Raw genomic sequence first — 57,671 nt, 5'->3', positions numbered from 1 at the left:
CGATGGTCGAACCTGGTCTGCTCGATTGGCGCGGTGTGGCCAGGGTGATGAGTGAACGGCCCGCGGCCATCGTCGGACTCGATGAGCACGGCCGACCGATCGAGGTGGGCGAACCCGCCAACCTGACGCTGGTCGATCCGGACGCGAGCTGGACCGTGCGGGCCACCGAGCTCGCCAGCATCTCGAACAACACCCCGTTCGAGGAGATGACGTTCCCCGCCAAGGTGACGACGACGTTGCTGCGGGGCCGGATAACCGCCCGCGAGGGCAAAGCGGTGGGAGGTCCGTAGTGGAAAGAACACTGTGGGTGGTCGGGACGTTGGCGTTCTTCGTCGTCTGCGTCTGGCTGATGTACCGGGGCTGGCAGCGCCGCGCCGCGAGTCAGGCGGAGCGTATCGGCGAGCTGCCGACGGTGCCCGCCGAACTCGGCGCGCAGGTGCTCGAGCCGACGACCGGGCTCTACCTGGGCAGCACCATCGCGCCCAGTTGGCAGGACCGGATAGCGGTGGGCGACCTCGGTTTCCGCGCCACGGCCGAACTCACCCGGTTCGAACGCGGAATCCTGCTCCAGCGCGACGGCGCGACGGTGATCTGGATTCCCGAGGAGTCCATCACCGCCGTGCGCACCGAGCGCGGGCACGCGGGCAAAGTGATGACCGAAGATGGTGTGCTGGTAATTCGCTGGAAGCTGCCGACCGGAACCGAGATAGATACCGGTTTCCGAGGTGACGACAAGACGGTGTACCCGGCGTGGGCCAGGGAGATGACGGGAGATGAGCAAGGATGAGTGCGGTATCGGGTAACGATTCGGCGGGGGGCGGTGGCCGGGCGACCGGCGGGCACGACGAAGCCGCTCTCGTGCTCGAGGACGGCCGGGTCTTCCGCGGCGCCGCCTACGGCGCGGTCGGCGAAACCCTGGGCGAGGCGGTGTTCTGCACGGCGATGACCGGATACCAGGAAACCCTGACCGATCCGAGTTATCACCGGCAGATCGTCGTGGCCACGGCCCCGCAGATCGGCAATACCGGATGGAACGACGAGGACGACGAATCCGGCAAGATCTGGGTCGCCGGGTACGTGGTGCGCGATCCGGCGCGCCGCGCCTCCAACTGGCGCGCGACCGGCACGCTGCCCGAAGCATTGCAGCGCCAGCACGTGGTCGGTATCGCGGGTGTCGACACCCGCGCCCTCGTGCGGCATCTGCGTACCCGCGGCTCGATGAAGGCGGGCATCTTCTCCGGCGCGGCCCTCGCCGACGCCGACGAATTGGTGGCCAGGGTCAACGGCCAGCCGTCCATGCTCGGCGCCGACCTCGCCGAAGAGGTGAGCACCGATTCGCTCTACACCATCGAGCCCGTCGGTGACCACCGCTTCACCGTCGTCGCGGTCGACCTCGGCATCAAGACCAACACCCCGCGCATGTTCGCCGAGCGCGGGATCCGGGTGCACGTGGTGCCGTCGACGACCTCGATCGACCAGATCCTCGAGCTGAATCCGGACGGCGTCTTCCTGTCCAACGGACCCGGCGACCCGGCCACCCAGGACGGTGCGGTCGCGGTGACCCGAGGCGTCCTCGAGAAGGGGGTGCCGCTGTTCGGCATCTGCTTCGGCAATCAGATCCTCGGTCGCGCGCTCGGCCGCGACACCTACAAGATGAAATTCGGCCATCGCGGCATCAATATCCCGGTCGTCGAACACGACACCGGGCGGATCTCGATCACCGCGCAGAACCACGGCTTCGCGCTGGAGGGCGAACAGGGGGAGCGTTTCGACACCCCGTTCGGCAAGGCCGAGGTCAGTCATGTCTGCGCCAACGACGGCACCGTCGAAGGCGTGCGGCTCGTGGACGGTCGCGCCTTCTCGGTGCAGTACCACCCCGAGGCAGCCGCCGGACCCCACGACGCCGCCTATCTCTTCGACCGTTTCGCCGGTCTCATGGAAGGCGGCCCCGCCGCGCAGCGGAAGGAAATCTGACACCGATGCCTCGTCGTCAAGATCTATCGCACATCCTGGTGATCGGCTCTGGCCCGATCGTCATCGGCCAGGCGTGCGAATTCGACTACTCGGGCACCCAGGCGTGCCGGGTGCTGCGGTCCGAAGGGCTGCGGGTGTCGCTAGTGAATTCCAACCCGGCGACCATCATGACCGATCCGGAATACGCCGACTCGACCTACGTGGAGCCGATCACGCCGGAATTCGTCGAGAAGGTCATCGCCAAGGAACGTCCCGATGCCATTCTCGCCACCCTCGGCGGGCAGACCGCGCTCAATACGGCGGTCGCGCTGCACGAGAACGGCGTGCTGCAGAAGTACGACGTCGAACTGATCGGCGCGGACTTCGAAGCCATCCAGCGCGGTGAGGACCGGCAGAAGTTCAAGGATATCGTTGCCAAGGTCGGCGGCGAGAGCGCGCGCTCGCGGGTCTGCTTCACCATGGACGAGGTCCGCGAAACCGTGGCGGAACTCGGCTTCCCCGTGGTGGTTCGCCCGTCCTTCACCATGGGCGGCCTCGGCTCGGGTATGGCCTACAACAACGACGATCTCGACCGCATCGCGGGCGGTGGTCTGGCCGCATCGCCCACCGCGAACGTGCTGATCGAGGAATCCATCCTCGGGTGGAAGGAATTCGAACTCGAGCTGATGCGCGACAGCCGCGACAATGTCGTGATCGTCTGCTCGATCGAGAATGTCGACCCGATGGGCGTGCACACCGGTGACTCGGTCACCGTCGCGCCCGCGATGACGCTCACCGACCGCGAATACCAGAAGATGCGCGATCTGGGTATCGCGATTCTGCGCGAGGTCGGCGTGGACACCGGCGGCTGCAATATCCAGTTCGCGGTGGACCCGGCCGACGGCCGTCTGATCGTGATCGAGATGAATCCGCGTGTGTCGCGCTCGTCCGCGTTGGCTTCCAAGGCGACCGGTTTCCCGATCGCGAAGATCGCCGCCAAACTGGCGATCGGCTACACGCTCGACGAAATCGTCAACGACATCACCAAGGAGACCCCGGCCTGTTTCGAGCCGACGCTGGACTACGTGGTGGTCAAGGCGCCGCGGTTCGCGTTCGAGAAATTCCCCGGCGCCGACGCGACGCTGACCACCACCATGAAGTCGGTCGGCGAGGCGATGTCGCTCGGCCGCAACTTCTCCGAAGCGCTCGGTAAGGTCTTGCGTTCGCTGGAGACCAAGGCGGCGGGGTTCTGGACCCAGGACGACGCGCAGTGGGCTCCGGTCGGCGACGATGTCCAGGCCGCCGTCGAGGCGATCCTCGAGGATCTGCGTACCCCGACCGAGGGGCGGATCTACCAGGTCGAACGGGCCCTGCGGCTGGGCGCGAGCATCGAGGTCGTCGCGAAGGCCTCCGGGATCGACCCGTGGTTCGTCGCGGAGATCGCCGGACTCGTCGACCTGCGTAGCGAAATCCTCGACGCCCCGGTCCTGGACGAACCGCTGCTGCGCCGGGCCAAGCATTACGGACTCTCCGATCGTCAGCTGGCCGCGCTGCGACCCGAACTGGCGGGGGAGACCGGTGTGCGCGTGCTTCGGCATCGGCTCGGCATTCGCCCTGTCTTCAAGACCGTCGACACCTGCGCCGCCGAATTCGAGGCCAAGACCCCGTACCACTATTCGGCCTACGAACTCGACCCGGCCGCGGAATCCGAGGTCGCCCCGCAGCGCGAACGCGACAAGGTGATCATTCTCGGCTCGGGCCCGAACCGCATCGGCCAGGGCATCGAATTCGACTACTCGTGTGTGCACGCGGCGCAGACGCTGTCGCAGGCCGGCTACGAGACGGTCATGGTCAACTGCAACCCCGAAACCGTCTCCACCGACTACGACACCGCCGACCGGCTCTACTTCGAGCCGCTGACCTTCGAGGATGTCCTCGAGGTCTACCACGCGGAAACCGAATCCGGCACCGTCGCGGGTGTCATCGTGCAACTCGGCGGCCAGACCCCGCTCGGACTCGCGCAGCGACTGACCGACGCGGGGGTGCCCGTCGTCGGCACCAGCGCCGCGGCCATCGACCTGGCCGAGGACAGGGGCGAATTCGGTGACGTGCTCGCCGCGGCCGGGCTGCCCGCTCCGAAATACGGCACCGCCACCACCGTCGCGCAGGCCAAGAAGATCGCGACGAGTATCGGCTATCCGGTGCTGGTGCGGCCGTCCTACGTGCTCGGCGGGCGCGGCATGGAGATCGTCTACGACGAGAAATCGCTCGAAGGCTATATCTCTCGCGCCACCGAACTCAGCCCCGACCGCCCCGTGCTCGTCGACCGATTCCTCGAAGACGCCATCGAGATCGACGTCGACGCCCTGTGTGACGGCGAGGAGGTCTACCTCGGCGGCGTCATGGAACATATCGAGGAGGCCGGTATCCACTCCGGCGACTCCGCCTGCGCCCTGCCCCCGATCACGCTCGGCCGCAGCGATATCGAGGCCGTGCGCCGGTCCACGGTGGCGCTGGCCAAGGGTATCGGCGTCAAGGGCCTGCTGAATGTGCAGTACGCGCTCAAGGACGACGTGCTCTACGTGCTCGAGGCCAATCCGCGCGCCAGCCGCACCGTGCCGTTCGTCTCCAAGGCCACGGCGGTGCCGCTGGCCAAGGCGGCGGCGCGGATCACCATGGGCGCCACCATCGCCGAATTGCGCAAGGAAGGCATGCTGCCGAGCGAAGGCGACGGCGGGCACGTTCCGCTGGACGCGCCGGTCGCGGTGAAGGAAGCGGTGCTGCCCTTCCATCGGTTCCGCCGCGCCGACGGCAGCGGCGTGGACTCGCTGCTCTCCCCTGAGATGAAATCCACCGGCGAGGTCATGGGTATCGACGCCGATTTCGGCACGGCCTTCGCCAAGAGCCAGGCCGCGGCCTACGGTTCGCTGCCGACCGAGGGCACCGTGTTCGTCTCGATCGCCAACCGCGACAAGCGGGCCATGGTGTTCCCGGTGAAACGCCTGCACGATCTCGGCTTCCGTATCCTGGCGACCGAGGGTACCGCGGAAATGTTGCGCCGCAACGGGATTCCGTGCGAACAGGTCCGCAAGCACTCGGAACCCGATCCCGCCGACGCCGCGGGGGATCAGTTGCCGAGCATCGTCGACCAGATCCGCGACGGCGAGGTCGACATGGTGTTCAACACCCCCTACGGCAATTCCGGGCCCCGCGTCGACGGCTACGAGATCCGCACGGCCGCCGTCGGCGTGGATATTCCGTGCATCACCACGGTGCAGGGCGCGGCGGCGGCCGTGCAGGGCATCGAAGCGGTTATCAACGGCGGTATCGGGGTGCGCTCCCTGCAGGAGTTGCATTCGGTGCTGCGTGGCTGACCCGGACGTGGCCGATTCGACGAAGGAGGCGGCTCGATGAAGACGTTCGGTGACCGGTTGCGCCATGCCATGGCGCATTTCGGTCCGGTCTGTGTCGGCATCGACCCGCATCCCCAGCTGCTCGACGCCTGGGGCCTGACCGACGACGCCGAGGGCGTGGAGAAATTCGCGGAGATCTGCGTCGAGGCATTCGACGGCACCGTCGCGCTGGTCAAGCCGCAGGTCGCCTTCTTCGAAGCCTACGGTTGCGGCGGTATCGCGGTGCTGGAGCGCACCATCGCGGTGCTGCGGGCGTCGGGGACACTGGTTCTGGCCGACGCCAAACGCGGTGATATCGGCTCGACCATGGACGCCTACGCCAGGGCCTGGCTCGGTGACGGCCCCCTCGGCGCGGACGCGGTGACCGTCTCGCCCTATCTCGGATTCGGGTCGCTCGCGCCCGCGCTCACGCTCGCCGAGACCAACAACCGCGGGGTGTTCGTGCTGGCCGCGACGTCCAACCCGGAGGGCGGGCAGGTGCAGCGGGTGGTCGCGGCGGACGGGCGAACCATCGCCCAGTCCGTGGTCGACGATGCCGCGCGCTGCAACGCGGGCCGCGAATTCGGGTCGGTCGGCGTCGTGGTCGGCGCGACGCTGACCGAAGCTCCCGATCTGTCCACCCTCAACGGCCCGATCCTGATGCCGGGGGTCGGCGCCCAGGGTGGTGGGCCCGCCAGCGTGCGCGCGCTGGTGCCCGAAGGGGCGCTGCGGTCGGCGGTGCCCGCCGTCTCGCGCGAGGTGCTGCGCGAGGGGCCATCGGTTTCGGCACTGCGTGCCAGGCTGAACGCGATCCAGGACGAATTCGCGTTCCTGCGCGCCTGAGTCGGCGTGTCGAGCCCACGGTGCCTCTATCGGGCGTCCAGATGGCCTTCTGCGCCGGTTTGACCACGTGGCAGCCCTCGCGGTGAGGGCGGTGCTCGCCGGGGCGTCCAGCGGGCGCCGAGGGCACCGGGTGTCGAATACGAGTAGGCGAACGGCCCCGGATTCCCCGGATTTTCCGGAATCCGGGGCCTTGTCGTCGTTGTCGACAGTCGGCGCTGTTCCGGTCCGCGTGGTGTGATCTCGCCCATCGATGGGGACATGTGTTCGATACGACACGCGGGAAGTTGCACCGACACGCCGGAAATTTCCAGAAAGTTCCTGGTCGGGCGGGTGTGCGGTAGCTGGGGCTCCTTCCGGCTCCGCCGCTACTGTTCCGCTATCCCTCCTATTTCCCGAATAACCCCAGGTCGTGGGCTATTTCACCGGAACGGCGGTACGATCACCCCGGTGATCGATGTCTTGCGCGCATCCGGTCGCGCGCGTGTCTACGGCAGTCGGAATCATGCGCTGACCTGGGGGGTGGGTTCGCAATTGCAGGACGTCGTGGGTACGGTCGCTGAGACTGTCGGGTTACCGGCAGGAGTTGATGCAATGAACGATGAGACGGAGGAACCGTGGCCCTTCCCCAGCTGACTGACGAGCAGCGCGCCGCTGCTTTGGAGAAGGCGGCGGCCGCTCGCCGCGCTCGGGCGGAGCTCAAGGAGCGTCTGAAGCGCGGCGGCACCGACCTGAAGAGCGTCCTCAAGGATGCCGAGACCGATGAGATCCTCGGCAAGATGAAGGTGTCGGCGCTGTTGGAGGCCCTGCCCAAGGTCGGCAAGGTCAAAGCTGCCGAGATCATGACCGAACTGGAGATCGCTCCCACCCGCCGCTTGCGCGGGCTGGGCGATCGGCAGCGCAAGGCGCTGTTGGCCCGGTTCGACTTCGACGCCTGATTACGAGGGTGGTCGAACACACGCGGAAGGGCCGACTGGTTGTACTGGTCGGCCCCTCGGCCGTGGGCAAATCCACGGTCGTGCGGTGCGTGCGGGAATTCCTGCCCGAACTGGTCTTCAGTGTGTCCGCGACAACCCGGGCCCCCCGGCCCGGGGAGGTCGACGGACTGGATTACCGGTTCGTCTCCCGAGCGGAATTCGACGCCATGATCGAGGCGGGCGAACTGCTCGAATGGGCGGAGATCCACGGCGGACTGCAGAGGTCGGGCACCCCGGCAGGTCCGATACGCGAGGCGCTGAAGGCGGGCAAGAATGTGCTCGTCGAGGTCGACCTCGAAGGTGCCCGCTCGGTACGCCGGGCGCTCCCCGAAGCCATTCTGGTCTTCCTTGCCCCACCCAGCTGGGATGAACTGGTCTCCCGGCTGACCTCGCGCGGCACGGAATCACCCGAGGTGATCGCGCGTCGGCTGGAAACCGCCAGGATCGAATTGGCGGCCTGTGACGAGTTCGACATCGTGATCGTGAACGACGAGGTGACCAGCGCCTGTGAGCAGTTGGTATCGTTGTTCGTTAGCACTATTTCGAGATAGGCTCCGCGCCCGTCGTCGTCCCGGGTCCGAAACCGGGACATCGGCCGCCGCGCCGCGATCCCGAGACTCGAGCACCCGCTGATTCAGTACCCGTTGATTTCAGTACCTATTGATTTCCAACGCCGACCCGCAGGAGCCTCCTCAGTGAGCGAAACCAAGACCGTGCACGTATACGACACCCCGATCGGCCTGACCAACCCGCCGATCGATGAGCTGCTCGAGCGCACGTCGTCCAAGTACGCCCTGGTCATCTACGCGGCCAAGCGTGCACGGCAGATCAACGACTACTACAACCAGCTCGGCGACGGCATCCTCGAATACGTCGGGCCGCTGGTCGAGCCGGGTCTGCAGGAGAAGCCGCTGTCGGTGGCGATGCGTGAGATCCACTCCGATCTGCTCGAGCATTCCGAAGGCGAATAAGATCGTCGTCCTCCCCGCGTGGGCGGGGATCAGCCACCCGGAGGGCCAGTGACCACACGGATCGTCGTCGGTGTCGGTGGAGGCATCGCCGCCTACAAGGCGTGCGCGCTCGTCCGTCGTTTTACCGAGACCGGGCATGAGGTGCGGGTGATCCCCACCGAGTCGGCGCTGCAATTCGTCGGCAAGGCAACGTTCGAGGCACTGTCGGGGAACCCGGTGCATACCGATGTGTTCACCGACGTGCCCGAGGTGCCGCACGTGCGGCTCGGCCAGGAGGCGGACCTCGTCGTCATCGCCCCGGCCACCGCCGACCTGATGGCGCGCGCCGCCCACGGCCGCGCCGACGACCTACTCACCGCCACGTTGCTGACGGCCCGATGTCCGGTGCTGATCGCGCCCGCGATGCATACCGAGATGTGGGAGCATCCGGCGACCGTGGCCAACGTGAAGACGCTGCGTGAGCACGGCGCGATCGTCATGGAGCCCGCATCGGGTCGGCTGACCGGAACCGACACCGGTCCGGGTCGGCTGCCCGAGCCCGAGGAGATCTTCGGGCTCGCGATGCTGCTGCAAGAACGCGCCGACGCGATTCCGCGTGATCTGGTCGGCCGCCGGGTGGTCATCACCGCGGGCGGCACCAGGGAACCGCTGGATCCGGTGCGCTTCCTCGGTAACCGCAGTTCCGGCAAGCAGGGGTACGCCCTGGCCAGGGTGGCCGCCCAGCGCGGCGCCCAGGTCACGCTCATCGCGGGCAATACGATCGAGATGGCCGCACCCGCCGCCGTCGATCTGGTGCACGTCACCACCGCCGAACAGCTGAAAACCGCTGTCGACAAGCACGCGGTCGGCGCGGACGCGGTGATCATGGCGGCCGCGGTGGCCGATTTCCGGCCGACCAATGTCGCCGCCGCCAAGATCAAGAAGGGCGCCGGAGAACCCGACGTCATCGCGCTGACCAAAACCGACGATATTCTCGCCGGTCTGGTGCAGTCGCGGCGCGACGGGCAGCTACCCGGCACATCGATCGTCGGATTCGCCGCCGAAACCGGTGACGACCAGGGTGACGTTCTCACCCACGCGCGCGCCAAACTCGCACGCAAGGGGTGTGACCTGCTGGTCGTCAACGCGGTCGGCGAGGGTAAGGCGTTCGAGGTCGACACCAACGACGGCTGGCTACTCGGGGCGGACGGCACCGAACAGGCCCTCGATCACGGATCGAAGGCGCTGCTGGCCAGCCGAGTGCTCGACGCGCTGACGGTCCTCCTGCACGCCTGACCACCGACGATCGAATATCGTTGCCACGCTGAAGAACACCGGCCGGACCGGCCGGTACGCGCAGTGGGTCGTCGCGAGTAGTGGAACGCCCGACTCGAATCCGCCGCACGCGGTGGCGGGTTACGGCGTCTGGGGCAGCTGAGGTAGGTCCACACTGTGCGCCGAAGATTTGGAATAGTCTGAGTTCAAGGGTTGCGCGGTGGCGCGGTCGCACTACTGTCGTGGCCCGATACGAGAAATCCGTCGAGGAAGAGGGAACAACTGTGCCCACGTCTGGCAGCCGCCTATTCACCAGTGAGTCCGTGACCGAGGGTCATCCGGACAAGATCTGTGACGCCATCAGCGATTCCATCCTCGACGCCCTACTCGCGGAAGATCCGCGCAGCCGGGTCGCGGTGGAAACGCTCGTGACGACCGGCCAGGTCCACGTCGCCGGTGAGGTCACCACCTCGGCGTATGCCGATATCCCTCGGATCGTCCGCGAGAAGGTTCTCGAAATCGGATACGACTCGTCCGCAAAGGGTTTCGACGGTAACTCCTGCGGCGTCAATATCGCCATCGGCGCCCAGTCACCCGATATCGCCCAGGGCGTCGACACCTCGCACGAGGCTCGCGTCGGCGGCGAGGACGACGCGATCGCCAGGCAGGGCGCGGGCGACCAGGGACTGATGTTCGGCTTCGCGACCGTCGACACCCCCGAGCTGATGCCGCTGCCGATCGCGCTGGCCCACCGGCTCTCGCGTCGACTCACCGAGGTCCGCAAAACCGGTGTGCTGCCCTACCTGCGCCCGGACGGCAAGACCCAGGTCACCATCGAATACGACGGCGACCGCCCGGTCCGGCTCGACACCGTCGTCCTCTCCACCCAGCACGCCGCCGATATCGATCTCGACAATATGCTCGCCCCCGATATCCGCGAGAAGGTCGTCGACGCGGTGCTGGCCGATCTGAACGTGCCGACGCTCGATATCTCCGATGTCCGCCTGCTGGTCAACCCGACCGGCAAATTCGTCCTCGGCGGCCCGATGGGTGACGCGGGCCTGACCGGCCGCAAGATCATCGTCGACACCTACGGCGGTATGGCCAGGCACGGCGGCGGCGCGTTCTCCGGCAAGGATCCGTCGAAGGTCGACCGCTCGGCCGCCTACGCCATGCGCTGGGTCGCCAAGAATGTCGTCGCGGCAGGTCTCGCCGACAAGGTCGAGGTCCAGGTGGCCTACGCCATCGGCAAGGCGGCTCCGGTCGGTCTCTTCGTGGAGACCTTCGGCACCGAGAAGGTCGACCCGACCCGTATCTCGACCGCCATCACCGAGGTCTTCGACCTGCGCCCCGGTGCGATCATCCGCGATCTGGATCTGCTGCGCCCGATCTACGCCCAGACCGCCGCGTACGGGCATTTCGGCCGCACCGATGTCGACCTGCCCTGGGAGCACACCGACCGCGCGGACAAGCTGCGCGCGGCCGTCGGCCTCTGAGCCCCACCGTGCGGGTACGGGTCGCCGCCGAGTGAAACGGTCCGCGGCGAATACCCCCGCCGCTCCCGCGGACCCCGAGTCCGCGGGAGACACGGCGACAACATCATCGACAACGGCGTCATCCACAACGGTGTCATCCACAACGGCGGGACTGCCCATCGCGCGGGTGCTCCCGCTGTTGTCGCCTGCCCACCTCGACCGGGATTTCGACTACCTGGTCCCGCCCGAACTCGATGCCATCGCGCAACCCGGTGTCCGCGTCCGCGTTCGTTTCGCGGGCAGGCTCGTCGACGGATACCTGCTGCGGCGGCTCGCGCACACCGAGCACACCGGGAAGATGAGGAAACTCGAGCGCGTCGTCTCCGCGGAACGGGTACTCACCCCGGAGATCCTGGAACTCGCCACCGCCGTGGCGCACCGCTACGCGGGCACCCGTGCCGATGTGCTGCGACTGGCCGTTCCGCCCAGGCACGCCCGCACCGAAAACGGTGGCAGCGTGAAGAAGCCCGCCGACGGCGACGCCGAGGAACCCGGGCACACCGAGGAAGCCGGGCACACCGAGGAAGCCGGGCACACCGAGGAAGCCGGGCACACCGAGGGCGTGAAGACGGCGGCGAGCGCCGACACCCCGGAAGTCGAGAACCTCGCCCGCGTCACGGTATTCGATACCGGGCCGTGGGGGCGCTATATGCACGGGCAGGCGTTTCTGGCGGCTCTCGGGCAGGGTAAAGGGGTGCGGGCGGCGTGGCAGGCCCTGCCGGGGGAGGACTGGGCCCGGCGGTTGGCGGAGTTGGCGGCGACGGCCGTCGGCGCGGGACGCAGTGCGATCCTGCTGGTGCCCGATCAGCGCGATCTCGATCGAGTGCTCACGGAATGTGTTCGACTGGTGGGGGATTCGGCGGTCGGCTTATCCGCGGGGCTGGGGCCCGCGGCACGGTACCGGCGCTGGTTGGCGGTCCTGCGGGGGACCGCGCACGTGGTCGTCGGGACGCGCGCGGCGGTTTTCGCGCCCGCGGCGGATCTGGGGTTGATCGCCGTGTGGGACGACGGGGACGACACCTACGCCGAGCCGCGCGCCCCCTATCCGCACGCTCGTGAGGTCGCGATGTTGCGCGCGCACGAGAGCGGCGCGGCCTTCGTCGCCGCCGGATTCGCGCGGACCGCGGAGACCCAGGCGGTGGTCGACTCCGGCTGGGCGCACGATCTGGTCGCCGAGCGCGCGATACTGCGCAAGCACGCACCGCGGATCAGCGCGCCGGGCGATACCGATGTCGCGCTCGAACGCGATCCGATCGCCCGCGCCGTCCGCATTCCCGGCGTCGCGTTCGCGGCCGCGAGGGCGGCGCTGAAGGAAGGCGCCGCGGTGCTCGTCCAGGTGCCGCGGCGGGGCTATGTGCCGTCGCTCGCCTGTACGAAGTGCCGGACACCGGCGCGCTGCAGGCGCTGCAACGGGCCGCTGGGCCTACCGGAAAGCCGTGGCCGCCAAGGTGATCCGAACGACGCGCACAGTCCGAGCTGTCGGTGGTGCGGGATCGCCGAGGCGGCGTTCCGCTGTCCGGTATGCGCGTCGCGTGCGCTGCGCGCGGTGGTGATCGGCGCGGTCCGCACCGCCGAGGAACTCGGGCGCGCGTTCCCCGGTGTTCCCATTCGGGGGTCGAGCGGCGGTGCGCTACTGGACTCCGTGGAACCCGGACCGCAGGTGGTGGTGGCTACGGTCGGCGCCGAGCCTACCGTGCGTGGCGGTTACGGCGTCGCCCTGCTGCTGGACAGTTGGGCGTTACTCGGCCGTGCCGATCTACGTGCCGCCGAGGACGCGTTGCGTCGCTGGATGTCCGCCGCCGCCTTGGTGCGCGCGCACGGTCAGGTGATCGTGATGGCCGACCCGTCCATCCCCACCGTGCAGGCTCTGGTCCGCTGGGATCCCATCGGGCACGCGCGCGCCGAGGTCGACAGCCGCGCCGAAGTCGGTTTCCCGCCCGCGGTCCGCTTGGCCGCCATCGACGGTTCCACCGAGGCGATCGCCGAACTGCTTTCCGCCGCATCGCTGCCCGAGCGCGTGGAAGTGCTCGGGCCCGTCCCGCTCCCGCCCTTCGCCCGCAAACCCTTCGCGGGCGATTCCCCCGCCGAGGTCGAGCGCATGATCCTGCGCGTCGACCGCCGCGACGGCGCCGCCCTCTCGCGCGCTCTCGTCACCGCCCAGGCCATCCGCAGTACGCACCGCACGGACGCGCCGCTGCGCGTTCAGATCGACCCCGTCGACGTCGGCTGATCGGGTCTCGCGACGGTCTGCCGATCGTGCGCGGGTCCGCATTGCGTCGGCGCTACGGTCGCCGCGAAAGCAGATGATCGGTCAGAGTGCGTCGCTGGCCGTGCCGACCGGTTGTCCGGTGAGGAAGGCCGTCATCGCCTCGGCGACCGCGTCCGGCCGGTCGATCATCGACAGGACGTAGGCGTCATCGATTTCGACCAGCCTCGCGTTCGGGATGAGATCGGCCAGCCTGCGGCCGTGCGCACGCGGCATCACCTTGCCCGCCGACGACCACAGGATCAGTGCCTCGCCCGAAAAGTTCTGTAGCGCTTCGGTATCGGCGATGAGGTCGGCTTTGCGGAACCGGGATCTGGTGTAGGTGAGCAGATCGCGGCGGATTCGCTTGTCGCGCAGGCCCGGTTCGGTCCAGCCGTGCACGAGATCGTCAGACAGGGGGTGGCGCGCCATCCAGCCGAACAGCAGCGGTGAGCGGCGCAGCCATCGAATGCGTAACTGGCGCAGCGCCACGACGACCCCGCCGGGGAGATAACTGGCGGCGAGGACGGCGGTCTTACCCGGCAGGCCGGGCGGGAAGTTGTCGAATGCCTCGCAGGGCAGCACGATGAGGCGGCCGACGCGCTCGTCGAGACCGTAGGCGGTGAGGAAGAGCCCGCCGCCCCAATCGGAGTGCACCAGGGTCACGTCGCGCAGGTCGAGAGCGGCGAGAAAGTCGGCGATGAGTTGATTCAATCCGCGCATACTCAGATCCGCGCCGGAGCGCATCGGTTCCGGATGCGCTCCGAGCGGCAGATCCGGCAGCAGATAGCGAAAGCCGTCCGGCAACAGCGAGATGACGGCATCCCACTGCGTGTGATTCATCAGCAGGCCGTGCAGGAGGACGACCGGCGGGCCTTCGCCCCGCTCGACGTAGTGGAGCGGACCGGCCGCGAGTTGGATCGTTGGCATCATGCCTCCATTTCGTGACGTCTCCGTCTCGCGACGCCATCCGTTCGAGCGATTGCTCTAGAGTGCTTGCTCTAGTCTGTAGTGGTGACCGAGCAGATGTCAACAAGTACCCGGGACCGACTCGCCACGGCGACGGCGGAATTGATGCGCAGGCAGGGGTACTCGGCGACGACCGTCAAACAGATCACCGTCGCCGCCCACGCGCCGATGGGCTCGCTGTACCACCACTTCCCGGAGGGAAAACCGCAGCTCGCCGCCCAGGCTCTGCGGGTATCGGGGGCCGCGTACATCCAGCTGCTGCCGCTGCTGATGGATCCCTACGATGATTTGCGCGAGGCTGTCCCCGCCGCGTTCGCCGCGGCTGCCGAACAGATCGAGACCAGCGGCTGGATCAATATGTGCCCGGTCGGTACGGTCGCGGGCGAGATCGCCGACAGTGAGCCCGGTCTGCGCGAGGTCACCGCCGGGATCATCGGTTCCTGGGTCGAGGTGGGTTCGGACTATTTCGTGCGCCGTGGACTCTCCCCGGTCGACGCCCGCGATCTGATCTTCGCCATCCTCTCCGCCCTCGAGGGCGCGTTCGTCCTGTGCCGCGTCCTGCGTTCCGCCGAACCCCTGCACGCCGCGGGCCGCGCCATGGCGACCAGGGTCGAGGCGGTGGTCGCCGCATCGCGTGGCTGATCTCTCAGGCGAAGACGTCGCGATGACGTCGCGCCCATTCGGCATAGGCGACGGGCGCGCGGCCGAGTACCCGCTCCACGTCGGGGCTGATCTGTTGTTCGGCCGCGGTCGGCGTGCCGAGTATGTCGAGCGTGTGCTCGGCGACCGCTTCGGGCATGAACCGCAACATTCCCGCTTTCGCTTGTTCGCGCGTCAGTTCCGCGAACCGCACGTCGGCGCCGATCGCCGCCCCGATATCCGCGGCCTGTGTGCGCGGCGTGCACAGTTGCGGGCCGGTCAGGGTATAGACGCGCTGGTCGTGGCCGTCTTCACGTAACGCGGTCGCGGCGACTTCGGCGATATCGGCGGGGTCGATCGTCGGGAGTCCGATCTCGGCGTACGGCGCGGCGACGGCGCGTTCGGCGCGGATCGACTCGCTCCACGCCCAGGTATTGCTGAAGAACCCGCTCGGCCGCAGCAATGTCCATTCCAGTCCGGATTCCCGGATGGCCCGCTCGAAGGCGGCGCTGCGCGCGTAGCCCGCCGACTCGGCGCGCGTCGCCACACCCTGCGACGACAGGAAGACCACCCGACGCACACCGCCGGTTTTCGCGACTTCCAGGATGCGCTCGGGTGTGGGCCCCGCCATCAATTGCTCGCCGGTGATGAGCAGGAACAGCGCGTCCGCGCCGTCGAGTGCGGGGGAGAGGCTGTCCGGATCACCGAGATCGGCGACGACATGCCGCACCCCTTCGGGGAGTGCGATCTCGGTGGCGCCCCGGGAAACCGCCGTCACCCGCTCACCCGCCCCGGCGAGGAGGCGCACGAGAGTTCCGCCGACATTTCCGGTTGCTCCGGTGACCACGATCATCGTATCCGTCCTTCTTGGTTAGTTGACTGACTAAATCGAATCTAGCCGAGCGTCTCCCGAGTGTCTAGAGTGAGTTGTGTGACTAACTCAGTCGAATCCAAGCCGGGTAAGCGCGACAGACTCATCGAGGCGGCCGTCCGGGCTTTCTATGAACAGGGCGTCGAGAAGACCACGATCGCCGATATCGCGAGGATCGCCGAGGTGCCCGTCGGAAATGTGTACTACTACTTCAAGACCAAAGATCAGCTGATCGAGGCCGCCATCGGCGCGCACGCGCGCACGCTGGATCGGCTCATTGCCGAACTCGACCGGATCGATGAGCCTCGGGAGCGGCTGAAAGCCCTCGTTCAGGGCTGGGTCGATGAACGCGAACTCGCCGTTCGATTCGGCTGTCCGTTCGGATCGCTCACCGCGGAACTGCATAAGCGCGCCGATCCGCTCGACGGCAGCGCGGCCGAGGTGATGCGGGTGCTCGTCGACTGGGCCGAACGCCAGTTCGCCGCGATCGGCCGTCCCGACGCGCGTGACCTCGCGGTCGCCCTGATCGCCTCGTATCAGGGAATATCCCTGCTCACCAATACCTTTCGCGATCCGGACCTGATGTCGGCGGAGGGGGACCGGCTGCGGCGCTGGATCGATGCGATGTAGATCCGCGTCTCCGCGATCGCCGGGGCATTCTCGAACGGCTCTTGCGCTCGATGCATTGCCGATATATCGTCGATAGCATGAACAGAATGCGAGAGCCCGAGGAGGCCGAGATGGATAACATCGAGAATCGAAATTTCGGACGGCGAGCACGCCGTCACCACCGCGCCGACATCGAATTCGGACCGGAGCACCGCAGGCATCGTCACGGCCCCCGGCCCGGCTTCGGGCCCGGCTTCGGCCCTGGTTTCGGGCCTGGCTTCGGCCCTGGGGCCCAGTTCGGTCGCGGTCGCGGCCGTGGTGGCCGCGGCAGGCGCGGTGATGTCCGTGCGGCCGTACTGCTACTGCTCACCGAACGTCCGATGCACGGATACGAGCTGATCCAGCAGATCCGCGACCGCAGCGACGATATCTGGCGCCCGAGCCCGGGGTCGATCTATCCCGCTCTCGCGCAACTCGAGGACGAAGGTCTTGTCCTCATCGAGAAGGTCGCCGGTCGTAAGACCGCGAAGCTGACCGAGACCGGCGCCGAATACGTCACCGAGCATCGCGAGGAACTGGGTGACCCGTGGGCGGATGTCAAGACCGATGTGGGCGAACAGGCCATCGACCTGCGCGGACTCGTCGGTCAGCTGATGGGTGCGGTGGGGCAGGTCGCCGCGGCGGGCACCCCCGAGCAGGCGGCGAAAGCGGCCGAGGTGCTGACCGAGGCGCGTCGCGCTCTCTATCGGATCCTCGCCGATGACGATGCTACGCAAAAGTAACATTCCAAACCTGCCCTGAGCCTATGCCTTTCGCGTCGATGCGGTCCATGATTGTGAGATGGAACAACCGAATGGTGTGTTGGGCTGGGGGATTGCACAGTGGGGCAGGTCGATGCTCGTCCTCGTCCTGGCCGGAGCCGTATTGCTCGGCTCCGGCGCGACGCCCGCGAGAGCGCACCCCGGCACGGACGTCTACCGGCCCGCCGACGTGCCGACCGAGAACGGCCCGTCGCAGCCGGATCACCTCGCTGCCGCCCTGTACCAGAAGTATCACCGGAGCCCGGGGGTGGTTCCCGCCGGTGCCAACGACTTCGACTGCGTACCCGATGCCGGGTATCCGCGGCCGGTTGTGCTCGCGCACGGCACCGATTCCAGCGCCTACTCCGACTGGTCGGCCATCGGCACACAACTCATCGATGCCGGAATATGCGTGTTCGCACTGAATTACGGCGGCGCGCCCGGTGCGCAGACCTACGGGACCGAGGATATGCGGGTCAGTGCGTGGCAGGTCGGGGATTTCGTCGATCATGTGCTCGACTCGACCGGAGCCGATCAGGTCGATCTGGTCGGATTCTCCCAGGGCGCCAATGTGACTCGGTACTACATGAACAAACTCGGCGGCGCGCCGAAAGTGCGGCAATGGGTCGGCCTCGCTTCGCCCACCTACGGCGGTGTGCTGTACGGGCTGACGCCCATCGCGCAGATGATCCCCGGTGCGTTGGACGCCTTCGCGCGAGTCACCTCGCCCGCGGTGGTGCAGCAGGCCCAAGGTTCACCGTTCATGCTCGAACTCAACGCGGGCGGCGACACCGTGCCGGGGCCGCGGTATGTGACCGTCGGCAGCCGGGTCGACGAGATGATCCAGCCGTTCGGCAATATCGCCCTGCGCGGGCAGGGCGCGGAGAACATCGTGCTACAGGATCTGTGCCCGGAGAATCTGACGGGCCATTTCCATATGGTCTACGACCCGTTCGTGCAGGAACTGCTGCTCGGCATCCTCGACCCGGCGCGCGCCGCCGAACCCACCTGTCGTCCGGTGGCGCTGGGTACCGAGATTCCCGAGGTCATCATCGCGGGCCATTCCTGAACGTTCCCGGCGTCGGTGCGGGTCTCAGCAGGCCACGGGCGCCGGCTCACCGCGGAAACGCGCTTCGAGGAAATCCCACGCGCCGGGGAAGCCGGCCACCGCCGTGGTCATATGTTCGGAGATGTCGTAGGGAACGAAGGTCAGGCGCGCGCCCGCCGCGCAGTAGCGCGAGGCCACCTCGGCGGTGTACTGGAACGGTGTCAGTTCGTCGTAGATACCCTGCCAGAAATACAGTGGCGCGGTGGGCACGTCGGGGAACAGTCGTAAACTGTTCTCTCGCAATACGGCTCGCGCATCCGGGCTGTCCATCAGACTCTTTGTCCTCGCCATCTGCTCGGCATTGCGCAGGGCTCCGGTGGCCAGGATGAATCGACGGCATTCATCGTGGGTGAATTCGCGGAACCACAGTCCCGTCTCGTTGAGCTGGGCCGAGATCGGCAGCCGGTTCGGATACTCCCGCTCCAGACCCATCGCCGCGGCGAAGGCCAGGCCGAAGCCGGGGTGCGGTCCGAAACCGATGCCGAGCGCCATCTGCTCGACATCCGCGGGGATGCCGCCCGCCGCCACACCCGCCAGCCGCAGGTCGGGTGCGTAGCCGGGTTGCAGGGCGGCGGCCCACGCGCTCGCCATGGCCCCGCCGGAATAACCCGCCAGGGCGACGGGCGAATCGGCGAGGCCGAGCCCGGTCGCCCGCTTCAGCGCCTTGACGCTGTCGAGGGTGACCATGCCGCTCAGTCGCGCCGCACCGTAGGCGACCGTCGGGCCGAGGTAATCGGGCAGCGCGATCGCCCAGCCGCGCCCGAGCGGTAACACCGCGCCGAGCGCGTCGAGGGTCTCCTCGTTGAACAGGGAGTAGGACGGGTTGCATTTCGTGCCGAGGGAATTGATCAGCGCCTGGTAGGAGACCAGCGGCGGATTCACGGCGCCGGCCGGGATCAGCACCGTCGTCATGCCCATGATGGGATTTCCCGCCGAATTCGTCGATCGGAACGCGACATTCCAGTAGTTGACACCCTGGAACGGCCCGGTATCGACCTTGCGCATCCGGACCACGTCGCCCGGTTCGAGCGACCCGAGATCGTCCGGTGCCTGGAAGAAAGGATCCGGGTTCGGCGTCGGATACATGGGCTCGCTCGCCGCGGTCGAGTGGGTGGACATGCCGATGCCGACGAAACAGATCGCGGCGATCAGCGCCCTGAACCAGGTACTGGACATGGAGGTCGATCCTTCGGTGTGAGGTCGTGCGACGGCCAGGTCAGCAGTTGCTCGGGGCGGATTCGCCGCGGAAACGGGCGTCGAGCCAATTCACCGCGGACGGGAACCCGAGCACCGCGGTGGCGAGATGATCCGGACTCGGATACAGCTCGGACCAGAGCCGGACGCCGGCGTCGCAGTAGCGGCGATTGGTCCTGTCGACGGAGTCGACCGGGATCAGCGGGTCGATCGGGGTGTGCCATTCGAAAACCGGCACGGTCGGCGTTTCCGCGAAGAGTTCCAGACTGTTCTCCCCGCTGACCTCCCAGACGCGCTGGTCATCGATCAGCGATGTGCTGGAGGCCAGCGCGCGGGCGCTCTGCATGGCACCCAGTGCGATGAGTTCGTACGTGCAGGCATTGGCCATCGCCTCCCGGATCGCCCTGCCCTGGGTGTTGAGCTGATCGCTGATCGGCAGCCGGTCGGGGTACTCGCGTTCCAGCCCGAGCGCGGCCCCCATCGCCAAACCGAACATCGGGTGGGGTTCCAGCCCGAGCCCGCGGGCCATGAGGTTGATATTCGTCGGGACGCCACCGGCCGCCGCGCCGACCAGTCGCAGTTCCGGGGCGTATCGCGGTGCGAGCGCGGCAGCCCACGCGGTCGCCATGCCGCCACCCGAATACCCGAGCATCGCGGCGGGACTGTCGGCGAGACCGAGCTGGCGGACCCGTTGTGCCGCACGGATTCCGTCCAGGGTGATCTGCCCGCCCAGCCGGGCCGCGCCGTAGGCGGCGTTGGGTCCGAGGTGGTCGGGCAGCGCGATACTCCAGCCGCGCAGCAGCATGGTGTTGAGCAGCGGAACGGCGCGGTAGAGCAGGTTCGGGTCGTAGTCGTAGAGCCCGTGGAAAACCGAGCACTGGGTGCCGAGGCCGTTGATGATGTGCTGATACGACAGCAGCGGTGCGCCCGGCTTCTGATCCGCGGGGGTGAGCACCGTTGTCGTCGCGGCGATCGGATTGCCCTGGGAGTTCATCGAGCGGAATTTGATCAGCGTGACCGTCGCGGTGGGGAAGTACGGCAGCGGCGGCTCAGCCCGCACGTCGAGCACATCACCGGGGGCCGCGTCGGCGAGCCCGGCCGGGGCGGCGAAGAAGGGATCGGGGTCCGGATTCGGGTAGATGGGCTCGGCGACGGCCCGGCCCTGGCAGGTCAGTCCTGCCGATACGCCGATCATCAAGGCGCAGATCAGGATTCGGGTTCTAGTGAGCTTCATGAACGGTTCCTGTCGCAGTAGGTGCGATCGGGTAGCTGATGCCGGTAGCCCGCTCGGATTCCTCCCACAACCGTTGCCGCAGCGCGTGATCGCGGGACAGCGAACTCGACGGGGTGGCGGCGACCGGGCCGCGGGTGTGTAGTAATCGGGTCGGCCCCCAGTAGGTCGCGGGGTCGGCGTCCCGGTCGGTGGCCGCGAACAGCAGGGAGCGCGCGGCCGACGCCCTGGACTGACCGACCAGCCCGATGAAGGGTTCGGCGACCAGATCCAGCGGTGTCCCGGTGCGGGCGACCAGACCGGTGGGAGCGACTCCCGGATGCACCGCGTAGGACCGCGTGGGCGACCCCGCGCGGTCCAGTCGGTGCTGTAGCTCCCTGGCGAACATGAGCGTCGCGAGTTTGGACTGCGCGTAGGCGCCCGATCTGGAATATCGGCGGCGTTCGAACTGCAAATCGTCGATGTACAGGGCGCGAATCCATTTGTGGGAAATGCTGGAGACCGAAACCACCCGGTCGGCGATGCGGTCCAGCAGTAGGCCGGTCAGCGCGAAATGTCCCAGATGGTTGACGCCGAACTGCATTTCGAAACCATCCGCGGTCCGTGCGAATGGGATGTTCATCAAACCGGCATTGTTGATCAGGACGTCGAGTTCGCCGAGCCGGTCGGCGAATTGACGAACGGATTCGAGATCGGCGAGGTCGAGCCGTTCGACGACGATGTCGCCGTCGGTATTCTGCGCGAATGCCCGCGCCCGATCGAGGTCGCGGCAGGCCATCACCACCGTCGCCCCTCGCGCGGCGAGAGTCGACGTGACGACCTGACCGAGTCCGCCGTAAGCCCCGGTCACGACGAAGGTGCGGCCCTGCTGGTCCGGTATCAGGTCGGGGGTCCACGTCATGGGGGCAGACACTATGACAGTGGCGGAAACCCGAGCAATGGTTGCTGGGAAAGACCCAGTGGCGCAACACCCGCCATTGTTCAGTTTCCCAAATACCCTGATTGCGAATGCGATTCGACACCTCGTGTCCTAGCCTGACGCACAGCGACGTGGCAGCTTTCGCTGTGCGGTCGCCACCTATGTCCGATACCTGAGTCGCATCGAAGGTGATATGCCGGCGCCGACCGGCCGGTGCGACGCGATGGGCCCGGCTTTTCGAATTCTGCCGCCGTCGTGTCTGGTTCCACGGTAATGACGCGTGTCTTTACCGCTGATGCAGGAGATGTTTGCCCATGGCGAATGAGAACGAGCTTCGCGCGTATATGAAGAAGGCGATCAAGGAACTGCAGACCACGCGTGGGCGGTTGGCGGATCTGGAGTCGCGGGCGCACGAGCCGATCGCGATCGTCGGGATGGCATGTCGCTATCCGGGCGGAATCGAATCACCGGAACAGCTGTGGCAGGCGGTGGCGAACGGAATCGACCTGGTCTCGGAGTGGCCGCAGGATCGCGGCTGGGATACCGACGGGCTGTTCGACGCCGAGCCGGGTACCGAGGGTAAGACCTATGTCCGGTCCGGGGGCTTCCTGCACGGGGCGACCGAATTCGATCCAGGCTTCTTCGGCATCGGACCGCGTGAGGCGCTGGCCATGGACCCGCAGCAGCGCCTGGTGCTGGAGACCGGCTGGGAGGCGTTCGAACGGGCGGGTATCGACCCGACGACGGTGCGCGGCAGCGACACCGGCGTTTTCGTCGGCATGATGACCGACGCCCAGACGCCGCCCGCGCACACCATGCGGAGCAGAGATCGCAACGGCGTTCTCCCGTTCCTGATGACCGGTCAGGCCGCCAGTATCGCCTCCGGCCGCATCGCCTACACCCTCGGACTCGAGGGCCCCGCCGTCACCATCGACACCGCCTGCTCGTCCTCGCTGGTCGCGGTGCACCAGGCGGCGCGTTCGCTGCGCGTCGGGGAATGTTCGCTCGCGCTCGCGGGCGGGGTGACGGTGATGGCGACGCCGTCGGCGTTCATCGCCTTCTCCGCGCAACGCGCGCTCGCGGGCGACGGCCGGTGCAAGTCCTTCGCCGCCGCCGCCGACGGGACGGCGTGGGGCGAGGGCGTGGGAATGCTTCTGCTGGAGCGCCTTTCGGACGCTCAGCGACTCGGGCATACGGTGCTCGGAGTGGTGCGGGGTAGCGCGGTGAATTCCGACGGCGCCTCGAACGGACTCACCGCGCCGAACGGGTTGTCCCAGCAACGGGTGATCAGAACGGCACTGGCCGACGCCGGACTGGATTCGCGCGATGTGGATGTCGTCGAGGCACACGGCACGGGGACGACGCTCGGCGATCCGATCGAAGCGCAGGCGCTGCTGGCGACCTATGGCAGGCAACGCGGTGATCGTGATCCGCTCCTGCTCGGATCGATCAAATCCAATATGGGCCATACCCAGGCGGCGGCGGGCGTCGGCGGCCTGATCAAAATGGTGATGGCCATGCGCCACGATCTGGTGCCCCCGACGCTGCACGTCGACGAACCCTCACCGCATGTCGACTGGACCGCAGGCGAGGTTCGCCTTGTCACCGAGCCGACGCCGTGGCCGCGTTCGGATCGGTCGAGGCGGGCGGCGATCTCGTCGTTCGGGATCAGCGGAACCAATGCGCACGTGATCGTGGAGGAGGCTCCGGCCGAATCGCTCGCCGCGCCCGCGCCCGCAGCCGTAGCCGCACCCGTAGCAGCAGCCGCCGCCGATCTTCCGGTGACGCCGTGGGTGGTGACCGCGAAGACCGAGGCGGCGCTGTCCGCGCAGGCATCGCGGCTCGCGGACTTCCTCGCGACGAGCGACGCCGCGCCCGCCGATATCGGCTACACCCTGGTCGGAGCGCGCGCGCGATTCGAGCATGCCGCCGTCGTCATCGGCGGCGACCGCGCCGAGCTGCTCGCGGGCCTGCGGTCGCTGGCCGATGACACTCCCACCCCGGCCGTGGTGCGCGGCGCGGCGGGCGGTCCGGCGCCGGTGGCGGTGATGTTCCCCGGCCAGGGGGCGCAACGCGTCGGGATGGGCCGCGACCTCTATGAGCGCTACCCCGCCTATCGCGCCGCGTTCGACGAGGTGTGCGCCGCCTTCGACGCGCACCTCGACACGCCGCTGCGGGAATTGGTTTTCGGAACGGGCGGAGCGGAATCAGCCGAGCTGCTCGACCGCACCGAATACACCCAGCCCGCGCTGTTCGCGACCGAAGTGGCCGTGTACCGGCTGGCCGAATCATGGGTTCTGCGGCCGGATTTCGTCATGGGACATTCCATCGGCGAGATCGCCGCCGCCTATATCAGCGGGGTGTGGTCACTGGCCGACGCCGCCACTCTGGTCGCCGCGCGCGGGCGGCTCATGCAGTCGTTGCCCGCGGGCGGCGCGATGATCTCGGTGGCCGCGGGCGCGGACACGATCGCCGGACTGCTCGATGAATTCGGTGACTCGCTCGGCGTCGCGGCGGTCAACGGACCACGTGCCACGGTGTTGTCCGGTGAGGAGCCCGCCATCACCGCGGTGGCGGGCAAACTGGAGGCCGACGGCATCACGGTGAGCAGGTTGCGGGTCAGCCACGCGTTCCATTCCCCGATGATGGATCCCATTCTGGACGAGTTCGCCGCGGTGTGCGCGAATCTGACCTACCGGGACGCGGTGATCCCGGTGGTCTCGGCGCTCACCGGACGGATCGCCGAACCGGCCGAACTGAGCTCCCCGGACTACTGGGTGCGGCACCTGCGCGAGCCGGTGCGATACCTGGATGCGCTGCGCTGGGCGCACGATACCGGCGAGGCCACCTGTTTCGTCGAGGCGGGCCCGGGAACGGCGTTGTCCGGGATGGTGCTCGGCGGTGTTGCCGAGGATCGGGCCGACGCCCTCACCGTCGCGCCGCTGCAACGGCCGGGTTCGGCGGGCGAGATCGCCTTCGTCCACGGGCTCGCCACCGCCTACACCGGGGGCGCGCCGGTACGGTGGGCGGCTGCTTTCGCCGAATGCGGTGCGCGGCAGGTGGATCTGCCGACCTACGCGTTCCAGCGGACCCGATTCTGGCTCGACGCCTCCTCGGGCGGCGATATGCGCGAGGCCGGTCTCGGCGCGACCGACCATCCACTGCTCGGTGCGGCGATCAGCCGAGCCGACGACGGTGGTCTGCTGCTGACCGGACGCCTGTCGCTGCGGACGCACCCCTGGCTGGCCGGGCATCGGATCGGCGGCGCGGCGCTGCTGCCGGGGACCGCCTTCGTCGAATTGGCTTGCCACGCGGGCGAACTCGTGCAGACACCGGAAATCGGCGAACTCGTGCTCGAGGCGCCGCTGATCGTGCCGGAGAGCACGGCGGTCGAGGTACAGGTCGTCGTCGGCGCGGCGGGCGCGGACGGCGCGCGGACGGTGGCGGTGTACTCACGGCCGCAGGGCACGCGGCAGCACGTGGCCGAGGGCCGGTGGCTGTGCCATGCGAGCGGCACGTTGACCCCGGCGTCCACCGAACGCCGTGGCAGCGGTGACCTGAGCACGTGGCCGCCCGCGAACGCGGTGGCACTGCCCGCGAACGACCCCTACGACGGTATGGCCGCCGCCGGATACAGCTACGGTCCGGAATTCCAGGGACTCGGTCCGGTGTGGCGACGCGGCGAGGTGGTGTTCGCCGAGGTCGCGTTGCCCGAGCCGATCCGCGGCGATGCCGACCGTTTCGGCATCCATCCGGCGCTGCTCGACGCCGCGCTGCACGCGATGATCCTCGCCGGGACCGTCGGCGTCTCGGACAGCGGCAGTATCCGCCTGCCGTTCGCGTGGGAGGGTGTCTCGTTGCGCGCGGTCGGCGCCGCCGCGCTGCGGGTGCGCGTCGAACCGCGGGGCAAGGACCGCGTCGCGCTGGAACTGGCCGACACCACGGGCGGGACGGTCGCGACGGTGGACGCGCTCGTGATGCGGGAGATCCCGCTCTCGGCGCTGGGCGCAGGTGCCCCGGTCGCCGACGACGCGCTGTTCGAGACGACCTGGGTTCCGGTGCCCCACGGTGACGGCGGCACCGACGGCACCGACGGCACCGACGGCATCTGGTCCGGCGAGGAATCGGCGGACTCGATCCAGCGATACACGCGGGCGGGCAACCACTTCCGGGTGATACGCCTGTTCGCCGACCCGTCACATCCGCCCGGTGACGACCTGCCCGAGGAAACCGGCCGCAGGCTCGCGAGCCTGCTGTCGCGGATCCAGCATCTGCTCACCGACGATGACGACCACGCCGCACTGATCGCGATCACCAGCGGCGCGGTGGCGGTGCACGGCGCCGAGGACGTCACCGATCTCACCGGGGGCGCCGCCTGGGGTCTGCTGCGCAGCGCGCAGACCGAGAATCCCGGCCGCGTCCTCGTCCTCGACATCGATGACCCCGAGAATTATCGGTCGGCCGTCGCGCTGGCCGCCGACTCCTTCGACGAGGGCCAGCTCGCCCTGCGCCACGGCGAACTGTTCGCCCCGCGACTGACCCGCGCGGGGGCCGATACGGTCGGCAACGCCGCCCTCATCGATTCGCCCTCCTGGCAGCTGGTCACGCGCGGGCGTGGCACTCTCGACGGGGACAATATGATCCTGTCCGAGATACCGGACACGGCGGCGCTGGAGCCGGGCCAGGTGCGTATCGCGGTGCGGGCGACGGGCATCAATTTCCGCGACGTGCTCATCGTGCTCGGGATGTATCCGATTCCCGACACGCCGGTCGGCGGTGAGGGTTCCGGCGTCGTCGTCGAGGTGGCGCCCGACGTCACCGCCCTCGCGCCCGGCGACCGGGTGATGGGCATCTTCACCGGTGTCGGCGCGACCGTGGTGTCCGACCACAGGACGTTGATCCGCATTCCACGGGGCTGGTCCTTCGAACAGGCGGCGGCGACGCCGATCGTCTTCGCCACCGCCTACTACTCGCTGGTGGATCTCGCGCGCGCACAGCCGGGTGAAACGCTGCTCATACACGCCGCCACCGGCGGGGTCGGCATGGCCGCGGTGCAGCTGGCGCGGCATCTCGGACTGGATCTGTACGTGACGGCGAGCACCGGCAAGTGGAAAGTGCTGCGCGACATGGGATTCACCGACGACCGCATCGGTGATACGCGAACCGTCGAATTCGCCGACAAATTCATGGCCGTGACCGGAGGGCGCGGCGTCGATATCGTGCTCGACTCGCTGGCGGGCGACAAAGTGGACGCGTCGCTTGGACTGCTGCCGCGCGGTGGCCGTTTCATCGAGATGGGTCTGACCGATCTGCGCGATCCGCAGACCGTGGCGGCCGACCATCCCGGTGTGCTCTACCGCAACTTCTTGCTGATGGAGGCGGGCCCGCAGCGGCTACAGGAGATCCTGGCCGAACTGGTGCGGCTCTTCGATTCCGGTGTGCTGCGACCGCTTCCGGTGACGGCCTGGGATGCGCGCCGAGCCCCCGCCGCGTTCCGGCAACTCAGCCAGGCCCGCCACATCGGCAAATACGTGCTCACCGTGGCGCAGCCGCTGGACCGATCGGGGACCGTCCTGGTGACCGGCGGCACCGGCGGGCTCGGCGCGTTGATCGCCAGGCACCTGGTCACCGAGTACGGCATCGAGCACCTGCTGCTCGTGGGCAGACGCGGTCGCGCCGCGGACGGCGCCGCCGAACTCGAAGCCGAACTGACCGGATTGGGCGCCGAAGTAGCCGTCGTGGCCTGTGATCTCGGTGATCGGGACGCGGTGGACCGTCTGCTCGCGGGCATCGACGACCGTCATCCGCTGACCGGAATCGTGCACGCCGCCGGCGTCGTGGACGACGCGCTGCTGTCGGACCAGAACGCCGACCGTCTCGGCCGGGTGCTTCGGGCCAAGGCCGACTCGGCCTGGCATCTGCATCGAGCGACCCGCGATATGCCGCTGTCGATGTTCGTCATGTACTCCTCGGTCGCCGGACTTCTCGGATCACCCGGCCAGGCGAATTACGCCGCGGCGAATGCTTTCCTCGACGCACTCGCCCAGCACCGCAGGGCCGGGCGGCTGCCGGCGACCTCGTTGGCCTGGGGGCTGTGGGAACGCGCCACCGGCATTACCGGACATCTGAATGACCGTGACCGGATGCGGATGCGCCGCGACGGGCTCGTCGCGCTGCCCGACGAGGAGGGCGTCGCCCTGTTCGACATCGCCCGCGGCACCGGACATTCGGCGCTGGTGCCCGCACGGCTCGATCTCGACGCGCTCCGATCGCTCGGCGACCCGTCGGAGATGCCGCCGGTGCTGCGCGGACTGCTCCGCGCCCAGCGACGCGCCGCCGACGCGAGCGCCGCGGAGGCAGCCGCCCTGGTAGCCGGTCTGACCGGCCTCGGCCCGGCGGAACAGGAACGCGTGATTCTCGGCGTCATCCGGTCGCATGCCGCCGCGGTGCTCGGACACGAATCACGCGAGGCGGTGCCGCCGGATACCGCGTTCACCGAACTCGGGTTCGATTCGCTCGGCGCGGTCGAATTCCGCAACCGCCTCAAGGCGGCGACCGGGGTGAAACTGCCGACCACCGTCGTCTTCGACTACCCGAATGCCGCCAAACTGGCGCGCTACCTGCGCGAGGAGATCGCACCGGAACACGATCCGGTCGAACATCTCGTCGGCCAGTTGGACACGCTGGCCGCGGGCTGCGCGGAACTCGACCGCGATCAACTCGGCGCGATCGTGGCCAGGCTCGGCGAACTGGCACGGCGCCTCGGCGCGGCGAACGGCGAGGCCGTCGACGATATCGATGACGCCGACGACGACGAACTGTTCGAACTCATCGATCAGGTCCGCCCCGCGAGCCTGGGCTGAGAAGGGGCGGAGGCCGAACGTGGCGAGTGAAGACGAACTGCGCGAATATCTCAAACGCGCGGCACGCACCATCCAGGAGACGAGACAGCGCCTCGACGAGGTCGAGTACCGGTCGCGGGAACCCATCGCCGTCATCGGGATGGCATGCCGCTTCCCCGGCGGTGTCGACTCCCCGCAGCGACTGTGGGAGGCGCTGATCGACGGGCGCGACCTGATCGGCGATATGCCCGACGATCGCGGCTGGGACATCGAGGGGCTCTACGATCCCGACCCCGACAAATTCGCCAAGTCGTATACCCGTCGCGGGGGCTTCCTCGACCGGGCGGGCGCGTTCGACGCGGGATTCTTCGGCATCAGTCCGCTCGAGGCGCGCGCCATGGACCCGCAGCATCGGCTGTTGCTCGAGATCGCGTGGGAGGCCGTCGAACGAGCCCATATCGATCCGTCGACATTGCGCGACGGACCGACCGGCGTTTTCGTCGGACTCAGCGAACAGGGCTACGGATTCGGCTCGGCCCAGCAGTGGGACGGCGCGGAGACCTACTTCTTCACCGGGAACGCCGCGGCCATGGCGGCCGGGCGGATCTCGTACCTGCTCGGGCTGGAAGGTCCTGCGGTCACGCTGGATACGGCGTGTTCGTCGTCGCTGGTCGCGGTGCACCAGGCGGTGCAGTCGCTGCGGCTCGGCGAATGCGCGACCGCGCTGGCGGGCGGCGCGGCGGTGATCGCCACCCCCGCCCCGTTCGCGCTGTTCTCCCGGCAGCGGGCATTGGCCCCGGACGGACGGTGCAAATCCTATGCCGCCTCCGCCGACGGCACGGCCTGGGGCGAGGGCGCCGGACTCCTACTGCTGGAACGGCTTTCGGATGCCGAGGCCAACGGTCACCCCGTGCTCGCGGTCATCAGGGGGTCCGCTGTGAACGCCGACGGCGCGTCCAACGGTCTGACCGCACCCAGCGGCATCGCGCAGCGCCGGGTCATCCAGGCCGCGCTGGCGGCCTGCGGCCTGACCGTCGCCGACGTGGACGTTGTGGAAGGGCACGGCACAGGAACGGTTCTCGGCGATCCGGTCGAGGCGCAGGCACTGCTCGCCACCTACGGCCGCGGCCGAGGCGACGGCGCGCCGCTGCTGCTGGGATCGATCAAATCGAATATGGGCCACACCCAGTCGGCCGCCGGTGTGGCCGGGCTCATCAAGGTCATCGAATCCATCAGGCACGCACGGGTTCCGGCGACCCTACACGTGGACGCGCCGACGCCGCACGCGCAATGGGACGACGCCAAGGTGCGGCTGGTGACCGAACCGCTGCCGTGGCCGCCGGTCGACCGTCCGCGTCGGGCGGCGGTGTCGTCGTTCGGGATCAGCGGCACCAATGCCCACGTGATCGTCGAACAGGCGGTCGCCGCTGACCGCGTCACCGTCTCCGAGGCAGGCGAGACCACCCCCACGGCATGGGTGCTCTCGGCGAAATCCGATGCCGCCCTGCGCGAACAGGCCGCCCGGCTGGCGGGCGCGTATGCCGCCGAATCCGACACCGCCCCCGTCGATATCGGATATTCGCTGGTGCGGACCCGCGCGAGTTTCGATCACCGCGCGGTGATCGTCGCGGGCACCGACGGCGCATTGCTGCACGGTCTGGACGCGCTCGCCGCCGGATCGCGCTCGCCCGCGCTGATCCGCGACCGCCGCCGCGGGTCCGGCAAGTCCGCGATGCTGTTGTCCGGGCAGGGCAGCCAGCACGTGGGTATGGGGCAGCAGCTCTACCGAACCTTTCCGGTTTTTCGCGCCGCGTTCGACGAGGTGTGCGAGCTGTTCTCCGCGCATCTCGCGCACCCCCTGCGCGACACGATCTTCCACGCGGGCTCCGAGGATCTGCTCGGCCGCACCGACCACACCCAGCCCGCCCTGTTCGCGATCGAGGTCGCGCTGTTCCGTCTCCTCGAATCCTGGGGAATGACACCGGATTATCTCGTGGGACATTCGATCGGGGAGTTGTCCGCCGCCTATCTCGCGCAGGTGCTGTCACTGTCCGACGCGGTCTCGATGGTCGCGGCGCGCGGGCGGCTCACGCAGAGTCTGCCGCTCGGGGCCATGGCGTCGGTGCGCGCCACCTACGACCAGGTCGCCGCCGGTCTGGCCGATTCCGGCCTCGACCTCGCCATCGCGGCGAGCAACGGTCCCAACGCCACCGTCGTCTCCGGCGCGCCCGCCGCGATCGAGGCGGCCGAGCGATACTGGCGGAACAGGGGTCGCCGGGTGAAACGTCTCGACACCGAACGCGCCTTCCACTCGGCACAGGTGGACGCCATCCTCGACGAATTCGCCCGCGCCATCGCGGATATCCGATTCGGCGAACCGGTCATTCCCATCCTGTCCACGGTCACCGGGGCACTCGCGAGACCGGGTGAACTGTCCTCGCGCGACTACTGGGTGCGCCAACTGCGCGAACCGGTGCGCTTCCACGACTGCCTGCGGCACGCGGCTGCGGCGGGGGTCTCGGTATTCGTCGAAGTCGGTCCCGCCGACATTCTCTCGGCCATGGTCTACGAGACCGTGACCGATCCCGATACCGTCGCGGTCCCCGCGTTGCGCCCCGGCCTCGACGAGCCGACGTCGGTCATCAGAGCCGCCGCCGCCTCCTGGGCGCGCGGCGCGCGGATGGACTGGGTCGCGACCTACGCCGGACACGATGTGCGCACCGTCGACTTGCCGACGTATGCCTTCCAGCGCGAGGTGTACTGGGCGCAGACCGACCGCGCCGTCCTCACCGAACTGATCGGCGCCGAAGGCGCGGAACTCGCCGTCGGCGGGGGCACACCCGCTCGGATCGTCCCGCGCGAACCCGGACCGGCGGCGGGATCGAATGCGTCATCGCGGTTCGATGTGGCCGAAGCTGAACGTTCCGCATTCGCTGTGCGACTGGTGATTTCGGAAATTCGCGCGATTCTGGTCGATCTCGACGCGGACGATATCGACCTCGACGCGACGATCATCGAGATCGGCCTCACCTCGCTGTCGGCCCTGGAGTTGCGCGCCAGGATCAACACCGCCGCCGGGACAGCGATCACCCTCGAAGATCTCTTCCACCATCCGACCCCCCGCGCGCTCGCGCACCTACTGGTCGGCAGGCTCTGGCCCGCCGAACCGGTGGGAGTCGGCGCGCCGTGATGCGAAGCCCGAGGTGAACTCATGGACGACCTACTGACCAACGGGCGAGCGGGCGAACGGCGAACGCTCGGTTTCGACCAGGCGGTGCCGCGTTCGCTCGCCCACCGCAGCGCGGTCGCCGAGGTGTTCGTCACCGACACCGCCCCCGCGGGCGGCGACGAATTCCTTGCCGCCGTGCAACTTCCGCGCGCTCACGCACTGTGGTTCGACCGCCTCGTCACCTATCACGACCCGCTGGCGGTGCTGGAAGCCGTCCGCCAATCCCTGCTCGTCATCGGGCAGCGCTACCTGGGTGTGCCCGCCGACGCCCCGGCGAGCCTGCAACGGATGGGCCTGTCCGTGGACGATCTCAGCCTCTTCCACGACGACGAGCGCACGCCGCTCGAGGCCATTGTGCGGATCCGCTCCGATCAGACTTCCGCCGACTCCGGATACTTCCGCGACGTCTCGTTCGAAGCCGCCGTGACCATCGACGGCGCACGGGCGATGACGGTACGGGGCGGTGGTATCGCGTTCCCCCGCGACGCCTACGAGGAATTGCGCGCGCTGCAACAGAACCGGCGCGGCCCGAGCGCGACCACGGACACCCCGCCGCTCGACCCGAACCTGTTCGGCCGCAGAGATCCCCGCAATATCGTGCTCGGCCGCCCCGATGAGCGCCTGATCCTCGTCGTCGATCAACGTCACCCCAGTTTCTTCGACCACCCGTACGACCATGTGCCCGGCCCGCTGCTGATCGAAGCCTTCCGGCAGGCCGCCCTGGTGGCGGCGACCGAGGCGAACCTGCTCGATGCGCCGGTGGCCGCGGTCACCGAATTGCGCGCCGAATTCACCGAATTCATCGAACTGGACGCCGATATCGAGTGCGTGACCGAGATCTCGCCCGGATCGGCGCCCGGTTTCCCACAGGTGCGGATCGGGCTGCACCAGTACGGCAAGCAGATCGCCGACGGCGCGGTCGAGCTGTCGTCCTACCCTCCGATAGGAACAGGAATCCGATGACGAGTACGCATACGTCCGCCAGGTTCGCGGTGGTCGGCGGCGGTATATCCGGCCTCGCCGCGGCCCACCGGCTGTACGAGGCAGGGCACCGGGTCGACCTCATCGAGGCCGAGGCCACGCTCGGCGGGCGCATGGGATTCGACATGCTGGGGGAGCGCCCGATCATGGTGGGCGGCAAGAATATCGGCCGTCGCTACACCCAGGTACGCGCCTTCGTCGCCGCCATGGGCGGAGCCGAATACGAACAGTTCGGCATCAACAGTTCGCAGATCATCGACGGCGAACTGATCACACTCGACAATCCCGGCGTGACCGGACTCGTCCGCCACCTGTTGCGCATCGGCACTCCCGCCGATGTCGTGAAAATGCTCTACTACGGCATGCGGGTCCGGTTGGCCCCACGCAACCGCTATCTCGGCTCGCCGTATTTCACCCGCCTCGGGGCGACCCGCGACCAGGCCACGCTGGACACCCTGTTCACGCCAGGACTCGGCCGTCACGCACTGCGGCCGATGAGTCTACGGCTCAACGCCGCCGAACCGAACGAGGTGTATCCCGGCGCTTTCGGCGTCCACCTCGGCATGGTGATGGACCACTACGATCAACTCGTCCACGGCTTCCAGCCCATCGTCGAGGATTTCGCGAGCCGGATCACGGTCCGGCTCGACACGCGGGTCGATGGCATCGTGCTGGACGGGGGCCGCCTGCGTGGGCTGCGTTTGTCGAGCGGTGCCGGCGCGTGCACCCGTCACGACTACGACGGCGTCGTCCTGGCCACACCGGCATTCGCGACGGCCAGGATCATCGCGGACGATATTCCGGCGCTGAGCAAACTCCTCGCCGAGGTCGCCTACTTCCCCTCGACCGTGGCCGTCGTCGAATACGACGGCGAAATGTTCACCAGCGCGGTGCGATCGATCGCATTCGACGCCGGACCGTGCAGCGCGGCCGGCGTCTACGGCATCGATGACCGGCATATCGTCCGGTACACCTTCAGCGGCCCCCCCGCCCGCCCCGTACCTTCCGAGGGAGTCCTCGGCGCGTGGATCGACGATGCGGAGAAGCGGGTCGCCGAATACCTGAAAACCGCTACGCCGCGGCGTATCCGCACTCGGACTCGCAGCTGGGAGGGTGCGCACTGCGCGTACCTGCCCGACCACGGCGAATTCCTGTCCCAGGTCGGGACGCAGGTCGCGGCGGTCCCCGGCCTGGAACTGGCGGGCGACTACCTGTTCGGCGCACAACTCGAAGCCTGCTTCCGCTCCGGCGCCGCCGCCGCGCGGCGGTTGCACCGCGGGGGCTGATCGACCTCCCGCCCGCCATGCCGACCTGTCGTGATCGTCGATCCGTCTCTCCGATACTCTCGAAATCCCCTCGCTATCCAGGAGACGCACGTCATGACAACAGGCTCCAGAACCTGGAAGTTCACGCAATTCGCCGGGGGTGCTTTTCTCGTCAACGCCGCGTTGCACTCGGCCAAAGGCGTCACCGGGCAGCGGTTCCCCACTCCCTTCTCCAGCCCTCCCGGCGTCGGCCTGTCGAGTCCGGGCCAGAACCTCGTGTGGGGCGGCATGAATCTCGCGATATCCGGCGCACTGCTGCGTCGGCTCCCCCGCACGACCGCGGAGAAGATCACGGTGGTGGCCGGTGGCGTGCTGATGGCGTACTACCTCGCGCACTACTTCAGCGGGCTGGAGTTGGATGAGCGGGATCGGCCCTGACCGAAAAGGCGGGAGCGGGGCGAGCAGGATTCACCCCGCCGAATCGGCCGGGGCGTAGCTGCGGGATGGCTACGGCGGATCGACCAGGTATTTTCGGGGTAGCCGGGCGGAGGTGACAACACCCCGCCCGACTACATCTGTGTTCTACCAGCTTTTCCATCCCGGCGTGGGAGCCACGGCAGGATCCGACCCGGACGATCGGGGACCACGCACGAGCGCTACGCCCCGCTGTCGCGATATCGGGAAGGTCCGGGTGCCGGGAGCGCTCTCTAGAATGGGGCGACCCCTGTTCCGAGATGACCTTGATGATGACCTTGATGAAACGCTTCCGGGAGCTACCGTGACCATTCAGCCCGTTCGCCTGTTCGGCGATCCGATCCTGCGTGCCCGTGCGGCGGAGGTCACCGAATTCGATCGTGAGCTGCGTCAGCTGGTCGCCGACCTGACCGACACCATGCACGACGACGGCGGCGTCGGGATGGCCGCGCCGCAGATCGGGGTCGGTCTGCGTGTCTTCGTCTACGACACCGAGGACGCGGCGGGGCACCTGGTGAACCCCACCTACACGGTGGTCGGCGACGAGGAACAGGTCGGTCCGGAGGGGTGCCTGTCCATCCCCGGCCTGCGCTACGACACCCGCCGGGCGCTGAGAGTGCGCGCCGGCGGCTTCGATATGACCGGCGCACCGATCGAGTTCACGGCCGATGGCCTGCTCGCCCGCTGTGTCCAGCACGAGACCGACCATCTGGACGGCGTGCTGTTCATCGATCGACTCGATCCGGCGGATCGCAAGGAGGCGATGCGAACCATTCGGGGATCCGATTGGTTCACCGCGGGCGTCACGGTGCGCGGCTCGCGCGCGCTGGGCGCGGGCGGCCAGGCCGGTCCGTTCGGACGGGGGCGCTGATGCGCATCGTCTTCGCGGGTACGCCCGAGCCCGCGGTTCCCTCGCTGCGGCGCTTCATCGAATCCGATCGCCACGAGGTGGTCGCGGTGGTGACCAGGCCGGACGCGATCGCGGGGCGGGGCAGGAAGGTCACCCGCTCGCCCGTCGGCCTGCTCGCCGACGAGCACGGCATCCCGGTGCTGACCCCGCGTCGTCCGTCGGAACCCGAATTCATCGAACAGCTCACCGCGCTGGCTCCGGACTGCTGTCCCGTAGTCGCCTACGGTGCGCTGTTACCGCAGGAACTGCTCGACATCCCGCGCTTCGGCTGGATCAATCTGCATTTCTCGCTGCTGCCCGCATGGCGTGGCGCGGCCCCGGTGCAGGCCGCGATCGACGCGGGCGACGAGATCACCGGGGCCTCCACATTCCAGATCGAGGCCGGCCTCGACACCGGGCCCGTGTTCGGCGTGGTGACGGAGAAGATCGCCGTCACAGACACCGCGGGCACCCTGCTCGCCCGGCTCGCCGAAACCGGCGCGCGCCTGCTGGAAACCACCATCGACGGCGTGGAGGACTCGACGTTGCAGGCGATTCCGCAATCCACCGAGGGGGTTTCCTACGCCCCGAAGGTCGTCGCCGAAGACGGGCATATCCGCTGGGATCAGCCCGCGCTGGCCATCAGTAGGCGCATCCGCGCGGTGACCCCGGCACCCGGTGCGTGGACCGAGATCAGCGGCCTGCGCCTCAAGGTCGGGCCGGTGGAAATGGTCGAGGAGTCACTGCCGGAACGCGCGATCGACGTGCGCAAATCCGGCGTGTTCGTCGGGACCGCCACCACGGCGGTGCGACTCGATCAGGTGCAGCCGCAGGGCAAGCGGATGATGGCGGCGCTGGACTGGGCCCGTGGGGCTCGCCTGGAGCCGGGCGCGGTGGTCGAGTGACGGCCGAGGATCGTCGTCACGGATCCGATCACCGCGACCGGGTGCCCCGCGGCGGCGGATCGCCGCGGCGACAGGAAGGGGACGGCGCGCGCGGTGATCGATCCGGCCAGGGCGGGAAGGCGAGCCGCGAACCGGCCAAGAGATCCGTCGACGGCGGTTGGCTCGGCCGCGCACAATCGGCGAAAAGCGATAGCGCACAGCGTGAATCGCGGCAGTGGGGCAGGAGCCCGGCGGCGCGCGCGCGTACGGGCGCCGCTGTTCAACGGCGTGACAACGACCTGCGCGGCGACGCGCCGAGCACCCGACCGGAGCGGTGGACCATGAACGCACAGCACAAGTCGGGGGACGAACGAGGAGAACGTTCGGGGGCGGATCGCGACCGTCGACAGGGGCCGTCGGTGCGGGGGGAGCGGCAGAACGCGCCAGCGGAGCGCCGAGGCGGGCCGCGCGGGAATCGTGACCCGCGAGACGGGGCCGACTCGGGCGGTCGCCGGTCCGACGCAGGGCGTGGCGGGTCCGGTGGTGGTGCTGCCCGGTCCGCCGGTGGAAAGGACCGCTCGGCTGCCGGTGGAAAGGATCGCTCGGTTCGCGGTGTGCCGCCGAAAGGCGCTGCGCGACAGCAGGACCGAAAGGGACGCGGCCCCTCGGGCGATCCGGTGCGGCTGGTCGCGCGTGATGTGCTGCGCGCGGTACGGGAACGGGACGCGTACGCGAATCTGGTTCTGCCCGCACTCCTGCGGGAACGGCGGATCTCCGGCCGCGATGCCGCGCTGGCGACCGAACTCGCCTACGGCGCGAGTCGCTCCCGCGGCCTGCTCGACGCGGTGATCGCCGCGGGGGCTGGACGTCCGGTCGAGGAGATCGACGGCCCGCTGCTCGATGTCCTGCGACTCGGCGTGTACCAACTGCTGCGCACCAGGATCGGCGCGCACGCGGCGGTGGACACGTCGGTGGATCTGGCCCGCGCCGAATTCGGTTCGGGCAAGGCCGGATTCGTGAACGCGGTGTTGCGAAGGGCGGGGGAGAAGACCGTCGAGGAATGGGTCGACGCACTCGCACCGGCTGATCCGGTGGGGCGTATGGCCTTCGAATTCGCCCATCCGCTCTGGATCGCGCAGGCTTTCGCGGACGCGCTCGGCGCGCGCGCGGGAGAGTTGCGCGACCTGCTCGCGGCCGACGACGCGCGGCCAGCCGTCCATCTGGTCGCACGTCCGGGTGCGATCACCGCCGAGGAATTGGCGCTGCTCACCGGCGGTGAGGAAGGTCGCTGGTCGCCGTACGCGGTGTATCTGGACGGCGGCGATCCGGGCAAACTGGATCCGGTGCGCGAGGGCCTCGCGGCCGTCCAGGACGAAGGCAGTCAACTGGTCGCACTCGCCGTGACCCGCGCCCCGCTCGATGGCCCCGACGGTGGCCGCTGGCTCGACCTGTGCGCGGGTCCAGGCGGCAAGGCCGCGCTGTTGGGCGCGCTGGCCGATATCGACGGTTTCCGCGTCGACGCGGTCGAACCGGCCGAGCATCGCGCCGAACTGGTCCGCAAGACGACGAAAGACCTGCCGGTCGAGGTGCATGTCGTCGACGGCCGCGACAGCGGACTCACCCCGGGCTACGACCGCATTCTCGTCGACGCGCCGTGTACCGGTCTCGGCGCGCTTCGCCGTCGCCCCGAGGCCCGCTGGCGTCGCACTCCGGCCGATGTCCGCGATCTGGTCGTCCTCCAGCGCGAACTCCTCGCCGCCGCATGGGAACTGCTGCGACCGGGCGGCGTCGTCGTCTACTCCACCTGCTCGCCGCATCTGCCCGAGACGGTATCCGTCGTCGCCGATTTCGCCCGCCGCACCGACGCCGTTCAGCTCGACACCAGGGAACTCCTGCCCGGCGTCACCGATATCGGCGATGGTCCGGGAGCCCAACTCTGGCCGCATCGCCACGGCACCGACGCCATGTTCGTGGCGGCGCTGCGTAAACCCGTCTAGCCCGGCCGCGCCGGTCGGTTCCCGGATCGGTCGGCGCGGTCACGGCCCCGCGATATCGCGCAGGCAGCGAACCTCTGTGACGTCGCTCACTCGCGCTGGGACAGTTCCCGCAATCGGGCCAGAGTTTTCGCGAGGATGCGTGAGACGTGCATCTGCGAGATGCCCATCTGCTGGGCGATCTGAGTCTGGGTCATGGATTCGAAGAATCGCATGGTGAGGATGCGGCGCTCGCGCTCGGGCAATCCGGCCAGCAGTGGCCGGATCGCGACGTACTCCTCGACTCGGTCGAATTGGGATTCCTCCTCGCCGAGCGTGTCCAGCAGCGATGCCTCGGTATCGCGCCCGAGTGAGGCGGCGTCGATCGAACTGGGCTGATAGGCGTTGCCCGCGATGACGGCCTGGGTCACCTCGTCCGGGTCGACATCGAGTTCGGCCGCGATTTCCTTGGCCGTCGGCGATCTGCCGAGCGTCTGGGATAGCGAATCGATGGCCGCGCCGATCCTCAGGTGGGTTTCCTTGACACGGCGCGGCACCCGCATGGCCCAGGTGTTGTCGCGGAAATACCGGCGCACCTCGCCCATGATCGTCGGCACCGCGAACGACAGGAAGTTCGAGCCGCGACTCACGTCGAACCGGTCGACCGCGTGCACCAACCCGACCCGGGCCACCTGGGTGAGATCGTCGAACGGTTCGCCGCGTCCGCTGAATTTGCGCGCGATGTGATCGGCGAGCGGAATGCAGCGGCTGATCAGTTCCCCGCGGACTGCGGCGTGCTTGGCGGTGCCGGGTGTACTCGCGGCGAGTCGTTCGAAAATCGCGTTGAGGTCGTCGTACCCACCCGAGACCGAGCCGACCTCCTCGACGGTTTCGGCGTCCTCCGCGATATCGGGATCTTCGGTTTCGTCGACTTCGAGAGTGTCGGTGTCGTCGGGCTCCTCGATGGTCACCGAATCGGCGTCCCGCTTCTGCTCGGTGTCCTGCTCCGCCACTACGCCTTCCCCCGGACCCGACGGAATTCGATCGTCGTCGGATATCCGGAAGCCGCCGAGTCGTACGGGTGCTGCGTCGCTTCGACCGAATCGGTCAGAGTTCGCAGGACGTGCCATCCGAAGCTGCGCTGATCGGGTAGCCCCTCGGTGGCGGCAATCCCGCTGACATGCACGTGCAACTCGGTTTCACCGATGGTGAACCGGCACAGCAGGCTCGTCTCCGGCAACGCGACCGCGATCAAGGTCGAGCACACCTCGTCTACCGCGAGTCGGATGTCGGCCACCTCGTCCAGCGTGAAATCGCTGAGTAGGACGAGAGTTTCGGCGAGCCCGCGCACGATGGGCAGCTGTGTGACCGATGCGGCCACCCGAATCTCCACCGGGGTGCTGTAGATCCCCTGTTCCGCCGAAATGTTGATCACCTTGAGAAGGCTACCCACTCGTGGCGTGGGCAATCACCGTTTGTGTCCTGCTCGCCCACCTCGTGCGTCGAGGTCGCGCCTGTGGACAGGCGGTCGCGCCTGCCTCGGTACACTCCCGCGTTGTGACGTTCTCTCGCCCGGCCGAGCCGATGATCGCCCCTTCCATACTCTCCGCCGATTTCGCGCATCTCGCGGATGAGGCCCGCGCGGTAACGGGCGCGGACTGGCTGCACGTCGACGTCATGGACGCGCATTTCGTGCCGAACCTGACCCTGGGTCTCCCGGTGGTGCAAAGCCTGCTGAAGGCCACCGACATTCCGCTGGACTGCCACCTCATGATCGAGGACCCCGCCCGGTGGGCACCGCCGTACGCCGAGGCGGGCGCGTACAACGTCACCTTCCACGCCGAAGCCACCGACGATCCGATCGCGGTGGCCCGCGATATCCGGGCGGCGGGCGCGAAGGCGGGTCTTTCGGTGAAGCCGAACACCCCCATCGAGCCCTACCTGGAAATCCTGCGGGATTTCGACACATTGCTCGTGATGAGTGTGGAGCCGGGATTCGGCGGGCAGTCGTTCATCGGCCACGTGCTGGAGAAGGCCCGTATCGTCCGCAACCTGGTCGACGCGGGGGAGCTACGGCTGATCGTCGAGATCGACGGCGGTATCAACGCCGACACCATCGAGCAGGCCGCCGAGGCCGGGATCGACTGTTTCGTGGCCGGTTCGGCGGTGTACAACACCGCCGATCCCGCGGCTACCGTGGAGGCGCTGCGACGCAAGGCCGAAGCGCACCGCGGCTGAGGTAGCGATCGAATTCCCTTACCGCGCGCGGAGTTTACGCGTGCCGAGTTCGCGTGTCGCCTCGATCACCGCGTCGAGCGGGGGCAGGGCGGCCGCGCTCTCGGGCGGGGGCTCGATCCAGGTGCGGTAGCCGGTGCGCTCGTCCTCCGCCGAGGGCAGAACGACCTGGCAGCCGGTGCACGCCACGGTCGCGTACAGCCGGAACAGTTCGGCCGAGGCGGCCGCGTCGATGCCGTCGGGTCGCGCGGGGCCGGTGATGAAGGTCCAGCGCTCGGCCCGGGGATGCTCGACGATCGGTGCGGTGATCCGCGCTCGGATCAACTGTTGGCGCACCCGCTCGCCCAGATCGCTCGGCATCGTTATCGCGCCGTAATGGGTGCCGATACGCAACAGGATTCGACGCGACGTCGGATCGATCGATGCGCGCATATGAAATTCGCGCCGATACTGCACGCACCGTACTTCCAGCGTCGAATCGAGAAGAATGGTCACGCGACACCCCCGGCTGTGCGGAACTTGTTCGGACCCACTGGTTTCATACTTCCTCGAGTGTTGGTGTTCCGTCGGTGTCGAACTCCCCGGAAGTGGTGGCGCCCCGGGGCGAAGAGTTCCACGCTGCACTGCTCGTATCAGAAGCTGAACGCTAAGAATCGGCCTACAGACAATGTTGCGTCGATATCGGGTGGTGCGCAAGTAATTGGTGTAAGCGTGTTTCGGATGGGTACCAGTCGGTATTCGATGCTATCGCGCGTATGTGAAATTCACACGCTCGGTATCCAAAATGTGTCTCAACGATTATCGACGAAAGATGAACGGCCACACTCCGGCGTGCTCGAGGAATGGTGTTACTCGGCCCGCCGATTCGCGGCAGCGCATAATCGCCGGTGGCCTGTCGCCCGCCGACCCGCGCCCGCCGACCCGCGCCCGCCGACCCGCGCCCGCCGCCTACGACTCGGCGTCGTTAGGCTGGTCGTGACCACGACCGGTCGCGCGCGCCGGGAATAGCGGTGCGCGTTCCGGCTGTTTCGCAGACCGTACGTACACCACGCGACAGGAGTGTCACCGATGTTCACAGGCATCGTCGAGGAATTGGGCGAGATCGTCGCGGTCGAACGGTTGGCCGACGCCGCCCGCCTGACGATCAAGGGCAAACTGGTGACCTCCGATGCCGGGCACGGTGATTCGATCGCGGTGAACGGTGTCTGCCTGACCGTCGTCGACGTGGTCGACGGCGACTCGTTCACCGTCGATGTGATGCAGGAGACGCTGAACCGATCCAGCATCGGCGGTCTCGACACCGGTTCCGGGGTGAATCTGGAACGCGCGGCGGCGTTGAACAGCCGCCTCGGCGGACACCTGGTGCAGGGGCACGTCGACGGGACGGGCACCGTGCTCTCGCGCACGCCGTCGGAGAACTGGGAGGTCGTGCGGATCTCATTGCCCGACGCCATCGCCCGCTACGTCGTGGAGAAGGGTTCCATCACCGTCGACGGCATATCGCTGACGGTGTCGGGCCTCGGCGTCGCGGAGACACCCGCCGCGGACGGCAGCCGGGACTGGTTCGAGGTGTCGCTGATCCCGACCACCCTGTCGATGACGAATCTGGGCGTCGCTGGCGTCGGCACCACGGTCAACCTCGAAGTGGACGTCATCGCCAAGTACGTGGAGCGACTGCGACAGCGCGGGTAACGAACCTCGCGCGGACGCGCCGCCGGGTGTGCACGGCCGAGGCCTTACTGTAGTGGGGCACCTATTTCGAGATGGAGCGCAACAGACGTGACCAGGTTCGACACCATCGAGCGCGCAGTCGCCGATATCGCCGCCGGTAAAGCCGTCGTCGTCGTCGACGACGAGGACCGCGAGAACGAGGGCGACCTCATCTTCGCGGCGGAGAAAGCCACCCCCGAACTGGTGGCCTTCATGATTCGCTACACCTCCGGTTATATCTGCGTGCCCCTGATGGGGGACGACTGCGACCGCCTCGGGTTGCCGCCGATGTATGCCCAGAACCAGGACAAGCACGGCACCGCCTACACCGTCTCGGTCGACGCGAGGGAGGGCATCACCACCGGTATCTCGGGTGCCGACCGGGCCACGACCATGCGGCTGCTCGCCGACCCGAACGCCAAGGCCGACGACCTCACCCGCCCGGGTCACGTGGTGCCGTTGCGCGCCAAGGACGGCGGTGTCCTGCGTCGGCCCGGTCATACCGAGGCCGCGGTCGACCTGGCCAGGATGGCCGGTCTGCGTGCTGCCGGGGTGATCTGCGAGATCGTCAGCCAGAAGGACGAGGGCCACATGGCCCGCACCGAGGAATTGCGGATCTTCGCCGACGAGCACGATCTGGCGCTGATCTCCATCGCCGACATGATCGCCTGGCGGCGCAAGCACGAGAAGCAGGTCATCCGGGTCGCCGAGGCACGCATTCCCACCGCGCACGGCGAATTCATGGCCGTCGGTTACCAGAGCATCTACGACGAGGTCGAGCATGTCGCGCTGGTGCGCGGCGATATCACCGACGGCGAGGACGTGCTGGTCCGGGTGCATTCGGAATGCCTGACCGGCGACGTCTTCGGGTCGCTGCGCTGCGACTGCGGACCGCAGTTGGACGGCGCGCTGGAACTGGTGGCGGCCGAGGGCCGCGGCGTGGTGCTGTACATGCGCGGGCACGAGGGGCGCGGGATCGGCCTGATGCACAAGTTGCAGGCCTATCAGCTCCAGGATTCCGGCCACGACACCGTCGACGCGAACCTCGAACTCGGACTGCCCGCCGACGCGCGGGATTACGGTACGGGCGCGCAGATCCTGGTTGACCTCGGCATTCGTTCCATGCGCCTGCTCACCAACAATCCGGCCAAACGGGTCGGCCTCGACGGCTACGGCCTGCGCATCACCGAGCGGGTGCCGATGCCGCTGCGTGCCAATGCGGAGAATCTGCGTTACCTGCGGACCAAGCGGGACCGGATGGGCCACGACCTGATCGGGCTGGACGAACTCGATCTGGGCGAGACCGCGCAGTAGATGCCCGTCGCAGTGATGTCGACCAGGGAAGTAATGCCAACCACGGATCGAGAAGGCGGACAACGATGAGCGGCACCGGCGTACCCAGTTTCGAGCTGTCGGATGCCAAGGATCTCAAGCTCGGCATCGTGGCCTCGCGGTGGCATACGACGATCTGCGACACCCTGGTGGCGAATGCCGAGCGGGTGGCGAAGGAGGCGGGCGTCGAGCAGATCACCGTGGTGCGCTGCGCGGGCGCGATGGAACTTCCCGTTGTCGCCCAGGAGTTGGCCCGCACTCACGACGCGGTGGTCGCGCTCGGCGTGGTGATCCGCGGCGGCACACCCCACTTCGAATACGTCTGCGACGCGGTGACCGCCGGACTGACCAGGGTCTCACTGGATGCCTCGACCCCGGTGGCCAACGGCGTGCTGACCACGAATACCGAAGAGCAGGCCCTCGACCGCGCCGGACTGCCCGGTTCGGCGGAGGACAAGGGCGAGCAGGCGTGCGCGGCGGCGCTCGATGCCGCGCTGACCCTGCGCGCGCTGCGACAGTCCGCGTAAACGATGCCTGTCTGGAAGAGGAACGCCCCGGCTGGCGCCACCGGCGCCGCGGCCGAATCGGGGCAGTGGGATCTGGAGGTCCGTCCGCGGCGGGCGGTGCTGACCTCACGAATCGTGGCCGGGCTGCTGATCGTCATCTTCGGCGTCGGGGGGATCTGGCTGCGTTCCGGCTCGACCGGGGTGAATTTCCGGACGGCCGACCAGATCGCGATGATCGGGATCGGCCTGGTCCTCGCCGCGGGCGTACTGATGCTGACCCGTCCGCGGGTGCGGGCCGGAGCGCGGGGCGTGTCGGTTCGTAATGTGCTGGGCGACAACGAGTTCGGGTGGGAATATATTCGGGGTGTCAGCTTCCCCGACCGCAAGTCCTGGGCACGGCTCGAACTCGTCGACGACGACTACGTGCCGATGCTGGCGATTCGCTCCAACGACAAGGAATACGCGGCCCGCGCGATGGACCGGCTGCGTGAACTCGGCGGAAAATACGCGACCACCGCGCCCCGGTCCGAACAGGACTGACACGGTCGGCGGACAGCCCGTGCGATCTCACCGGTGCGAGTCGCCCAGGACGACGCCTTCGCGACGTGGATCCGTGCCGCCGATCCACCCGGTGCCATCCAGGTGCAGGGCGCTGAGGCCGCTGGATTGCGGCGCCACCGAGACCTGATGGCCCATTTCACGCAAGCGCCGCACCAGCGGGTCGTGATCGCCGTTGTCGGTGGCGTCGACGGCGGGGTGTTCGCCGCCGACGCCGGTGACCGGGCCGTTTCCCGCGCCGAACGCGACCGCCGAGACGGCCTGCTGCGGGTCGAGCCCCCAATCCAGCATGCCGACCAGTGTTTTCACCACGAATTGGATGATGACGGGGCCGCCGGGGGAGCCGGTGAGGTAGGTGAGATCGCCGCGTGATCCGTCGGGTGCTCGGTCGAAGACCAGGGTGGGGCTCATCGAACTGCGCGGACGCTTATTCGGCTGCAATCGGTTGGCGACCGGAATGCCGTCCGGGCCGAGGGGATCGGCCGCGAAGTCGGTGAGCTGATTGTTGAGCACGAATCCGTCGACCATGTGGAATGAGCCGAAGGCGGATTCGACAGTGGTCGTCATGGCGGCGGCGTTGCCGTACCGGTCGACCACGGAGATATGGCTGGTGCCGTGCTCGGGCGGCTGCGGGCCGACGCCGAGGGGAATCGGTCCGAGATCGCCGGGCTGGGCCGTGCCCATACTGCGACCGGGGTCGATAAGTCCCGACCGTTGTCGCAGATAGTCCGGGTCGACCAGCGACTTGGCCGAATTACCCGGCAGCGGAACGAAATCGGTATCGGCGACGTATTTGTTGCGGTCCGCGTACGCCAGCCGCTCCGCCTCGGAGATCAGGTGTACCGCTTCGGCCCTCGGCTTGCCGCCGTTCGCGTCGACAGCATCGGGTTTCAGCGCGGCGAGATCGAAATTCTCCAGGATGCCGAGTGTCGCCGCGACGGTGCTGCCGCCGGAGGAGGGCGCGGGCATACCGCAGACCTCCCGCCCCCGGTAGCCGGTGCACAGCGCGGTCCGCTTCTTCGGCTGATATCCGGCGAGATCGGCCGCGGTGATCCGGCCGGGGGTGCGTCCGCCCGCGTCGGAGCCGACGGCGGCGACGATATCCTCGGCGACGGCTCCGGTGTAGAAGACGTGCGCGCCCTCGGAGGCGATGGCGCTCAACGTCTTCGACATCGCCGGATTCGTCAGCATGGTGTCGGCGGTTTTCGGGGTGCCGTCGGGGTTCAGGAAATAGGCCTTCGCCGCCTCGTCGCCGGCGAGATCGCGGGCCGATTCGGCGATCTGACCGGCCAGCCTGGCGCTGATCGGGAAACCGCGGTCGGCCAGCCCGATGGCGGGGTCGAACAGTTCGCGCCAGCCGAGTCGGCCGTGTTCCCGATGTGTCTGCTCGAGCATGCGCAATACCCCCGGCACGCCGATCGACCGGCCGCTCGCCCGGGTATTCGGCGTCGGCGCGGTGCGGTCCGCATCGCTGATCCAGCGCAGGTAGTTCTCGGTGGCCGCGGCCGGAGCGGTTTCACGCCCGTCGTAGGCCTCGACCGTCCTGCTCGCGGCATCGTAATAGAGCAGGAACGATCCGCCGCCGATTCCCGATGCCTGCGGTTCCACCAGTCCGAGCACCGTTTGCGCGGCGATGAGCGCGTCCGCCGCGGTGCCGCCGTCACGCAGGACTTCGCAGGCGGCCTTGGTCGATACCGGATTGGCCGTGGAGACCGCGAAACCGCGGGTGCGCACCGCGGTCATCCCGGTCCGGTAGCCGGAGGCGATTTCGGGGTTGCCGCTGGGATTCGTCGAGGTCATCGGGCCGCTCGACGCCGTAACCGGTGTGCCGTTGGGAGTCGCCACGCATTCGGCGGCGGATTCGTCGTCGGCGGCACAACCGCTCAGCAGTCCCGCGGTGAGCAACGCCGCCGCCGCCATACCGGTCCAGCCGTACCGTGCTCGAATCATCCCCTGACTGTATCTCCGGATATCCCGTAGGCGCGGGTGATCGCTTGGTACGGATTCGTTGCGGGGGTCGAATGATTCTGTACGTCACCGCTTTTCATCCTTCTGTGCACGGCCGACCGGGGGCGGGTATGCGCTGGTCGAGCGCGGGCGTCGAGGCCGAGATTTTCGCAAATTGTGAGCTGGATCACAGACTGTCGGACTATCATGTCCGGATGCGGGATGTGAATTAGCGTTCCGTCTCGTGCGTCCGGAAGGGGCGTGGCTCGAACTGGGAGTTGCCCGTGGTTACTTTCGTCGATTCTGTTCGATTCGATCCGATGCCGTCGAGGCGGATGCCCGAGCCCGTGCGCGAGGCTCGCGAAGCCGCGCTGGGCCTGGCCGGATTCGGAATTCTCTACCCGGTGGTGCTCGGGTTGACAGTCGGTGGTGAAACCGCCGTGACGGGGGCGCTGCGATTCGCGCCGAGTCTGTTACTCGGACTGCTCGCCCTCGGCTTCGGCGCCGGCGGATCGCGCGTGCGCAATGGTGCGCTCGTGCTGGCCGCGCTCCAGATCCTGGTCGGCGTGCGTATGCTCGGCGCCGCCGACGTCGGCGTGGTCGCCGTGCTCACGGTCTGCTACGCGTGGGGCGCCTCGGCGATGCTGATCTACCTGCTGCGGCAGCCGCGAGCGCGGGAGTGGTTCGCCGACGGGCAAGCCTGACTCGTCTCGTCCGCCGGTCCCGATCGGCCGGGCCACGCGGCGTCGGCGCTGTCCGCCGCCGACGCCGGGGCTGTCGGACCGCGTCGATAGGCTTGTCCGGTGGCAGATCCAGCGACGTACCGTCCCGCGCCGGGCACGATTCCGGTGGAACCGGGCGTCTACAAGTTCCGGGACACGCACGGGCGGGTCATCTATGTCGGCAAGGCGAAGAGTCTGCGCGGCAGGCTGAATTCGTATTTCGCCGATGTGGCGTCGCTGCATCCGCGGACCAGGCAGATGGTCACCACCGCGGCAGGTGTCGAATGGACGGTCGTCTCCACCGAGGTGGAGGCGCTGCAGCTGGAATACAACTGGATCAAGGAATTCGATCCGCGATTCAACGTCCGATACCGGGACGACAAGTCCTACCCGGTGCTCGCGGTGACCCTGGACGAGGAGTATCCGCGGCTGTTCGTCTACCGCGGGGCCAGGAAGAAGGGCGTGCGCTATTTCGGGCCGTACGCGCACGCCTGGGCCATCAGGGAAACCCTCGATCTGCTGCTGCGGGTCTTCCCGGCCCGCACCTGTTCGAACGGAGTCTTCAAGCGGCACAACCAGATCGGTCGTCCCTGTCTGCTCGGATATATCGATAAGTGTTCCGCGCCGTGTATCGACAGAGTCAGCGCCGCGCAGCACCGCCGCATCGTCGACGACTTCTGCGACTTCCTCGCGGGACGCACCGACAAGATGGTGCGGGAACTCGAGCGCCGCATGCACGAGGCAGCCGAGGATCTGGATTTCGAGACCGCCGCGCGGTTGCGCGACGACGTGCAGGCACTGCGCCGGGCGCTGGAGAAACAGGCGGTGGTGCTCGGCACGGGCACCGACGCCGACGTGATCGCCTTCGCCGCCGACGAATTGGAGGTCGCGGTCCAGATCTTCCACGTCCGCGACGGCCGGGTGCGCGGTCAGCGCGGCTGGGTGGTGGACAAATCCGGTGACGCCATCGATTCTCCGGAAGCCGGCGGCGAGACATCCGCGCTGGTCGAACAATTCCTCACCCAGTTCTACGGCGAGCAGGCCTCCTACGCCGATCAGAGCCCCGAAGAGCAACTCGCGACGGTGGTGCCCCGCGAGGTGCTCGTTCCCGATCTGCCCATCGACGCCGAGCAGATCCAGGAGTGGCTGGCCAGGTTGCGCGGTTCGGCGGTGACATTGCGGGTGCCCCAGCGCGGGGACAAGAAGGCGCTCGCCGACACCGTGCAACGCAACGCGAAGGAGGCGCTGGCCCAGCACAAACTCAAACGCGCCGGTGATCTGACCTCCAGGTCTGCCGCGCTGCAGGATATTCAGGACGCGCTCGAACTCGACAGCGCGCCGCTGCGGATCGAATGCGTGGATATCAGCCATGTGCAGGGCACCGATGTGGTGGCCTCGCTCGTCGTCTTCGAAGACGGACTTGCGCGCAAATCCGAATACCGCCACTACGCCATCAAGGAAGCTGCGGGCGAGGGCCGCTCCGACGATGTGGGCAGCATCGCGGAGGTGACCCGCCGCCGCTTCGCCCGCCTGCGCCGCGAGCGCGACGTGGTGGAGCGCGGTGAACTCGATGCCGACGCCGCCGCCCCCACCGTGGAGGAGAGCGAGGGGCTCACCTCCCGTCCGGGAATCGATCCCACCACCGGCCGTCCCCGTAAATTCGCCTACCCGCCCAACCTGTACGTCGTCGACGGCGGCGCACCCCAGGTCGCCGCCGCCGCCGAGGTGCTCGACGAACTCGGCATCACCGATGTCGCGGTGATCGGCCTGGCCAAAAGGCTGGAGGAGGTGTGGGTGCCGGGTGAGTCCGATCCGGTCATCATGCCGCGCAACAGCGAGGCGCTGTTCCTGCTGCAACGGGTCCGCGACGAGGCGCACCGTTTCGCCATCACCTTCCATCGCAGCAAACGCTCACGCCGGATGACCGCCTCGGCGCTCGACTCGGTGCGTGGTCTCGGCGCGGCGCGCCGGACCGCGCTCGTCACCCATTTCGGATCGGTGGCCAAGCTGAAGGAGGCGACGGTGGAGCAGATCACCGAGGTACCGGGCATCGGTGTAGCAACCGCCAAGGCCGTGCTCGCCGCGCTACGGCAGGCGTAGCAGGCGCATCGGCGCACCCGCGGCCCCGGTTTCGCGTACGTTATGTGTCTGCGCCCGATACCGGAACACCGGTGCGGGATGATCGAGAGGCCCCCGAAACACAGATCCGGTAGGACATGACACGCGTCGAATCGAACAGTAGTGCGGGCAATCCGCGGCAGAGCGCGGGCAGCCGGTTCCAAGAGCAGGTCGAGGTCGTCATCGTTACCGGTTTGTCCGGTGCGGGCCGTGGTACTGCCGCGCGGGTGCTCGAGGACCTGGGCTGGTATGTCACCGATAATCTGCCACCCGAGTTGTTCGGCCGCATGGTCGAACTCGGTGTCTCGGCCGAGCCACCCATCACGCGGTTGGCATTGGTCATGGACGTGCGCAGCAGATTCTTCACCGATGACCTCACGGGGGTGATCGAGCAGTTGCGCGCCCTGGGCGTGCGCACGAGGGTGCTGTTCCTCGAAGCCTCCGACGATGTGCTGATCCGTCGTTTCGGTTTCGCCCGGCGGCGTCATCCGCTGCAGAGCGACAGCGCCGACGGTACGTTATCGGCGGGCATCGCGGCGGAACGGATCCGGCTCTCCCCGGTCAAAACCGCCGCCGACCTGGTGATCGACACCACAGAGCTATCGATCCACCAGTTGCACAGGAAGATGGAGGAGGCATACGGCGGTGGTACGCCCGCCGCCCTGCAGTTGACCGTGCAATCGTTCGGTTTCAAGTACGGGGTTCCTTTGGACGCCGACATGGTGTTGGATGTGCGTTTTCTACCCAATCCACATTGGATTCCGGAACTCCGGGAACATTCGGGACAGGAGACGGTGGTCAGCGACTACGTGCTGTCGCGTCCCGGCGCGGCCGACTATCTGCGTACCTGCCACCACCTGGTCGATCTGACGACGAATGGTTACCGCCAAGAGGGGAAGCGATACATGACGGTGGCAGTGGGCTGCACCGGAGGCAAACACCGCAGCGTGGCGATAGCCGAAGCGCTGGGGGAGTCGATCGGCGCGGAATCGGACGGTTCCGCGGATGTGGTCCGGATCGTGCATCGGGATCTGGGGCGCGAATGACAGGGTGGGAATCGAATCCCGCCATCGTTGCGCTCGGTGGCGGGCACGGCCTGTACGCGACGCTGACCGCGGTACGCCGGTTGACGCGGAAGATCTGCGCCGTGGTCACGGTCGCCGACGACGGCGGCTCCTCGGGCAGGCTACGCGCCGAACTCGGCGTCATACCGCCGGGAGATCTGCGGATGGCGCTGGCGGCGCTCGCCGAGGATCCCGACGGCGTGTGGACCAAGACCGTCCAGCATCGTTTCGGCGGCACCGGCGCGCTGGCGGGGCACTCGGTCGGTAACCTGATCGTCGCCGGACTCACCGAAGTGCTCGGCGATCCGGTCGCCGCGCTCGATGAGGTCGCCAAGATGTTGCGAATCACCGGGCGAGTGCTGCCCATGTCGCCCATCGCGCTCGATATCGAGGCCGATGTCTCGGGGCTGGAAGCCGATCCGCGCGTGAGCCGCTGCATTCGTGGGCAGGTCGCCGTCGCGACCACCCCCGGCAAGGTGCGCAGGGTCCGGCTGATTCCGTCGGATCCGCCCGCGAGCGCGGAGGCGACCTCGGCCATCGAGCACGCCGATGTGGTTGTGCTCGGACCGGGTTCGTGGTTCACCAGTGTGATTCCGCATGTGCTCGTACCAGAATTGCGCGATGCCCTGTTGTACACGCGAGCGCGGAAAGTTCTCGTACTCAATCTCGCCGCCGAGCCGGGCGAGACGGCGGGGTTCTCCGCCGAACGGCATCTGCATGTATTGTCCCAGCACGCACCGGAATTCGTGGTCGACGAGGTTCTCGTCGACGCGGGGAGCGTGCCGGAGGGCCGGGAACGCGAACATGTGGCCAGGGCTGCCGAACAGTTGCGGGCACGGGTAACCTTCTCCGATGTCGCCGAAGCGGGGACGGCCCGGCACAACTCCGGAAAGCTCGCCGCCGCACTGGATCAGCTGATCCGGCAACCTCGGCCGCAAATGGCAGGGCTTCGAGTCGAGGGACGGCACATGGGCGCGGATGTGCGGTCCGGGTTGGGTGGAAAGGAGCGCGTCTCGTGGCGATGACAGCCGAAGTGAAAGACGAGCTGAGCAGGCTCACGGTGTCGCAGGTGAGTTCCCGCAAGGCGGAATTGTCCGCCCTGCTGAGGTTCGCCGGCGGCCTGCATATCGTCGGTGGGCGGGTGATCGTCGAGGCCGAGGTGGATATGGGTTCCATCGCGCGACGGCTACGCCGGGAGATCTTCGAGCTGTACGGCTACGGCTCCGACGTGCACGTACTCGGCGCGGGCGGACTGCGAAAGACATCGCGGTACGTGGTGCGGGTGTCGAAGGAGGGCGAGGCGCTCGCGCGTCAGACCGGCCTGCTCGATGTGCGCGGCCGTCCGGTGCGCGGACTGCCCGCCCAGGTGGTCGGCGGCAGCATCGCCGACGCCGAAGCCGCTTGGCGCGGCGCGTTTCTCGCGCACGGCTCGCTCACCGAGCCCGGCCGGTCCTCGGCACTCGAGGTGAGCTGCCCCGGTCCGGAGGCGGCGCTGGCGCTGGTCGGCGCGGCGCGCAGACTCGGCATCACGGCCAAGGCCCGCGAGGTGCGCGGCACCGACCGCGTCGTGGTCCGCGACGGTGAGGCGATCGGGGCACTGCTGACCAGAATGGGCGCGCAGGACACCCGGCTCACCTGGGAGGAGCGCCGGATGCGGCGCGAGGTGAGGGCGACGGCGAACCGGCTGGCCAATTTCGACGACGCGAATCTGCGCCGCTCGGCCCGTGCCGCGGTCGCCGCGGCGGCCAGGGTGGAACGCGCGCTGGAAATTCTCGGCGACGATGTGCCCGACCATCTGGCCGCCGCGGGCAAGTTGCGCGTGCAGCACCGGCAGGCCTCGTTGGAGGAATTGGGCCAGCTGGCCGATCCGCCGATGACGAAAGACGCTGTGGCCGGTCGGATCAGACGGCTGCTGTCGATGGCGGACCGGCGTGCCAAGGAATTGGGCATTCCCGATACCGAATCCGCTGTCACCGCCGAACTACTCGACGAGGCCTAGCTCCCCCGTACGGTGCTTCACGAATTCCACGGCCCCGGCTCGTTCAGGGGCATTACGGAATGCTGAAGCCCGTCCCTGCCGCGATCGCCCCCGGCCCGGGCCGGGGGCACGGGGGTTGCGGAGGGCGAGATCACGACGTCGTACGAGCTCACGAATGCCAGGTGCGTGTCGGCGAGATCAGCGCAGGGCATTAGGGTGGGTTGGCATCGGAATGAATCCGCTTGAAAGCTGAGGAGCGATAACGTGACTGTCCGGGTAGGCATCAACGGCTTCGGTCGTATCGGACGTAACTTCTTCCGGGCGGTGGAGGCGCAGAAGGCGCTCGGCACCACCGACATCGAGATCGTCGCGGTCAATGACCTCACCGATAACGCGACCCTCGCCACGCTGCTCAAGTACGACTCGATCCTCGGCCGCCTGCCGCAGGACGTGTCGCTGGACGGCGATGACACCATCGTGGTCGGCGACCAGCGGATCAAGGCGCTGGCGATCAAGGAAGGCCCGGCTGCGCTGCCGTGGGGCGATCTCGGCGTCGACGTGGTCGTCGAGTCGACCGGCATCTTCACCGACGCCACCAAGGCCAAGGGCCACCTCGCCGCGGGCGCCAAGAAGGTCATCATCTCCGCCCCCGCGAAGGGCGAGGATCTGACCGTGGTCCTCGGCGTCAACGATCACCAGTACGACGGCAGCCAGAACATCATCTCCAACGCCTCGTGCACCACCAACTGCCTCGGCCCGCTGGCCAAGGTCCTGAACGACGAATTCGGCATCGAGCGTGGCCTGATGACCACGATCCACGCCTACACCCAGGACCAGAACCTGCAGGACGCCCCGCACAGCGACCTGCGTCGCGCCCGCGCGGCGGCTCTCAACATCGTGCCGACCGGCACCGGCGCCGCCAAGGCCATCGGCCTTGTGCTCCCGGAGTTGCAGGGCAAGCTCGACGGCTACGCCCTGCGCGTGCCGGTCCCGACGGGCTCGGTCACCGACCTGACCGCGACGCTGCGCAAGTCGGCCACCATCGACGAGATCAACGCCGCGTACAAGGCCGCCGCCGATGGCCCGCTCAAGGGCATCCTGAAGTACAACGTGGATCCGATCGTGTCCAGCGACATCGTCACCGATCCGCACTCGTCGATCTACGACGCGCCGCTGACCAAGGTCATCGACGACCAGGTCAAGGTCGTCTCCTGGTACGACAACGAGTGGGGTTACTCCAACCGTCTCGCCGATCTCATCGGCCTCGTCGGCAAGTCGCTCTGACATATGAGCGTCAAGACACTCCAGGATCTGCTGGCCGAGGGTGTCGAGGGTCGGGGCGTGCTCGTGCGCTCCGACCTGAACGTCCCCCTCGACGACAACGGGCAGATCACCGACCCCGGGCGCATCATCGCGTCGGTTCCGACCCTGAAGGCGCTGGTCGAGGCCGGCGCGAAGGTGGTCGTCACCGCGCATCTCGGTCGCCCGAAGGGGGAGCCCGATCCGAAGTTCTCGCTGGCGCCGGTCGCGGTGAAACTGGCGGAACTGCTCGGCCGCAATGTCCAGCTGGCCGGTGACGTCGTCGGGTACGACGCGCTGTCGCGGTCGGAGGGCCTCACCGACGGTGATGTACTCCTGCTGGAGAACGTGCGATTCGATCCGCGCGAAACCAGCAAGGACGACGGCGAGCGGGCCAAGCTGGCCGCCGCGCTCGTCGAGCTGGTCGGCGAGGACGGCGCGTTCGTCTCCGACGGTTTCGGCGTGGTGCACCGCAAGCAGGCGTCGGTATTCGACGTGGCCGCGCTGCTGCCGCATTACGCGGGCACGCTGGTCGCGGCCGAGGTCGAGGTGCTCGGCAAGCTCACCGAGGACGCGCGGCGTCCGTACGCCGTCGTGCTCGGCGGTTCCAAGGTCTCGGACAAGCTCGCCGTCATCGAGGCACTCGCCCCCAAGGTCGACACCCTGGTGATCGGCGGCGGCATGTGCTTCACCTTCCTCGCCGCGCAGGGCCTTCCGGTCGGCACCTCGCTGTTGCAGGAGGAGATGATCGACACCTGCAAAGAGCTACTCGACCGCTACGCCGACGTCATCCATCTGCCGCGCGATATCGTGGTGGCCGACGGATTCGCCGCCGACGCGGAGTCGAAAGTGGTGCAGGCCAACGAGATTCCGGACGGTTGGATGGGTCTGGATATCGGCCCCGAATCGGTCCACCGGTTCGCCGCGCTGCTGACCGAGGCGAAGACGGTGTTCTGGAACGGTCCGATGGGCGTGTTCGAGTTCGAGAAATTCGCCGCAGGCACCCGCGGCGTCGCCGAGGCGATCGTGATCGCGACGGGTAAGGGCGCGTTCACCGTGGTCGGCGGCGGCGATTCGGCCGCGGCCGTGCGCACCCTCGGCCTGCCCGATGACGGGTTCTCGCATATCTCCACCGGCGGCGGCGCCTCCCTGGAATACCTCGAGGGTAAGGAACTCCCCGGCATCGCAGTGCTGGAGGGTTGAGTCATGGCACGTAAACCGCTCATCGCGGGCAACTGGAAGATGAACCTCAATCACCTCGAGGCCATCGCTCTGGTACAGAAGATCGCGTTCGCGCTGCCGGAGAAGTATTTCGCCAAGGTCGACGTGACGGTCATTCCGCCGTTCGTCGACCTGCGCAGCGTGCAGACTCTCGTCGAGGGTGACAAACTGCTGCTCACCTATGGTGCGCAGGATGTCTCCACGCACGACGAGGGCGCCTACACCGGCGAGATCAGCGGCAGCATGCTCGCCAAACTGGGGTGCAGCTTCGCGGTGGTCGGCCATTCGGAGCGGCGGCAGTACCACAACGAGGACGACGCCACCGTGCTCGCCAAGGCCAAGCAGGCGCTGAAGTACGGGATCACCCCGATCGTGTGCATCGGCGAGGGCCTGAACGTCCGGGAGGCGGGCACGCATGTCGAGTACAACCTCGAACAGCTGCGTGGTTCGCTGAAAGGTTTGACGGCGGAGGAGATATCGAAGATCGTCATCGCCTACGAACCGGTCTGGGCGATCGGCACCGGGAAGGTCGCGACCCCCGCCGACGCACAGGAAGTCTGCGGCGCGATCCGCAAGGAGCTGGCCGAATTGGCCTCGCCCGAGGTCGCCGCGGACGTCAGGGTGCTCTACGGCGGTTCGGTGAACGCCAAGAACGTCGGCGAATTGGTCGGTCAGGCCGATATCGACGGCGCGCTGGTCGGCGGCGCTTCGCTGAAGGGGGACGAATTCGCCACCCTGTCGGCCATCGCCGCGGGCGGTCCGCTGCCGTAGGTCGACGAGATCATCTGTCGTGAGGTCCCGCCGGTTCTCGAACCGGCGGGACCTCACGCATCGGTGGGGCGTCGTCGCGAAGGGTTATTCCGCGCGCAGGGCGAGGCCGTAGCCGTTCTCGTTGTTCAGGGTGAGGGTGTCGGCGTCGATGGCGGCGGTCGTCGTCCCGTCCAGCGCCTTCAGCACGGCGGCCTCGACTTCCATGACCTCCGGCGGGCAGGCCATCTTCGTGGTGGCGAGCCGGAAGGTGATCGGTGAGCCCGTTGGGTCGACTTCCGCGGTGCCCGTCATCCTGTTGCAGCCCGATGTGCCGGAGACCGAACCGTCCTCGGCGATCACCAGGGTCGGCCGGATGTCGGCGAGGGTACGCGAGGTGGTGCGGGCACCCCGGGTGATGATTTCGGCCACTACCCATTCGGTGCCCTTCAACGGTTTGTCGGGTTCGGCGACCTTCCTGTCGACCAGGATGACGGTCCGCTCCCGGCCGCGCAGCGTGAGGGTCGTGCCGTCGAGCCGCCACGTGGGAGCCGAGGTCAACAGGGTGTTCATCCACTGGTCCGAACCGGCTCGCGGTTCCGCGCAGCCGATCAGAGTGCTCGCGAGATCGCCGACGCGCAGGGTGTCGCCGTCGATGGTCACCGATCCGGAGACGGTATTGCAGCCCGCATAGCCGGTGAGGCGGTTGTCGCCGAAGGTGAGCCTCAGCGGTCCGTCGCCCGGAATCGGCGTGCCCTCCACGGTCGTCGAGACGTAGGTATGTCCCATGGGCGTGGCCGCAAGGGCCGCCGTGGTCGGTGCGGTCGCCGTGGTCGACGCAACCGACGTCGATGGTGCGGACGAGGAGTCGTCGTCCGAGCAGGCGACCGCCCCGAGCGCGGCGAGCAGCAGCAGTGGCGCCAGACGAGCGAAGGATGCCGACATGCGCCGATGGTAGCCACGCCGCGCTCGGCGCAGAAGTCGCCGCACCCGCTGCGCCGCCGGTGTTCGGGGTCGCTCAGCGCTCGCCTGGCGGATAACGGTGGTCCGGGCAGGGATAGGCTGTGGCGAGTGACCACCGCCGACGCGACGAGCCCGCTATCGACGTGGGCGCCGCTGCGATCGCCGATCTTCCGGGCGCTGTGGATCGCGCAGTTGGTCTCGAACCTCGGCACTTGGATGCAGACCGTCGGCGCGCAGTGGATCCTGGTCGACGGACCGAATGCCGCGGCGCTGGTGGCCTTCGTGCAGACCGCCATCACCCTGCCGGTGATGCTGCTGTCCATCCCCTCCGGGGTGATCGCGGATCTCGTCGACCGGCGCAGACTGCTCCTGGGCGCGCAATCGACGATGGCGGTTCTCGCCACGGCACTCGCGGTTTCCACGGCCACCGGGCACACCACGCCCGCCGTCTTGCTCACCCTGCTGTTCCTGCTCGGATGCGGGCAGGCGCTCACCGCACCCGCGTGGCAGGCGATTCAACCGGAACTCGTTGTGCGCGAGCAGATTCCGGCGGTGGCCGCGCTGGGCAGTATGAACATCAATATCGGGCGTGCGGTCGGGCCAGCGATCGCGGGCGTGCTCGTATCGGTCTCGGGGCCGACCCTGGTCTTCGCGTTGAACGCGGTCTCCTTCGGCGGCATCGTCGCGGTGCTGCTGTTCTGGCGGCGGCCCGCGATGGATCGCACCTTGCCCAGTGAGCGGCCGTTGGCCGCCCTGCAGGCTGGGACCCGGTTCATCCGGGCCGCCCCGGCGATCCGGCGGGTGTTGCTGCGCTCGGTCCTGTTCATCGCACCCGCCAGCGCGCTGTGGGCATTGCTGCCCGTGGTCGCGCGTGACGAACTCGGGCTCTCCTCCTCCGGATACGGGCTGATGCTCGGTGCGCTCGGGATCGGCGCGGTACTCGGCGCGTTGTCGCTCGCGCGTATCCGGGCCGCGTTCACCCCCACCCAGCGACTCACCGCGGCCGCGGTCCTCTTCGGCGTGGCGACCGCGGGTGCCGCGCTGCTGCATTCGGCGCCGCTGGTGCTCGTGCTGCTGATCGGCGCGGGTCTGGCCTGGTTGATGGCGATGGCGACATTGAATTCCACCATGCAACTGCTGTTGCCCGCGTGGGTGCGGGCGCGCGGACTCTCCGTCTACCTGCTGGTGTTCATGGGCGGCCAGGCCATCGGCTCGCTGGTGTGGGGG

The 57,671-nt window shown here is 68.0% G+C and carries 47 protein-coding genes (2 of these 47 only partly in view); 37 read left to right on the top strand and 10 right to left on the bottom strand.

What is annotated here, in order from left to right:
* The 11 genes from ABZS43_RS09820 to ABZS43_RS09770 all read left to right on the top strand — a co-directional run.
* On the top strand, positions 1 to 290 hold the 3' end of the coding sequence (locus ABZS43_RS09820; RefSeq protein WP_355035430.1) for a dihydroorotase. The gene continues 1,012 nt to the left of window position 1, outside the view; the window shows 290 of its 1,302 coding nt (coding positions 1,013–1,302); its start codon lies beyond the left edge, outside the window; it ends in the stop codon at positions 288 to 290.
* Positions 290 to 787 carry a transporter gene (locus tag ABZS43_RS09815; protein WP_355035429.1) on the top strand — a complete coding sequence of 166 codons (498 nt, stop codon included), beginning with the start codon at positions 290 to 292 and terminating at the stop codon, positions 785 to 787. Before ABZS43_RS09820 ends, ABZS43_RS09815 begins: the two co-directional genes overlap by 1 nt.
* Complete coding sequence (gene carA / locus ABZS43_RS09810) at positions 784 to 1,974, top strand: glutamine-hydrolyzing carbamoyl-phosphate synthase small subunit (protein WP_355035428.1); 1,191 nt, start codon at positions 784 to 786, stop codon at positions 1,972 to 1,974. The genes ABZS43_RS09815 and carA overlap by 4 nt, the downstream gene beginning before the upstream one ends.
* A 5-nt stretch (positions 1,975 to 1,979) precedes the next feature.
* The gene (carB, locus tag ABZS43_RS09805; RefSeq protein ID WP_355035427.1) at positions 1,980 to 5,327 is read left to right on the top strand and encodes a carbamoyl-phosphate synthase large subunit; all 3,348 of its coding nucleotides are present in this window, start codon (positions 1,980 to 1,982) and stop codon (positions 5,325 to 5,327) included.
* A 36-nt stretch (positions 5,328 to 5,363) separates the two neighbouring features.
* Positions 5,364 to 6,188 (top strand): orotidine-5'-phosphate decarboxylase, encoded by an 825-nt coding sequence (gene pyrF / locus ABZS43_RS09800; RefSeq protein ID WP_355035426.1) that lies wholly within the window; start codon positions 5,364 to 5,366, stop codon positions 6,186 to 6,188.
* 614 nt (positions 6,189 to 6,802) lie between these two features.
* Positions 6,803 to 7,123: an integration host factor, actinobacterial type gene (gene mihF / locus ABZS43_RS09795; RefSeq protein ID WP_040708330.1), complete on the top strand. Its 321-nt coding sequence runs from the start codon at positions 6,803 to 6,805 to the stop codon at positions 7,121 to 7,123.
* 8 nt (positions 7,124 to 7,131) lie between these two features.
* Positions 7,132 to 7,713, top strand: coding sequence for a guanylate kinase (gmk, locus tag ABZS43_RS09790; RefSeq protein WP_355035425.1), 582 nt, complete (start codon positions 7,132 to 7,134; stop codon positions 7,711 to 7,713).
* A gap of 144 nt (positions 7,714 to 7,857) precedes the next feature.
* Positions 7,858 to 8,133: a DNA-directed RNA polymerase subunit omega gene (gene rpoZ, locus ABZS43_RS09785; protein WP_355035424.1), complete on the top strand. Its 276-nt coding sequence runs from the start codon at positions 7,858 to 7,860 to the stop codon at positions 8,131 to 8,133.
* 48 nt (positions 8,134 to 8,181) lie between these two features.
* On the top strand, positions 8,182 to 9,408 hold the full coding sequence (gene coaBC / locus ABZS43_RS09780; RefSeq protein WP_355035423.1) for a bifunctional phosphopantothenoylcysteine decarboxylase/phosphopantothenate--cysteine ligase CoaBC: 1,227 nt from the start codon (positions 8,182 to 8,184) through the stop codon (positions 9,406 to 9,408).
* A 263-nt stretch (positions 9,409 to 9,671) separates the two neighbouring features.
* Positions 9,672 to 10,883, top strand: a complete 1,212-nt coding sequence (gene metK / locus ABZS43_RS09775; protein ID WP_355035422.1) for a methionine adenosyltransferase — start codon at positions 9,672 to 9,674, stop codon at positions 10,881 to 10,883.
* Between the two features lie 130 nt (positions 10,884 to 11,013).
* Positions 11,014 to 13,152 carry a primosomal protein N' gene (locus ABZS43_RS09770; RefSeq protein WP_355035421.1) on the top strand — a complete coding sequence of 713 codons (2,139 nt, stop codon included), beginning with the start codon at positions 11,014 to 11,016 and terminating at the stop codon, positions 13,150 to 13,152.
* A gap of 81 nt (positions 13,153 to 13,233) precedes the next feature.
* Here the strand turns inward: ABZS43_RS09770 and ABZS43_RS09765 are convergent, their stop codons facing one another.
* The gene (locus ABZS43_RS09765; RefSeq protein WP_355035420.1) at positions 13,234 to 14,097 is read right to left on the bottom strand and encodes an alpha/beta hydrolase; all 864 of its coding nucleotides are present in this window, start codon (positions 14,095 to 14,097) and stop codon (positions 13,234 to 13,236) included.
* Between the two features lie 96 nt (positions 14,098 to 14,193).
* Between ABZS43_RS09765 and ABZS43_RS09760 the strand changes: the two genes are divergently transcribed.
* Positions 14,194 to 14,778: a TetR/AcrR family transcriptional regulator gene (locus ABZS43_RS09760; RefSeq protein ID WP_355035419.1), complete on the top strand. Its 585-nt coding sequence runs from the start codon at positions 14,194 to 14,196 to the stop codon at positions 14,776 to 14,778.
* Between the two features lie 4 nt (positions 14,779 to 14,782).
* Here ABZS43_RS09760 and ABZS43_RS09755 read toward each other — a convergent pair whose 3' ends face one another.
* On the bottom strand, positions 14,783 to 15,628 hold the full coding sequence (locus ABZS43_RS09755) for an NAD(P)H-binding protein (protein ID WP_355035418.1): 846 nt from the start codon (positions 15,626 to 15,628) through the stop codon (positions 14,783 to 14,785).
* Positions 15,629 to 15,706: 78 nt separating this feature from the next.
* Here ABZS43_RS09755 and ABZS43_RS09750 point away from each other — a divergent pair, with 78 nt between their 5' ends.
* The 3 genes from ABZS43_RS09750 to ABZS43_RS09740 all read left to right on the top strand — a co-directional run bounded on the left by ABZS43_RS09750 (position 15,707) and on the right by ABZS43_RS09740 (position 18,124).
* Positions 15,707 to 16,276, top strand: a complete 570-nt coding sequence (locus ABZS43_RS09750) for a TetR/AcrR family transcriptional regulator (protein WP_355035417.1) — start codon at positions 15,707 to 15,709, stop codon at positions 16,274 to 16,276.
* 110 nt (positions 16,277 to 16,386) lie between these two features.
* On the top strand, positions 16,387 to 17,037 hold the full coding sequence (locus ABZS43_RS09745) for a PadR family transcriptional regulator (protein WP_355035416.1): 651 nt from the start codon (positions 16,387 to 16,389) through the stop codon (positions 17,035 to 17,037).
* A gap of 112 nt (positions 17,038 to 17,149) precedes the next feature.
* On the top strand, positions 17,150 to 18,124 hold the full coding sequence (locus tag ABZS43_RS09740) for an alpha/beta fold hydrolase (protein WP_355035517.1): 975 nt from the start codon (positions 17,150 to 17,152) through the stop codon (positions 18,122 to 18,124).
* 24 nt (positions 18,125 to 18,148) lie between these two features.
* On the opposite strand, the gene ABZS43_RS09735 is transcribed toward ABZS43_RS09740, so the two are convergent.
* From ABZS43_RS09735 to ABZS43_RS09725, 3 genes are all read right to left on the bottom strand, one after another.
* Positions 18,149 to 19,282, bottom strand: a complete 1,134-nt coding sequence (locus ABZS43_RS09735; RefSeq protein ID WP_355035516.1) for a lipase family protein — start codon at positions 19,280 to 19,282, stop codon at positions 18,149 to 18,151.
* Between the two features lie 97 nt (positions 19,283 to 19,379).
* Entirely contained in the window at positions 19,380 to 20,552 is a 1,173-nt protein-coding gene (locus ABZS43_RS09730; RefSeq protein WP_355035515.1) for a lipase family protein, read from the bottom strand.
* A gap of 25 nt (positions 20,553 to 20,577) precedes the next feature.
* Positions 20,578 to 21,489: an oxidoreductase gene (locus tag ABZS43_RS09725; protein ID WP_355035415.1), complete on the bottom strand. Its 912-nt coding sequence runs from the start codon at positions 21,487 to 21,489 to the stop codon at positions 20,578 to 20,580.
* A gap of 332 nt (positions 21,490 to 21,821) precedes the next feature.
* Between ABZS43_RS09725 and ABZS43_RS09720 the strand changes: the two genes are divergently transcribed.
* From ABZS43_RS09720 to ABZS43_RS09685, 8 genes are all read left to right on the top strand, one after another.
* On the top strand, positions 21,822 to 28,370 hold the full coding sequence (locus ABZS43_RS09720) for a type I polyketide synthase (protein ID WP_355035414.1): 6,549 nt from the start codon (positions 21,822 to 21,824) through the stop codon (positions 28,368 to 28,370).
* Positions 28,371 to 28,389: 19 nt separating this feature from the next.
* Positions 28,390 to 31,539, top strand: coding sequence for a beta-ketoacyl synthase N-terminal-like domain-containing protein (locus tag ABZS43_RS09715; RefSeq protein WP_355035413.1), 3,150 nt, complete (start codon positions 28,390 to 28,392; stop codon positions 31,537 to 31,539).
* A gap of 21 nt (positions 31,540 to 31,560) precedes the next feature.
* Positions 31,561 to 32,541 carry a ScbA/BarX family gamma-butyrolactone biosynthesis protein gene (locus ABZS43_RS09710; protein ID WP_355035412.1) on the top strand — a complete coding sequence of 327 codons (981 nt, stop codon included), beginning with the start codon at positions 31,561 to 31,563 and terminating at the stop codon, positions 32,539 to 32,541.
* Positions 32,538 to 33,845, top strand: coding sequence for an FAD-dependent oxidoreductase (locus ABZS43_RS09705; protein ID WP_355035411.1), 1,308 nt, complete (start codon positions 32,538 to 32,540; stop codon positions 33,843 to 33,845). The genes ABZS43_RS09710 and ABZS43_RS09705 overlap by 4 nt, the downstream gene beginning before the upstream one ends.
* Before the next feature lie 93 nt (positions 33,846 to 33,938).
* Complete coding sequence (locus ABZS43_RS09700) at positions 33,939 to 34,262, top strand: hypothetical protein (protein WP_355035410.1); 324 nt, start codon at positions 33,939 to 33,941, stop codon at positions 34,260 to 34,262.
* A 340-nt stretch (positions 34,263 to 34,602) separates the two neighbouring features.
* Positions 34,603 to 35,169 (top strand): peptide deformylase, encoded by a 567-nt coding sequence (def, locus tag ABZS43_RS09695; protein ID WP_355035409.1) that lies wholly within the window; start codon positions 34,603 to 34,605, stop codon positions 35,167 to 35,169.
* Positions 35,169 to 36,092: a methionyl-tRNA formyltransferase gene (gene fmt / locus ABZS43_RS09690; protein WP_355035408.1), complete on the top strand. Its 924-nt coding sequence runs from the start codon at positions 35,169 to 35,171 to the stop codon at positions 36,090 to 36,092. Before def ends, fmt begins: the two co-directional genes overlap by 1 nt.
* A 593-nt stretch (positions 36,093 to 36,685) precedes the next feature.
* Positions 36,686 to 38,068, top strand: coding sequence for a transcription antitermination factor NusB (locus ABZS43_RS09685; protein WP_355035407.1), 1,383 nt, complete (start codon positions 36,686 to 36,688; stop codon positions 38,066 to 38,068).
* Positions 38,069 to 38,154: 86 nt separating this feature from the next.
* Here ABZS43_RS09685 and ABZS43_RS09680 read toward each other — a convergent pair whose 3' ends face one another.
* Positions 38,155 to 38,952: an RNA polymerase sigma factor SigF gene (locus ABZS43_RS09680; protein ID WP_355035514.1), complete on the bottom strand. Its 798-nt coding sequence runs from the start codon at positions 38,950 to 38,952 to the stop codon at positions 38,155 to 38,157.
* 104 nt (positions 38,953 to 39,056) lie between these two features.
* Positions 39,057 to 39,479 (bottom strand): anti-sigma factor, encoded by a 423-nt coding sequence (locus tag ABZS43_RS09675; RefSeq protein WP_355035406.1) that lies wholly within the window; start codon positions 39,477 to 39,479, stop codon positions 39,057 to 39,059.
* 149 nt (positions 39,480 to 39,628) lie between these two features.
* Between ABZS43_RS09675 and rpe the strand changes: the two genes are divergently transcribed.
* Positions 39,629 to 40,282 (top strand): ribulose-phosphate 3-epimerase, encoded by a 654-nt coding sequence (gene rpe / locus ABZS43_RS09670; protein ID WP_355035513.1) that lies wholly within the window; start codon positions 39,629 to 39,631, stop codon positions 40,280 to 40,282.
* A gap of 18 nt (positions 40,283 to 40,300) precedes the next feature.
* Here the strand turns inward: rpe and ABZS43_RS09665 are convergent, their stop codons facing one another.
* A complete protein-coding gene (locus ABZS43_RS09665) occupies positions 40,301 to 40,774 on the bottom strand; it encodes a hypothetical protein (protein ID WP_355035405.1) in 474 nt (157 codons plus the stop codon).
* A 573-nt stretch (positions 40,775 to 41,347) separates the two neighbouring features.
* Between ABZS43_RS09665 and ABZS43_RS09660 the strand changes: the two genes are divergently transcribed.
* From ABZS43_RS09660 to ABZS43_RS09645, 4 genes are all read left to right on the top strand, one after another.
* Positions 41,348 to 41,971, top strand: a complete 624-nt coding sequence (locus ABZS43_RS09660) for a riboflavin synthase (RefSeq protein ID WP_355035404.1) — start codon at positions 41,348 to 41,350, stop codon at positions 41,969 to 41,971.
* Between the two features lie 87 nt (positions 41,972 to 42,058).
* A complete protein-coding gene (locus ABZS43_RS09655) occupies positions 42,059 to 43,303 on the top strand; it encodes a bifunctional 3,4-dihydroxy-2-butanone-4-phosphate synthase/GTP cyclohydrolase II (protein ID WP_355035403.1) in 1,245 nt (414 codons plus the stop codon).
* A 65-nt stretch (positions 43,304 to 43,368) separates the two neighbouring features.
* Positions 43,369 to 43,848, top strand: a complete 480-nt coding sequence (gene ribH, locus ABZS43_RS09650; protein ID WP_355035402.1) for a 6,7-dimethyl-8-ribityllumazine synthase — start codon at positions 43,369 to 43,371, stop codon at positions 43,846 to 43,848.
* Positions 43,849 to 43,851: 3 nt separating this feature from the next.
* Positions 43,852 to 44,367 carry a PH domain-containing protein gene (locus ABZS43_RS09645; protein WP_355035401.1) on the top strand — a complete coding sequence of 172 codons (516 nt, stop codon included), beginning with the start codon at positions 43,852 to 43,854 and terminating at the stop codon, positions 44,365 to 44,367.
* A gap of 27 nt (positions 44,368 to 44,394) precedes the next feature.
* On the opposite strand, the gene ABZS43_RS09640 is transcribed toward ABZS43_RS09645, so the two are convergent.
* Positions 44,395 to 46,305: a gamma-glutamyltransferase family protein gene (locus tag ABZS43_RS09640; RefSeq protein WP_355035512.1), complete on the bottom strand. Its 1,911-nt coding sequence runs from the start codon at positions 46,303 to 46,305 to the stop codon at positions 44,395 to 44,397.
* A 362-nt stretch (positions 46,306 to 46,667) separates the two neighbouring features.
* Between ABZS43_RS09640 and ABZS43_RS09635 the strand changes: the two genes are divergently transcribed.
* The 8 genes from ABZS43_RS09635 (at position 46,668) to tpiA (ending at position 55,505) form a co-directional block, all read left to right on the top strand.
* Positions 46,668 to 47,036 (top strand): hypothetical protein, encoded by a 369-nt coding sequence (locus ABZS43_RS09635; RefSeq protein WP_355035400.1) that lies wholly within the window; start codon positions 46,668 to 46,670, stop codon positions 47,034 to 47,036.
* Between the two features lie 99 nt (positions 47,037 to 47,135).
* Entirely contained in the window at positions 47,136 to 49,154 is a 2,019-nt protein-coding gene (gene uvrC, locus ABZS43_RS09630; protein ID WP_355035399.1) for an excinuclease ABC subunit UvrC, read from the top strand.
* A gap of 116 nt (positions 49,155 to 49,270) precedes the next feature.
* Complete coding sequence (gene rapZ / locus ABZS43_RS09625) at positions 49,271 to 50,218, top strand: RNase adapter RapZ (RefSeq protein WP_355035398.1); 948 nt, start codon at positions 49,271 to 49,273, stop codon at positions 50,216 to 50,218.
* Positions 50,215 to 51,261 carry a uridine diphosphate-N-acetylglucosamine-binding protein YvcK gene (yvcK, locus tag ABZS43_RS09620; protein ID WP_355035397.1) on the top strand — a complete coding sequence of 349 codons (1,047 nt, stop codon included), beginning with the start codon at positions 50,215 to 50,217 and terminating at the stop codon, positions 51,259 to 51,261. The genes rapZ and yvcK overlap by 4 nt, the downstream gene beginning before the upstream one ends.
* Positions 51,258 to 52,235: a DNA-binding protein WhiA gene (whiA, locus tag ABZS43_RS09615; protein WP_355035511.1), complete on the top strand. Its 978-nt coding sequence runs from the start codon at positions 51,258 to 51,260 to the stop codon at positions 52,233 to 52,235. The genes yvcK and whiA overlap by 4 nt, the downstream gene beginning before the upstream one ends.
* A gap of 243 nt (positions 52,236 to 52,478) precedes the next feature.
* Positions 52,479 to 53,498, top strand: coding sequence for a type I glyceraldehyde-3-phosphate dehydrogenase (gene gap, locus ABZS43_RS09610; protein ID WP_355035396.1), 1,020 nt, complete (start codon positions 52,479 to 52,481; stop codon positions 53,496 to 53,498).
* A gap of 3 nt (positions 53,499 to 53,501) precedes the next feature.
* Positions 53,502 to 54,716, top strand: coding sequence for a phosphoglycerate kinase (locus tag ABZS43_RS09605; RefSeq protein WP_355035395.1), 1,215 nt, complete (start codon positions 53,502 to 53,504; stop codon positions 54,714 to 54,716).
* A gap of 3 nt (positions 54,717 to 54,719) precedes the next feature.
* Positions 54,720 to 55,505 (top strand): triose-phosphate isomerase, encoded by a 786-nt coding sequence (tpiA, locus tag ABZS43_RS09600; protein ID WP_355035394.1) that lies wholly within the window; start codon positions 54,720 to 54,722, stop codon positions 55,503 to 55,505.
* An 84-nt stretch (positions 55,506 to 55,589) separates the two neighbouring features.
* Here tpiA and ABZS43_RS09595 read toward each other — a convergent pair whose 3' ends face one another.
* On the bottom strand, positions 55,590 to 56,426 hold the full coding sequence (locus ABZS43_RS09595; RefSeq protein ID WP_355035393.1) for an META domain-containing protein: 837 nt from the start codon (positions 56,424 to 56,426) through the stop codon (positions 55,590 to 55,592).
* A 126-nt stretch (positions 56,427 to 56,552) separates the two neighbouring features.
* Between ABZS43_RS09595 and ABZS43_RS09590 the strand changes: the two genes are divergently transcribed.
* Positions 56,553 to 57,671: the 5' portion of an MFS transporter gene (locus ABZS43_RS09590; RefSeq protein WP_355035392.1), read on the top strand. Its footprint extends 501 nt past the window's final position; the window shows 1,119 of its 1,620 coding nt (coding positions 1–1,119); its start codon is at positions 56,553 to 56,555; its stop codon lies off the right edge, out of view.

The organism is Nocardia sp. NPDC005366, from assembly GCF_040606855.1.
GTDB lineage: Bacteria > Actinomycetota > Actinomycetes > Mycobacteriales > Mycobacteriaceae > Nocardia.
The sequence above is the reverse complement of the archived record's forward strand: the minus strand, read 5'-3'. Positions and strand labels throughout refer to the sequence as shown.

What these genes read in the sequence shown, in the direction of transcription:
- yvcK (WP_355035397.1), top strand. Translation starts at nt 50,215, where the DNA reads ATGACAGGGTGGGAATCGAATCCCGCCATCGTTGCGCTCGGTGGCGGG.
- ribH (WP_355035402.1), top strand. Translation starts at nt 43,369, where the DNA reads ATGAGCGGCACCGGCGTACCCAGTTTCGAGCTGTCGGATGCCAAGGAT.
- carA (WP_355035428.1), top strand. Translation starts at nt 784, where the DNA reads ATGAGTGCGGTATCGGGTAACGATTCGGCGGGGGGCGGTGGCCGGGCG.
- rapZ (WP_355035398.1), top strand. Translation starts at nt 49,271, where the DNA reads ATGACACGCGTCGAATCGAACAGTAGTGCGGGCAATCCGCGGCAGAGC.
- fmt (WP_355035408.1), top strand. Translation starts at nt 35,169, where the DNA reads ATGCGCATCGTCTTCGCGGGTACGCCCGAGCCCGCGGTTCCCTCGCTG.
- whiA (WP_355035511.1), top strand. Translation starts at nt 51,258, where the DNA reads ATGACAGCCGAAGTGAAAGACGAGCTGAGCAGGCTCACGGTGTCGCAG.
- ABZS43_RS09755 (WP_355035418.1), bottom strand. Translation starts at nt 15,628, where the DNA reads ATGATCGTGGTCACCGGAGCAACCGGAAATGTCGGCGGAACTCTCGTG.
- ABZS43_RS09660 (WP_355035404.1), top strand. Translation starts at nt 41,348, where the DNA reads ATGTTCACAGGCATCGTCGAGGAATTGGGCGAGATCGTCGCGGTCGAA.
- ABZS43_RS09735 (WP_355035516.1), bottom strand. Translation starts at nt 19,282, where the DNA reads ATGTCCACCCACTCGACCGCGGCGAGCGAGCCCATGTATCCGACGCCG.
- carB (WP_355035427.1), top strand. Translation starts at nt 1,980, where the DNA reads ATGCCTCGTCGTCAAGATCTATCGCACATCCTGGTGATCGGCTCTGGC.
- ABZS43_RS09705 (WP_355035411.1), top strand. Translation starts at nt 32,538, where the DNA reads ATGACGAGTACGCATACGTCCGCCAGGTTCGCGGTGGTCGGCGGCGGT.
- ABZS43_RS09730 (WP_355035515.1), bottom strand. Translation starts at nt 20,552, where the DNA reads ATGATCGGCGTATCGGCAGGACTGACCTGCCAGGGCCGGGCCGTCGCC.
- pyrF (WP_355035426.1), top strand. Translation starts at nt 5,364, where the DNA reads ATGAAGACGTTCGGTGACCGGTTGCGCCATGCCATGGCGCATTTCGGT.
- ABZS43_RS09710 (WP_355035412.1), top strand. Translation starts at nt 31,561, where the DNA reads ATGGACGACCTACTGACCAACGGGCGAGCGGGCGAACGGCGAACGCTC.
- ABZS43_RS09635 (WP_355035400.1), top strand. Translation starts at nt 46,668, where the DNA reads ATGCCCGAGCCCGTGCGCGAGGCTCGCGAAGCCGCGCTGGGCCTGGCC.
- ABZS43_RS09645 (WP_355035401.1), top strand. Translation starts at nt 43,852, where the DNA reads ATGCCTGTCTGGAAGAGGAACGCCCCGGCTGGCGCCACCGGCGCCGCG.
- ABZS43_RS09725 (WP_355035415.1), bottom strand. Translation starts at nt 21,489, where the DNA reads ATGACGTGGACCCCCGACCTGATACCGGACCAGCAGGGCCGCACCTTC.
- ABZS43_RS09760 (WP_355035419.1), top strand. Translation starts at nt 14,194, where the DNA reads ATGTCAACAAGTACCCGGGACCGACTCGCCACGGCGACGGCGGAATTG.
- ABZS43_RS09740 (WP_355035517.1), top strand. Translation starts at nt 17,150, where the DNA reads ATGCTCGTCCTCGTCCTGGCCGGAGCCGTATTGCTCGGCTCCGGCGCG.
- ABZS43_RS09745 (WP_355035416.1), top strand. Translation starts at nt 16,387, where the DNA reads ATGGATAACATCGAGAATCGAAATTTCGGACGGCGAGCACGCCGTCAC.
- ABZS43_RS09605 (WP_355035395.1), top strand. Translation starts at nt 53,502, where the DNA reads ATGAGCGTCAAGACACTCCAGGATCTGCTGGCCGAGGGTGTCGAGGGT.
- tpiA (WP_355035394.1), top strand. Translation starts at nt 54,720, where the DNA reads ATGGCACGTAAACCGCTCATCGCGGGCAACTGGAAGATGAACCTCAAT.
- ABZS43_RS09640 (WP_355035512.1), bottom strand. Translation starts at nt 46,305, where the DNA reads ATGGCGGCGGCGGCGTTGCTCACCGCGGGACTGCTGAGCGGTTGTGCC.
- ABZS43_RS09595 (WP_355035393.1), bottom strand. Translation starts at nt 56,426, where the DNA reads ATGTCGGCATCCTTCGCTCGTCTGGCGCCACTGCTGCTGCTCGCCGCG.
- rpe (WP_355035513.1), top strand. Translation starts at nt 39,629, where the DNA reads ATGATCGCCCCTTCCATACTCTCCGCCGATTTCGCGCATCTCGCGGAT.
- ABZS43_RS09720 (WP_355035414.1), top strand. Translation starts at nt 21,822, where the DNA reads ATGGCGAATGAGAACGAGCTTCGCGCGTATATGAAGAAGGCGATCAAG.
- ABZS43_RS09700 (WP_355035410.1), top strand. Translation starts at nt 33,939, where the DNA reads ATGACAACAGGCTCCAGAACCTGGAAGTTCACGCAATTCGCCGGGGGT.
- ABZS43_RS09765 (WP_355035420.1), bottom strand. Translation starts at nt 14,097, where the DNA reads ATGCCAACGATCCAACTCGCGGCCGGTCCGCTCCACTACGTCGAGCGG.